The organism is Mucilaginibacter terrenus (genome assembly GCF_003432065.1).
In the GTDB taxonomy this organism is placed as follows: domain Bacteria; phylum Bacteroidota; class Bacteroidia; order Sphingobacteriales; family Sphingobacteriaceae; genus Mucilaginibacter; species Mucilaginibacter terrenus.
This window is the reverse complement of record NZ_QWDE01000004.1, coordinates 173,015-230,685: the sequence shown is the minus strand read 5'-3', so window position 1 is coordinate 230,685 and position 57,671 is coordinate 173,015. Positions and strand designations below refer to the sequence as shown.

Annotated in this window: 56 protein-coding genes (2 of these 56 running past the window's edge); 33 read left to right on the top strand and 23 right to left on the bottom strand. The window is 44.4% G+C overall.

Annotated features, from left to right (window positions below; genetic code table 11):
• The 12 genes from DYU05_RS18405 to DYU05_RS18350 form a co-directional block, all read left to right on the top strand.
• On the top strand, positions 1-486 hold the final stretch of the coding sequence (locus tag DYU05_RS18405; protein WP_117384615.1) for a DUF6427 family protein. The gene continues 501 nt to the left of window position 1, outside the view; only the last 486 of its 987 coding nucleotides appear in the window; its start codon lies beyond the left edge, outside the window; its stop codon occupies positions 484-486.
• 45 nt (positions 487-531) lie between these two features.
• Entirely contained in the window at positions 532-1,224 is a 693-nt protein-coding gene (gene purQ / locus DYU05_RS18400) for a phosphoribosylformylglycinamidine synthase subunit PurQ (protein ID WP_117384614.1), read from the top strand.
• Positions 1,224-1,958 carry a type III pantothenate kinase gene (locus DYU05_RS18395; protein WP_117384613.1) on the top strand — a complete coding sequence of 245 codons (735 nt, stop codon included), beginning with the start codon at positions 1,224-1,226 and terminating at the stop codon, positions 1,956-1,958. The genes purQ and DYU05_RS18395 overlap by 1 nt, the downstream gene beginning before the upstream one ends.
• A complete protein-coding gene (locus DYU05_RS18390; protein WP_117384612.1) occupies positions 1,958-3,274 on the top strand; it encodes a hypothetical protein in 1,317 nt (438 codons plus the stop codon). The genes DYU05_RS18395 and DYU05_RS18390 overlap by 1 nt, the downstream gene beginning before the upstream one ends.
• The gene (gene lptC / locus DYU05_RS18385) at positions 3,267-3,863 is read left to right on the top strand and encodes an LPS export ABC transporter periplasmic protein LptC (RefSeq protein WP_117384611.1); all 597 of its coding nucleotides are present in this window, start codon (positions 3,267-3,269) and stop codon (positions 3,861-3,863) included. Before DYU05_RS18390 ends, lptC begins: the two co-directional genes overlap by 8 nt.
• 105 nt (positions 3,864-3,968) lie before the next feature.
• A complete protein-coding gene (locus DYU05_RS18380; RefSeq protein ID WP_117384610.1) occupies positions 3,969-6,077 on the top strand; it encodes a peptidylprolyl isomerase in 2,109 nt (702 codons plus the stop codon).
• A 76-nt stretch (positions 6,078-6,153) separates the two neighbouring features.
• The gene (locus tag DYU05_RS18375; protein WP_117384609.1) at positions 6,154-6,672 is read left to right on the top strand and encodes a DUF2480 family protein; all 519 of its coding nucleotides are present in this window, start codon (positions 6,154-6,156) and stop codon (positions 6,670-6,672) included.
• Between the two features lie 48 nt (positions 6,673-6,720).
• Entirely contained in the window at positions 6,721-7,494 is a 774-nt protein-coding gene (locus tag DYU05_RS18370; RefSeq protein ID WP_117384608.1) for a DUF3108 domain-containing protein, read from the top strand.
• A gap of 5 nt (positions 7,495-7,499) precedes the next feature.
• A complete protein-coding gene (locus DYU05_RS18365; RefSeq protein ID WP_117384607.1) occupies positions 7,500-8,063 on the top strand; it encodes a DUF3109 family protein in 564 nt (187 codons plus the stop codon).
• 82 nt (positions 8,064-8,145) lie between these two features.
• On the top strand, positions 8,146-9,282 hold the full coding sequence (gene gmd, locus DYU05_RS18360; RefSeq protein ID WP_117384606.1) for a GDP-mannose 4,6-dehydratase: 1,137 nt from the start codon (positions 8,146-8,148) through the stop codon (positions 9,280-9,282).
• A gap of 28 nt (positions 9,283-9,310) precedes the next feature.
• Positions 9,311-10,924, top strand: coding sequence for a gliding motility protein RemB (locus DYU05_RS18355; RefSeq protein ID WP_117384605.1), 1,614 nt, complete (start codon positions 9,311-9,313; stop codon positions 10,922-10,924).
• 121 nt (positions 10,925-11,045) lie between these two features.
• On the top strand, positions 11,046-11,687 hold the full coding sequence (locus DYU05_RS18350) for a hypothetical protein (RefSeq protein WP_117384604.1): 642 nt from the start codon (positions 11,046-11,048) through the stop codon (positions 11,685-11,687).
• 31 nt (positions 11,688-11,718) lie between these two features.
• Here the strand turns inward: DYU05_RS18350 and DYU05_RS18345 are convergent, their stop codons facing one another.
• Positions 11,719-12,201, bottom strand: coding sequence for a hypothetical protein (locus DYU05_RS18345; RefSeq protein WP_117384603.1), 483 nt, complete (start codon positions 12,199-12,201; stop codon positions 11,719-11,721).
• Entirely contained in the window at positions 12,198-13,532 is a 1,335-nt protein-coding gene (tilS, locus tag DYU05_RS18340) for a tRNA lysidine(34) synthetase TilS (protein WP_117384602.1), read from the bottom strand. Before tilS ends, DYU05_RS18345 begins: the two co-directional genes overlap by 4 nt.
• A gap of 51 nt (positions 13,533-13,583) precedes the next feature.
• Between tilS and DYU05_RS18335 the strand changes: the two genes are divergently transcribed.
• Entirely contained in the window at positions 13,584-16,001 is a 2,418-nt protein-coding gene (locus tag DYU05_RS18335) for an OstA-like protein (RefSeq protein ID WP_165852105.1), read from the top strand.
• Here the strand turns inward: DYU05_RS18335 and rdgB are convergent, their stop codons facing one another.
• Both rdgB and DYU05_RS18325 read right to left on the bottom strand, forming a co-directional pair.
• A complete protein-coding gene (gene rdgB, locus DYU05_RS18330) occupies positions 16,002-16,586 on the bottom strand; it encodes an RdgB/HAM1 family non-canonical purine NTP pyrophosphatase (protein WP_117384600.1) in 585 nt (194 codons plus the stop codon).
• A 1-nt stretch (position 16,587) separates the two neighbouring features.
• Positions 16,588-17,136 (bottom strand): hypothetical protein, encoded by a 549-nt coding sequence (locus tag DYU05_RS18325; RefSeq protein WP_133300261.1) that lies wholly within the window; start codon positions 17,134-17,136, stop codon positions 16,588-16,590.
• A gap of 152 nt (positions 17,137-17,288) precedes the next feature.
• On the opposite strand from DYU05_RS18325, the gene DYU05_RS18320 reads away from it, so the two are divergent.
• A complete protein-coding gene (locus tag DYU05_RS18320) occupies positions 17,289-18,719 on the top strand; it encodes a peptidylprolyl isomerase (RefSeq protein ID WP_117384598.1) in 1,431 nt (476 codons plus the stop codon).
• An 8-nt stretch (positions 18,720-18,727) separates the two neighbouring features.
• A complete protein-coding gene (locus DYU05_RS18315; protein ID WP_117384597.1) occupies positions 18,728-19,690 on the top strand; it encodes an AAA family ATPase in 963 nt (320 codons plus the stop codon).
• A gap of 329 nt (positions 19,691-20,019) precedes the next feature.
• On the opposite strand, the gene DYU05_RS18310 is transcribed toward DYU05_RS18315, so the two are convergent.
• The 6 genes from DYU05_RS18310 to mutL all read right to left on the bottom strand — a co-directional run bounded on the left by DYU05_RS18310 (position 20,020) and on the right by mutL (position 27,242).
• A complete protein-coding gene (locus tag DYU05_RS18310) occupies positions 20,020-20,886 on the bottom strand; it encodes a hypothetical protein (RefSeq protein ID WP_133300260.1) in 867 nt (288 codons plus the stop codon).
• Between the two features lie 88 nt (positions 20,887-20,974).
• Positions 20,975-22,465, bottom strand: coding sequence for a cysteine--tRNA ligase (gene cysS / locus DYU05_RS18305; protein WP_117384595.1), 1,491 nt, complete (start codon positions 22,463-22,465; stop codon positions 20,975-20,977).
• A 91-nt stretch (positions 22,466-22,556) separates the two neighbouring features.
• A complete protein-coding gene (locus DYU05_RS18300) occupies positions 22,557-23,666 on the bottom strand; it encodes an endonuclease/exonuclease/phosphatase family protein (protein WP_117384594.1) in 1,110 nt (369 codons plus the stop codon).
• Positions 23,656-24,540 carry a rhomboid family intramembrane serine protease gene (locus tag DYU05_RS18295; RefSeq protein WP_117384593.1) on the bottom strand — a complete coding sequence of 295 codons (885 nt, stop codon included), beginning with the start codon at positions 24,538-24,540 and terminating at the stop codon, positions 23,656-23,658. The genes DYU05_RS18300 and DYU05_RS18295 overlap by 11 nt, the downstream gene beginning before the upstream one ends.
• Positions 24,541-24,576: 36 nt before the next feature.
• On the bottom strand, positions 24,577-25,293 hold the full coding sequence (locus tag DYU05_RS18290; protein WP_117384592.1) for a rhomboid family intramembrane serine protease: 717 nt from the start codon (positions 25,291-25,293) through the stop codon (positions 24,577-24,579).
• Positions 25,294-25,382: 89 nt separating this feature from the next.
• Complete coding sequence (mutL, locus tag DYU05_RS18285) at positions 25,383-27,242, bottom strand: DNA mismatch repair endonuclease MutL (RefSeq protein ID WP_117384591.1); 1,860 nt, start codon at positions 27,240-27,242, stop codon at positions 25,383-25,385.
• Between the two features lie 135 nt (positions 27,243-27,377).
• Here mutL and DYU05_RS18280 point away from each other — a divergent pair, with 135 nt between their 5' ends.
• Entirely contained in the window at positions 27,378-29,009 is a 1,632-nt protein-coding gene (locus DYU05_RS18280; RefSeq protein ID WP_117384590.1) for an amidohydrolase, read from the top strand.
• Positions 28,996-30,813, top strand: coding sequence for a serine hydrolase domain-containing protein (locus DYU05_RS18275; protein ID WP_117384589.1), 1,818 nt, complete (start codon positions 28,996-28,998; stop codon positions 30,811-30,813). Before DYU05_RS18280 ends, DYU05_RS18275 begins: the two co-directional genes overlap by 14 nt.
• A 14-nt stretch (positions 30,814-30,827) precedes the next feature.
• Here the strand turns inward: DYU05_RS18275 and DYU05_RS18270 are convergent, their stop codons facing one another.
• Together DYU05_RS18270 and DYU05_RS18265 are read right to left on the bottom strand one after the other, a co-directional pair.
• Positions 30,828-31,577, bottom strand: coding sequence for a glycosyltransferase family 2 protein (locus DYU05_RS18270; protein WP_117384588.1), 750 nt, complete (start codon positions 31,575-31,577; stop codon positions 30,828-30,830).
• Positions 31,574-32,857: a glycosyltransferase family 4 protein gene (locus tag DYU05_RS18265; RefSeq protein ID WP_117384587.1), complete on the bottom strand. Its 1,284-nt coding sequence runs from the start codon at positions 32,855-32,857 to the stop codon at positions 31,574-31,576. The genes DYU05_RS18270 and DYU05_RS18265 overlap by 4 nt, the downstream gene beginning before the upstream one ends.
• A 102-nt stretch (positions 32,858-32,959) precedes the next feature.
• Here DYU05_RS18265 and DYU05_RS18260 point away from each other — a divergent pair, with 102 nt between their 5' ends.
• Both DYU05_RS18260 and DYU05_RS18255 read left to right on the top strand, forming a co-directional pair.
• On the top strand, positions 32,960-33,481 hold the full coding sequence (locus DYU05_RS18260) for a serine acetyltransferase (protein WP_117384586.1): 522 nt from the start codon (positions 32,960-32,962) through the stop codon (positions 33,479-33,481).
• 8 nt (positions 33,482-33,489) lie between these two features.
• The gene (locus DYU05_RS18255) at positions 33,490-34,236 is read left to right on the top strand and encodes a class I SAM-dependent methyltransferase (RefSeq protein ID WP_117384585.1); all 747 of its coding nucleotides are present in this window, start codon (positions 33,490-33,492) and stop codon (positions 34,234-34,236) included.
• A gap of 58 nt (positions 34,237-34,294) precedes the next feature.
• Here DYU05_RS18255 and DYU05_RS18250 read toward each other — a convergent pair whose 3' ends face one another.
• Together DYU05_RS18250 and DYU05_RS18245 are read right to left on the bottom strand one after the other, a co-directional pair.
• Positions 34,295-36,283 (bottom strand): M56 family metallopeptidase, encoded by a 1,989-nt coding sequence (locus tag DYU05_RS18250; RefSeq protein WP_117384584.1) that lies wholly within the window; start codon positions 36,281-36,283, stop codon positions 34,295-34,297.
• A gap of 2 nt (positions 36,284-36,285) precedes the next feature.
• Positions 36,286-36,657 (bottom strand): BlaI/MecI/CopY family transcriptional regulator, encoded by a 372-nt coding sequence (locus DYU05_RS18245; RefSeq protein WP_117384583.1) that lies wholly within the window; start codon positions 36,655-36,657, stop codon positions 36,286-36,288.
• A gap of 133 nt (positions 36,658-36,790) precedes the next feature.
• Here DYU05_RS18245 and DYU05_RS18240 point away from each other — a divergent pair, with 133 nt between their 5' ends.
• Positions 36,791-38,194 carry an MBL fold metallo-hydrolase RNA specificity domain-containing protein gene (locus tag DYU05_RS18240; protein ID WP_117384582.1) on the top strand — a complete coding sequence of 468 codons (1,404 nt, stop codon included), beginning with the start codon at positions 36,791-36,793 and terminating at the stop codon, positions 38,192-38,194.
• Between the two features lie 3 nt (positions 38,195-38,197).
• Here the strand turns inward: DYU05_RS18240 and recO are convergent, their stop codons facing one another.
• Genes recO through DYU05_RS18225 form a run of 3 tightly spaced genes read right to left on the bottom strand, consistent with a single transcriptional unit; the run spans position 38,198 to position 39,518 of the window.
• Entirely contained in the window at positions 38,198-38,923 is a 726-nt protein-coding gene (gene recO, locus DYU05_RS18235) for a DNA repair protein RecO (protein WP_117384581.1), read from the bottom strand.
• Complete coding sequence (locus DYU05_RS18230; protein WP_117384580.1) at positions 38,913-39,281, bottom strand: diacylglycerol kinase family protein; 369 nt, start codon at positions 39,279-39,281, stop codon at positions 38,913-38,915. The genes recO and DYU05_RS18230 overlap by 11 nt, the downstream gene beginning before the upstream one ends.
• Positions 39,282-39,323: 42 nt before the next feature.
• A complete protein-coding gene (locus tag DYU05_RS18225; protein WP_117384579.1) occupies positions 39,324-39,518 on the bottom strand; it encodes a hypothetical protein in 195 nt (64 codons plus the stop codon).
• 76 nt (positions 39,519-39,594) lie between these two features.
• Here DYU05_RS18225 and DYU05_RS18220 point away from each other — a divergent pair, with 76 nt between their 5' ends.
• Positions 39,595-40,371: an SDR family NAD(P)-dependent oxidoreductase gene (locus DYU05_RS18220; protein WP_117384578.1), complete on the top strand. Its 777-nt coding sequence runs from the start codon at positions 39,595-39,597 to the stop codon at positions 40,369-40,371.
• Here DYU05_RS18220 and DYU05_RS18215 read toward each other — a convergent pair.
• Both DYU05_RS18215 and DYU05_RS18210 read right to left on the bottom strand, forming a co-directional pair.
• A complete protein-coding gene (locus tag DYU05_RS18215; protein WP_117384577.1) occupies positions 40,368-40,583 on the bottom strand; it encodes a hypothetical protein in 216 nt (71 codons plus the stop codon). The genes DYU05_RS18220 and DYU05_RS18215 overlap by 4 nt on opposite strands.
• A gap of 37 nt (positions 40,584-40,620) precedes the next feature.
• Positions 40,621-42,279 (bottom strand): M28 family metallopeptidase, encoded by a 1,659-nt coding sequence (locus DYU05_RS18210; protein WP_117384576.1) that lies wholly within the window; start codon positions 42,277-42,279, stop codon positions 40,621-40,623.
• Between the two features lie 423 nt (positions 42,280-42,702).
• Between DYU05_RS18210 and ileS the strand changes: the two genes are divergently transcribed.
• The 5 genes from ileS to DYU05_RS18185 all read left to right on the top strand — a co-directional run bounded on the left by ileS (position 42,703) and on the right by DYU05_RS18185 (position 48,150).
• Positions 42,703-46,116 (top strand): isoleucine--tRNA ligase, encoded by a 3,414-nt coding sequence (ileS, locus tag DYU05_RS18205; protein WP_117384575.1) that lies wholly within the window; start codon positions 42,703-42,705, stop codon positions 46,114-46,116.
• Positions 46,113-46,496 carry a TraR/DksA family transcriptional regulator gene (locus DYU05_RS18200; RefSeq protein WP_117384574.1) on the top strand — a complete coding sequence of 128 codons (384 nt, stop codon included), beginning with the start codon at positions 46,113-46,115 and terminating at the stop codon, positions 46,494-46,496. Before ileS ends, DYU05_RS18200 begins: the two co-directional genes overlap by 4 nt.
• Complete coding sequence (locus DYU05_RS18195; RefSeq protein ID WP_117384573.1) at positions 46,497-47,102, top strand: lipoprotein signal peptidase; 606 nt, start codon at positions 46,497-46,499, stop codon at positions 47,100-47,102.
• Positions 47,103-47,215: 113 nt separating this feature from the next.
• Positions 47,216-47,644, top strand: coding sequence for a hypothetical protein (locus DYU05_RS18190; protein WP_117384572.1), 429 nt, complete (start codon positions 47,216-47,218; stop codon positions 47,642-47,644).
• Between the two features lie 8 nt (positions 47,645-47,652).
• Positions 47,653-48,150 carry a thioredoxin family protein gene (locus tag DYU05_RS18185; RefSeq protein ID WP_117384571.1) on the top strand — a complete coding sequence of 166 codons (498 nt, stop codon included), beginning with the start codon at positions 47,653-47,655 and terminating at the stop codon, positions 48,148-48,150.
• Between the two features lie 149 nt (positions 48,151-48,299).
• Here the strand turns inward: DYU05_RS18185 and pyk are convergent, their stop codons facing one another.
• Positions 48,300-49,736, bottom strand: coding sequence for a pyruvate kinase (gene pyk / locus DYU05_RS18180; protein WP_117384570.1), 1,437 nt, complete (start codon positions 49,734-49,736; stop codon positions 48,300-48,302).
• Between the two features lie 60 nt (positions 49,737-49,796).
• Positions 49,797-50,222: an IPExxxVDY family protein gene (locus tag DYU05_RS18175; protein ID WP_235854057.1), complete on the bottom strand. Its 426-nt coding sequence runs from the start codon at positions 50,220-50,222 to the stop codon at positions 49,797-49,799.
• Positions 50,223-50,366: 144 nt separating this feature from the next.
• On the opposite strand from DYU05_RS18175, the gene DYU05_RS18170 reads away from it, so the two are divergent.
• Genes DYU05_RS18170 through rnc form a run of 3 tightly spaced genes read left to right on the top strand, consistent with a single transcriptional unit; the run spans position 50,367 to position 52,612 of the window.
• Positions 50,367-50,603: an acyl carrier protein gene (locus tag DYU05_RS18170; protein ID WP_031266521.1), complete on the top strand. Its 237-nt coding sequence runs from the start codon at positions 50,367-50,369 to the stop codon at positions 50,601-50,603.
• A gap of 20 nt (positions 50,604-50,623) precedes the next feature.
• Positions 50,624-51,877: a beta-ketoacyl-ACP synthase II gene (gene fabF / locus DYU05_RS18165; RefSeq protein ID WP_117384569.1), complete on the top strand. Its 1,254-nt coding sequence runs from the start codon at positions 50,624-50,626 to the stop codon at positions 51,875-51,877.
• Between the two features lie 9 nt (positions 51,878-51,886).
• Positions 51,887-52,612 carry a ribonuclease III gene (gene rnc / locus DYU05_RS18160; RefSeq protein ID WP_117384568.1) on the top strand — a complete coding sequence of 242 codons (726 nt, stop codon included), beginning with the start codon at positions 51,887-51,889 and terminating at the stop codon, positions 52,610-52,612.
• A gap of 36 nt (positions 52,613-52,648) precedes the next feature.
• Here rnc and DYU05_RS18155 read toward each other — a convergent pair whose 3' ends face one another.
• A complete protein-coding gene (locus DYU05_RS18155) occupies positions 52,649-53,416 on the bottom strand; it encodes a hypothetical protein (protein WP_117384567.1) in 768 nt (255 codons plus the stop codon).
• A gap of 165 nt (positions 53,417-53,581) precedes the next feature.
• On the opposite strand from DYU05_RS18155, the gene DYU05_RS18150 reads away from it, so the two are divergent.
• From DYU05_RS18150 to miaE, 4 genes are all read left to right on the top strand, one after another.
• Positions 53,582-54,457, top strand: coding sequence for a YicC/YloC family endoribonuclease (locus DYU05_RS18150; RefSeq protein WP_235854056.1), 876 nt, complete (start codon positions 53,582-53,584; stop codon positions 54,455-54,457).
• Between the two features lie 25 nt (positions 54,458-54,482).
• Positions 54,483-55,064: a guanylate kinase gene (gene gmk / locus DYU05_RS18145; protein ID WP_117384565.1), complete on the top strand. Its 582-nt coding sequence runs from the start codon at positions 54,483-54,485 to the stop codon at positions 55,062-55,064.
• Between the two features lie 66 nt (positions 55,065-55,130).
• A complete protein-coding gene (nadD, locus tag DYU05_RS18140; protein ID WP_117384564.1) occupies positions 55,131-55,709 on the top strand; it encodes a nicotinate (nicotinamide) nucleotide adenylyltransferase in 579 nt (192 codons plus the stop codon).
• A 191-nt stretch (positions 55,710-55,900) separates the two neighbouring features.
• Positions 55,901-56,500, top strand: coding sequence for a tRNA-(ms[2]io[6]A)-hydroxylase (gene miaE / locus DYU05_RS18135; protein WP_235854055.1), 600 nt, complete (start codon positions 55,901-55,903; stop codon positions 56,498-56,500).
• Positions 56,501-56,539: 39 nt separating this feature from the next.
• Here miaE and DYU05_RS18130 read toward each other — a convergent pair whose 3' ends face one another.
• On the bottom strand, positions 56,540-57,671 hold the 3' portion of the coding sequence (locus tag DYU05_RS18130) for an FAD-dependent monooxygenase (protein WP_117384563.1). It continues 479 nt past the right edge of the window; 1,132 of the gene's 1,611 nt are visible here — the last part of the coding sequence; its start codon lies beyond the right edge, outside the window — the gene reads right to left on this strand; the stop codon is at positions 56,540-56,542.

The window sequence follows — 57,671 nt, the reverse complement described above, 5'->3', positions numbered from 1 at the left end:
CTTATCATCTTTCGCCCGTTTAGCTGGCGCGAGTGGGTATCTGCCGTACTTGGCTACGTGACCGTGTTTTTTTTCCTGGCTGTTATTTATTATTTGAGCGGACGTTTTGGTAATTTCTTCAGGATATGGGCCCCCCTGGGTTCAAAGTTCCCTAATGCTGTCAGGATAAATTATCTTAATTACCTGGTGTTGGTGCCCGTGCTAGTTATTCTGGCCTTATACTTTATTAAGCTTCAGCAAAATTTTTACAAAAGTTACGTGCAGGTGCGTAAATGCTTGCAGTTGTTGTTTTTTGTGTTGCTTATTGCAGGGCTTTCTTTTTATATAAAAGCAGAATTTAACCTCGTGCATTTTATAATGTGCGTAGTGCCTTTGGCGGTATTCTTTTCTTATTATTTTCATAACGCAACCAAGCGCTGGTTCTACGAAGGATTGTATTTGCTGCTGCTTATCAGCATAGTATATTTCCAGTTTAACACTTTTTAACTTTTACATTCGTCCTTATTTGGGCTTATGTGTTAGTTTTGTAACATGAAATTTGGCGTAGTAATATTTCCGGGCTCCAATTGTGATGAAGACATCATCCACGTACTGCAAAATGTTATGGGACAGGATGTGGTTAGGTTGTGGCATAAAGATCATGATCTTCAGGGTGCCGACTTTATAGTTTTACCCGGTGGCTTTTCCTTTGGCGACTATTTGCGCTCAGGCGCTATCGCGCGTTTTTCACCCATTATGCAGGAAGTAATACAGTTTGCTGCAAAGGGCGGTAAAGTGCTTGGCATTTGCAACGGTTTCCAAATACTTGCCGAAGCCGGCCTGGTACCGGGAGCGCTGCTGCACAACAAAACCCGGAAGTTTATCTGCCGTAACATCTATCTTAAACCACAAACCACCAACTCGCTGGTTACCCGTGGTATCGAGCCGGAGCGTGCTTTAAAAATACCTATTGCACATGGTGAGGGCAACTATTTTGCAGATGCCGATGTGCTTAAAGAGATCAATGATAACGACCAGGTACTTTTCCGTTATTGCGACGAGGCTGGTAACATAACCGACGATGCTAACCCTAACGGTTCACTGGAGAACATTGCCGGTGTTTGTAACAAAGACCGCAATGTGTTTGGCTTTATGCCACACCCTGAGCGTGCCTCAGAAGCATTGGTAGGCAACCAGGATGGCTTGGCTATTTTCGAGTCGATCATAGCGTTGGCTAATGCCTAATGGCAAACCTGGTTGTTGATATTGGTAACACGCTGGTGAAAATAGCGCTGTTTGAAGGTGATGAACTGCAGCGTGTTGAGCAATACGCCGATCCTGCTGAAGAGGAGATAGACACTTTACTTGCGGGCTACAACATCGCTAAAGCAATAATATCGTCGGTAAGGAAAGAGAAAGCCACGTGGCTGCTGAAGTTGCAAGACCGATTTGATACAATAAATTTCAACAGCACAGTTGCTACAAGTATAAACAACCATTATAAAACACCAGCAACCCTAGGGCCCGACAGGCTGGCGGCGGTAATAGGCGCTAACCGGCTATACCCCGGTACAAACAACATGGTGATAAGCGGGGGCACAACCATTACGTATGATTATGTTGATGCAGAGGCAAATTATTTTGGAGGGAGCATATCACCCGGCCTAAATATGCGTTATAAAGCCTTAAATTACTATACCGGCGGGCTGCCATTGTTACAAGCCGACGCAGGCTTTGACAGGAGTAGCGGAGACGACACCGCATCTGCAATTACTTCGGGGGTGCAAAACGGGATAAAATACGAGCTTACAGGTTTTATAGAAAGCTATACAAATAAATACCGGGAGTGCAATATCATACTAAGCGGGGGCGATAGTATTTTCTTTGATACTCTTTTGAAAAATAGCATCTTTGCCCCCTATATAAAAATTGAGCCCTACCTGGTTCTTAAAGGATTAAACGCAGCGATACAAGCATAATGATTAAATACATACGGTTCATACTTATACTTTCTTTAACAGCAGCGGCGGCCGGTGCAAATGCACAATCTACCGCTACTACAAGTTCACCTTACTCCAGGTATGGTATCGGCGATCTTAGCCCGAGTGTATTGCCTCAAAGCCTTGGTATGGGCGGTATAGGCACTGCCATTAACAAAATAAGCGGGTATAACTATATTAATCCGCTAAATCCTGCGTCTTACGCGTCAATCAATTATACCATTATTGATGCCGGTGTAAGCAGTAACATCAACACTTTAACCAAAAGCGGTCAGAGCAATCAAACGAATGCCAGCTTTAGGTACAACCACCTGGCGTTCGCATTCCCAATATCTAAGAAGTCGGCATTCGCATTTGGCCTTATGCCGTATTCTGAGTTAGGTTACAACTATCGTCAAAAACAAAGCAACTTTGGTACAGGGCTGCCTGCAGATACAAATGAAGTTAATTACCTGTACTCAGGAGATGGCGGCTTATCTAAATTCTTTTTTGGTTACGGTCATCGTTTTGGTGGTTTATCGCTGGGTATTAACGGTTCTTACATTTTTGGTAACCTAAAGGAAACCCAATCAACAGAAGTGCCTAAATTGTTCGGTACATTAAACTCACGCGAAGAAGAAAGTAATGCCATAAACGGTTTAACTTACGATTACGGTGTACAGTACAGCATCGATTTTTCGCAACGTAAACACCTTACCTTCGGTTACTCTGCATCAGCAAGCTCTAAGTTAAATTCACGCAACAGCTACATTGTAAGCAGCTACTTTACCGATGCAAATGGTAACCAGGATATAGCAACTGACAGCCTGGTGAACCGCCAAAGCCCTAAAGCAAAGGTAGCGTTGCCACAGATAAACCACTTTGGTATTAGCTATCAGTACGATGGTAAATACCTGATAGGTGCCGACTACAGCATCGGTAACTGGAGTAACTTAACTGTTGCCGGTGTAAACAAAGGATTACAGAACAGCCGCACGTTTAACTTAGGTGGCCAGGTAACACCAAATGCAGCATCGCTATCAAGCTATCTTGCCCGTGTTGACTACCGCTTCGGGGTGATTTACGATCAAACTTACTTAAACATAAACAACACCAATATCAAGCGCTACGCTGCAACCTTTGGTTTAGGCCTGCCGTTGCCACGTAACAATAACGCTTTCTACAAAATAAATCTTTCGGCAGAATATGGCCAGCGCGGGACGCTAACCAACAATCTGGTAAAAGAAAAGTATGTAAACCTTCATCTATCGTTTACCCTGAACGATCAATGGTTTGTGAAGTACAGGTATGATTAAGCTTAATTTTGTTCATCGGGTTTCGTTAAAGCATTACACATTTGCCGCTCTTTTTGCGGCAATGTTTTTTAGTGCCTGCGAGAACGATATTAACAAAATTAAAGCAATAGCTGCAGCTGATGCTACCAAGCCCATCCAAACCACCAAGGGAGTAGATGTTATTTTCAGTGACTCGGCTATAGTGAAGTTTCGTGTTATCTCACCCTTGATGGTGCAATACCAGGGCAAGCAAAAGGATTCTATCAGCGTTATGCCTAAAGGTGTCAAGATCATCTTTCTCGACAAGGATCTAAAGGAAGCCGGTACCATCGTTTCCGACTCTGCTGTTACCCGCAACGAGAATAAATTTATGGAGTTCAGGAAGAACGTTGTTGCGCGCAACACAGAGGGCACGGTTTATAAGTCTGACCAGTTGATTTATGATACCGAAAAGAAGACTATTTATTCTACTAAAATGGTGGAGATGACCAAAGCTAACGGAGATATTATGCACGGTACCAGTTTTACAAGCGATGATAAGCTGCTGCACCCCATATTCCAGAATGCAACTGGTGTTATTCACGTAAATGGCGACAACCTGGCGCAGTAAATCGACTGTAATTTTACGCAATTTTTTGTGTCATAGAATTTTAGTAAAAATTGTATCTTGCGCCTCTTTTTTGAGAACTATTAAAATATATATTAGAAGAGTTATATGGGCATAATGAGTTATTTGCGGGAGCGGATGGGTAAGATTCTCGCAATTGTGATTGGTTTGGCACTGCTAGGTTTTGTAGCCGAGGAAGTGATCAAATCCGGAAGTTCTATTTTCAGGGATAACCAAACTGATATAGGCGAAGTGAACGGCAGCGCGATAAGCTATAACAAGTTTAACCAAAGGCTGGATATTGCTACTAACCAGTTTAAACAACAAGGGCAAAGCATTTCTCCGCAAATTACCAGCTATTTACAGGAAACCACCTGGAACCAGTTCTTAACAGAGAAGTTGCTGGGTAAAGAAATTGAAAAATTAGGTTTAGTTGTTGGCGATGCCGAAATACAATCAATGGTTAGCGGCAGCAACCCCGACCCACAAATAGCGCGTCAGTTCTCAGACCCGCAAACCGGTCAGTTTGATCGTGCCAGGTTAAACCAGTTCCTTACTTACATCCAGTCTAACAAGGCAGATACTGCTCAGCTGTCATCATGGGCTGCTTTTGTAAGCGAAGTTATTAAGAGCCGCACGCAGCAAAAATATGTATCGTTGGTAAGCAATGGCCTTTACATCAATTCGCTGGAAGCACAGGACGAGTATCAGGGCAAAAACAAGCTTGCTAACTTTAAGTACGCTGTTTTAGATTATGCATCTATTCCGGATAATAAGGTAACTCCTACAGACGACGACTTTAATGCTTACTACAACGAGCACAAAAACGAGTTTAAAAATAAAGAAGAGTTAAGGAACATTAACTACGTAAGCTTTAACGCTGCACCGTCTAAAGCGGATAGCGCTGCTATTAAAGTACAAGTAGATAAACTGGCTGCCGACTTTAAGGCATCTACCAACGACTCACTATTTGTTCAGGTAAATTCTGAAACAAAAACGCCAATTGCCTACGTGAAAAAAGGCAGGTTAGACCCGCAGCTGGATTCGGTAATGTTCAATGCAGAGAAAGGCTTTACTTACGGCCCATACCTTTCTAACGGCAGCTATAAAATTGCTAAGCTGATAGATACCAAAGTTGGTCCGGATTCAGTAAAAGCACGCCACATCCTGCTTGACCCGGCTGCCGAAGGTGGTTTGCCAAGGGCACAGGCAAAGGCCGATTCGTTAAAAGCGCTTATACAAAGCGGTAAAGCTACCTTTGCAGATTTGGCAAAGAAATTTTCTACCGACAAGCAGTCTGGTACAAACGGCGGCGATCTGCCTACATTTGGTCGCGGTGCTATGATCCCGGTTTTTGAGGACGCAGCATTTGATGGCAAACAAGGCGACATGAAGATCGTAACCTCTCAGTTTGGTGTTCACCTTATCGAGATCCAAAGCCAAAAAGGATCATCAAAAGTTGTTAAGGTTGCCCAGGTAGATAAGCCACTTGAAGCAAGCGAGCAAACACAAAATGCCGTTTACAATAAAGCGCAGGCGTTCCTGAGCTCTTTAAATAAAGACAACTTTGAAGCGGAAGCAAAGAAAGCCGGTCTTTCTGTTAAGAACGCTTTCGATATCACTGGTACGGCTGCTGTATTGCCGGGCCTTGAAAATGCACGTGCATTAGTAAAGTGGGCTTTTAAAGCAGATAAAGGAGATTTCTCGGAAGAAGTTTACCCTATAGGCGATCAGTATGTAGTAGCCCGCCTTGCCGAAATTAAGCCGGTAGGTTTTCTTAGCCTTGACGCTGTTAAAGCAGAAATCACCCCTGCTGTAAAGATCAGGGTTAAGGCAAAACAACTTACCGATAAATTCCAGTCGGCTTTAAGCGGTGCGTCTTCTATAGACCAGGTAGCGCAAAAAGCAGGCACCAAAGCGGTTTCTTTGCAAAATATAGTATTTGCTAACCCTGTTATACCAGGCGCAGCTGCCGAGTATAAAGTTATTGGTACTGTATTTGGATTGCAGCCTAACAAACTCTCTAAGCCTATTGATGGCGTACAAGGTGTTTACGTGGTAAGCTTGGACAGCTTTGTAAACCCTGCACCTGCAACTAACCTGGTAAGGGAGAAACAAACTCTGGCACAAACGCTTGAGCAGCGCGCAGGCAACCAGGTGTTAGAAGCATTGAAAGATAAGGCTATTGTAAAAGATAACAGGGCTAAGTTCTTATAAGCTAAATTTAAAGTAATTTTGTATCCGGCAATAGCGTACAGCTGTTGCCGGATTTTTTTTGATTAAGAACGGCAAAATGGATATTCAGGAAACCATCATTAATAAAGTGGCGCAAAGCGGGCTGGTAACGCTGGACCCCGCGCAGTTTTATCCGCAAGGTGAACGCGTGGTGTATGATATTAAGGAAAACCTTTTCCACGGGCTTATTCTGCGTGAGAAGGACTTTAGAGAATTTGTAAAAGGGCATGACTGGACACAGTACCAGGACAAGTATGTTGCAGTAACCTGTTCTGCCGACGCTATTGTACCTGCATGGGCATATATGCTGCTGGCTAACCGTATGGCACCTTACGCGAAAGACATTGTATTTGGAGACGCTGATGTATTGGAGACAGTTCTGTTTACAAAGCAGATAGAAGCTAACCTCGACGTTGAACAATATCGGGATCAGCGGCTCGTTATTAAGGGCTGCGGAGATACACCGGTGCCCGTGTCAGCTTATGTAGAACTTACTAACAGGCTTACGCTAGTAGCAAAGAGCCTCATGTTTGGCGAACCTTGCTCCACTGTACCTATTTACAAGCGTAAAGATTAAACCGCTGGCTGGGTTGCATCGTCTCACGTGGGAACGATAATAATTTGAATGAAAAACTACTTACCCTTTTTGCTGCTGCTTTTCTTTACCAGGAGTTATTGCCAGGAAGTTGCCAAAACGGATGAGGTTGCTTTTCAGCCCGGTGAGCAAATTACCTACAAGCTTAAGTATGGTTTTTTTACAGCTGCAGAAGCGGTAATAAAAGTAGCGAACAGCGCACAAAAATTTGAGGGCAAACCTGCTTTACACATTTTTGCTAACGCCAATACTGCAGGTACTTTTAACCTGCTTTTTAAGGTGCGGAATAAATATGAAACCTTTATAGATCCGCATACGCTGCTGCCTTATTATTATAGTGAAGAACGCAAGGAGGCTAGTTACAAGCACTCAGACAAGGTTACCTTTGATCATGAAAAGGACATTATTACTGCCAATCGTGGTAAATACCCGTTCAAAGGCAACGTGTTTGATTTCCTGTCGGCCTACTATTACGCTCGCAACATTGATGTATCTGGCTTGAAGATAGGGCAGAAGCTCGACCTGCGCTACTTTTTGGAAGATGGCATACACACCCTCACCATTACTTACCTGGGCAAAGAACAGGTAAAGTGCGGTTTGGGTACGTTTAATTGTTTAAAGTTTAACCCTACCATTATCCCCGGCCGCATATTTAGAAAAAACAGTATGCTATATTTGTGGATTACAGATGACAAGAACCGCATACCGGTAAAGGCACATGTGGAGTTGGTGGTTGGCAGCCTGGTGATGGATCTTACGCAGGCCAGCGGTTTAAAATATCCGCTTAACCCTGTTAAAAAATAGAACTGATGATTGAAGTAGGCAGCGTTTTACTGCACGAAGATGTTATAAGAGAAAACTTTGTTTGTAATTTAAACAAATGTAAAGGTGCGTGTTGCCTTGAGGGCGACTCTGGTGCGCCCTTAAACCATGATGAACTGGCGATATTAAAAGATATCTACCCTAAGGTAAAGCCTTATATGACCGCCAAAGGTATTGCCACTATAGAGCGGGAAGGCACACACGTAACAGACTTTGAAGGGGATTACACTACGCCATGTGTAGACAAGAACAAGGAGTGCGCCTACGTTACCTGGGAAAACGGCATCACAAAATGTGCTATCGAAAAAGCTTATGAGCACGGCGATATAGATTGGCAAAAGCCTATCTCCTGTCATTTATATCCTATCCGCATTACCGCTTACCCGGAGTTTGATGTGTTGAACTACGACCGGTGGAGCATTTGCAGCCCGGCATGCAGCTTTGGCAACGAGCTGCAGGTGAAAGTGCACGAGTTCCTGAAAGGGCCTCTTATTCGTAAATACGGCGAAGAGTGGTACCGGGATCTGGAGGACTTTGTCGCTGGTATATAGCACCAACCACTAGCCGACACCCGCTTTCTGAATTATTTTGGTAATATTTGCTGAACTATATTACTCAACCCAATAGCAGTTGATGAGGAAAGCGTTAATAACAGGTATTACAGGTCAGGACGGTGCGTATTTAGCAGAATTTTTACTTAAGAAGGGTTACGAAGTACATGGCGTTAAACGCAGGGCTTCATCTTTAAATACAGACCGCGTCGATCACCTGTATCAGGACCCTCATGAAACAGGCGTAAGGCTGCACCTCCACTACGGAGATCTTACCGATTCTACCAATCTTATACGTATCATACAGGAAGTTCAGCCCGATGAAATTTACAACTTGGGCGCTCAAAGCCATGTTAAGGTAAGTTTCGACACGCCGGAGTACACCGCTAACGCGGATGGGATAGGCGTGTTGCGGATTTTGGAAGCAATAAGGTTATTGGGTCTGACAAAAAAAACTCGTTTGTACCAAGCTTCTACCTCTGAGTTGTACGGACTGGTTCAGGTAGTGCCGCAAAGTGAAACAACGCCGTTTTACCCGCGGTCGCCGTATGCGGTAGCCAAGCTGTACGGTTACTGGATAATAGTAAATTATCGCGAAGCTTACGGGATGTATGCCTGTAACGGCATCTTGTTCAATCATGAGAGCCCTGTACGCGGGGAAACTTTTGTGACGCGAAAAATTACACGCGCGGTGTCTAAGATAGCTTTAGGGCTACAAAGCACGCTGTATGTGGGAAATCTTTCGGCACAGCGCGATTGGGGCCATGCAAAAGATTACGTAGAGGCTATGTGGCTAATGTTACAACAGGATAAACCAGAGGATTTTGTAATAGCTACCGGCGTAACCACTACCGTAAGAGAGTTTATTAAAATGGCTTTCGCAGAGTTGGGGGTTACTATTGAGTTTAGCGGGAGAGATCAGTTTGAAAAAGGTGTAATAATTGATGTTGATGAAAGCACGGTTGCGGTACTGGGCCTTAATACATCGGTACTGGCGCCCGGGCAAACAGTAGTAAAGGTAGATGCAAAATACTTTAGGCCTACGGAAGTAGAGTTGTTAATTGGTGACCCGTCCAAAGCACACCGGGAACTAGGCTGGCAACCCAAGTACGATTTGCAGGCGCTTGTGGAAGATATGGTAAAAGCAGATCTCCATCTTGCGAAAAAGGATGAATGCTTAAGAGCCGGAGGCTTTAAAACTTTAAACTATTTTGAATAAATCGGGTTAATCCCATGTCTTTATATCTATGAAGAAAACCATAATCAGCAGTATAATTTTACTGTTTACTGCGGGTGCGGTAAAGGCCCAGTCTGTGTATCAACCCTATTCTTACCAGTTTTACCAAAAGCTGAATGCAGACGTATATTCCACCAAAACCCGTGTTCACACTGCATTTAAACCATATTTCGCTGATGATTCTTTATTAAGTGCCCGTTACGATTCGCTGGTAAATTATGGGGTTGTGAAGCAGGGTGCTTATGCCAAGATATTTAATGAGCACCTTATTGATGTTAAGAAGCCAACGTCAACATTTTATGCTGACCTGCTGCCTGACTTCCAGATCGGTCGGGATTTTTCCGGGAAGAAGACTACTCATTACAGTTCGATAGGTTTACAGCTTGGTGGTACAGCTGCCGGTAGTAAATTATCTTACAACATAACCGGGTACCTCAGCAATGCAAAGTTCCCTGATTATATTTCTACTTACATCAATCAGGTGGGCATTATACCCGGTACTGCAGTTGCCCGCGTGCTGGCCAGCGATCCGGATGCTTACAACTGGCGGTACATCACAGCAAATGTATCTTACACCCCTAGCAAGTACTTCAACTTTTCCGCCGGGCGCGACAAATCTTTTGTGGGAGATGGTTACCGTTCTATGCTTTTGTCAGATTATGCGTCGCCTTATCCCTATTTCAGGGTTACCGCTAACGTGGGGAATGTTAAATACATTTCTATGTGGGGCTACTTTAATGATCCGGCTGCTACCAGCGATTTGTTCATTGATCGGCATAAATGGGGCGTATTCCACTACCTTGACTGGAATGTCAGCAACCGGGTGTCCATTGGTTTCTTCGATTCTGTTATTTGGGCTGACCAGGATGACTCAGGGCACAAGCACGGGTTCGACCTTAACTATATAAACCCTTTTATTTTCCTGCGCCCGGTGGAAGCCTCTAATGGTTCTCCGGATAACGCGCTTATTGGTCTTACCACCAAATACAAGATAAGCGATGGCCTTACAGCTTACGGCCAGTTCTCACTTGATGAGTTTGAGTCTAAGCAGTTCTTCTCTAACCCGGGTAGCTACCGTAATAAATTTGGCTACCAGCTTGGTGTAAGGGGAGCTAACCTTTTTGGAGTGAAGAACCTGAACTACCTTGCCGAAACCAACAGTGCAAGGCCTTATACCTATTCAGAACGTTCTTCTATCGTTAACTATTCGGCCAACAGCGAACCACTTGCACATCCATGGGGTGCTAACTTCCGCGAATACGTAGGCTTGCTTAACTACTCCTATCAGCGCTTTGACTTTTCCGGCGAAGTAGACCTTGGCCATTACGGCCTTGATGTAGGTACTGCGGAGAACAATGGTAAAAATATCTTCCTGTCGTACCGCAACCCGGTTAAGTTTGATGGGAATTACATTGGCCAGGGTTTAACAACCAATATGGTTTACCTTCAGGGGAAAGTGGCATTCGTTATCAATCCTAAAACCAATTTACGTGTGGAACTTGGTGGTATTTACCGCACCGAGAAGAACAGCGCTTTTAATGATAAAACTGCAATGATCACCTTTGGTATCCGCAGCTCGTTCAGGGATATGTATACTGATCTTACAAGTTTCCGGTCGCACTAAGAATCAGGATTTCGTATTTTAATATTTTCTTAACTTTACTGTTAGGATTTTTTCCTATAATAGCTGCAAATAAGGGCATCCCTATGCTCTTATCAGTTATTAACCTTATCAATTTAAACTAGTGAAAAAAATTCTACTTTTAGCAGTCATCTGCTTCACCACGCTGTGTTCCTACGCGCAATTTGAAAGTTCAAAACAAGTTTACGAAAGCCCTAAACTTAAGGAAGCAATTCGTACTCACAAACTTGTAGCTATTTTACCTTTCAACGTAAAAATCAGCTACAAGCGGCCTCCAAAAAACTTCGATGCTGCCGCAAACCGTCAGCAGGAGATTCAAATGGGCAAGAACATTCAAGGCAGCATGTACACCTACCTTTTAAGAAAAGCTGACAACTATACCGTGAGTTTTCAGGACGTAGAGAAAACCAACGTGCTGCTAAACAAAGCTAAATTTACCGATAGCTTGGAAATGCACACCAAGGACGAAATTGCAAAAGTGCTGGGTGTTGATGCTGTAATTTACGGCAACTACGACCAGGAAACCACCAAATCTGAAGCGGGTGCAATTGTGACTACCGCCCTGCTTGGCTTCGGAAGTAAAACTGGCGAGGGCGGCATCACTATGCAGATCTCGAATGGTGCGGACGGCGAGATGCTTTGGCGTTATACAAAGCGAATGAACGAAAACTTACTATCATCTACTGATGATGTGGTGGAGCGGCAAATGCGAAAGATATCGCGGAATTTTCCATATTCTAAATAAATAATAAAGGGGCTTTAATGCCCCTTTATTATTATCTGTTCATCTCTTCCTGTATGGCTCGCAGAAACTCATTGGCATGCTGTGACCCGATGATGTAGAGCAGTCCGTCCCTGTCTGTAAGGTGAATAGCGTCATTACCTGCTGTGTAAAATCTTATAGTGCCTTTAGAGTGAAGGTTATAAACCGGGTTATTGAACCAGTAGCGGCTATAGACACCCTTTTCTACCTTAACAATACTGTTCAGGTCTATTTTAACCAGGCGGGTTGTCCAAAGGCCGTCCACCAATATGCTTTTATTTATCACCCTGGTGCGGAAGTGCAGCAGGAAACCCATTATAATGGAGATGGTTATGATAGAAAAACCAACCACTGCCAGCAGGTCGCCGTTCAGTTCGCGCTCATCTGTAAAAAAGTAAGCCGCAAAACAAAACATTGCCAGTATCAGGCGAATAGTAATAGGGATCCACTCGCGGCCCAGGTACTGCTTTTCGGTAAAAACGGCTTTATCGCTCATATTTTGGTGAGTTCGAATATAGTAACTTTTTTAGTTGTATCATCTACCTTGTACCTGTTGTCGAGCCGGTAGCCGCCCAGCCAAATGATGTTGCCATTGGCATTCACTAACACGGGTACATCCTTCTTTTTATGGAGCGGCACCTTCTCACTAACGAAAAAATCACTTAGCTTCTTACGTGTCCGCATCCCTAAAGGGTAAAATTGATCGCCCTGCTTCCAGCTGCGTACGGTAAGCGGGTAGCTAAGCTTATCAGCATCAATTGATACAGCCAGCGGATTATCTTTCACAATCAACGGGCTATCATCATGTAAAATAGTAAGCTTATAGTTGCCGAAGTGAGCCGTATGCTGATGAGCCTCTATGGTGATCTCTTCAAAAGGCAGCTGCGATAATTCAGAAATAATGATCTCTTTACGATCGACCACCAACTGGTGAGTTCCGCTTTCGAACACCCTGCCGGGGTGTTTACCCAGAGCAGTCAGCAGGTCGTCTACCACCGGCTCTGTAAAGCCATAAGGCTGCAGCAGTTTAAACAGAAGCAGCCTCTTGGGCGACAGCTTATCTATCTGATCAATCTCAATGCGTATCTCATCGTCTGCAACCGTTACAAGCTGGTTGCGGTGCCTCTCCACGGTTTCATCAAGCAATTGCTCCAGTTCCCTAAAACCACGCAACGTATTCTCAAAGGTAGCCTCAAGGTTAGGGTTAAGTGCCTTCAGAGCCGGCACAACTTCATGCCTTATCTTGTTACGTGCATACTTGGTAGAGGCGTTGGAACTATCCTCCCTGTACTCAATTTGTTCAGCAGTTACTATCTGCTCTATCTCGTCTCTGGTAAAGCCTAGTAAGGGGCGTACCAGGCTGCCGTTTTTGGGTAAAATGCCATGAAGTCCGGCTATGCCTGTGCCACGTGTAAGGTTTAACAATATTGTTTCAATCGTATCGTTCTGATGGTGTGCAAGGGCAACTGTATCAAAGCCTTCGGTTTTAAGAAGCTGATCAAACCAATTATACCTAAGATCGCGGGCAGCCATCTGGATAGATATTTTGTGTTCTGATGCGTAAGCCGCGGTATCAAAGTTAATGGTATAGAAAGGTTTGTTCAGTCGCTGCGAAAGCTGTCGGGTAAATTCCTGGTCGGCATCTGCCTCACTGCCGCGAAGCATAAAGTTGCAATGAGCTATGCCAAAATTATAACCAGATAAGCTAAGTAAATGCGCCATCAGAACAGAATCCATACCGCCGCTTACTGCCGCCAGAATTTTTGTGTCCCTGCGGAATAGATTATGTTGGTTTATAAACCCGGTAAAGCGTTCTACAGGAAGCATTAGCCAAAATTATTAATTTAATAACCCCAGCAAAAAACTAATTTTGCCATTGTGATAAAATACGTCTTTAGTATCCTCTTTATACTCACTACTGTTACTGCATTCTCGCAGAAAAAATCTGTAGTGAACCTTATCCGTTCCACAAGTACTGAGAACGTAAGGATAAATGGGAAAGATGTGGTGAAGGTACACCAGGGCGTATTTCAGCAGGATTACTCGGTAATGCGGTCAGACAGTGCTTACTTCTACGTGCAGGACAATGCTTTTGATGCCTTTGGCCACGTGAACATTACCCAGGGCGACACGCTGAATATCTTTAGCGATAAACTTAACTATAACGGCAATACCAAAGTTGCCATCCTTACCGACAATGTAAAGATGGTTGACAAGGATGCCACGCTCACCACCAATTATCTTACCTACAACACGGCTACCCGCATTGGTACTTATACCGGAGGCGGTAAAATTGTAAATAAAGACAACACGCTTACCAGTAAGAACGGCTACTATTTTGCTTTTTCGAGAGATGCTTACTTCCGTTATGATGTAGTAGAGGTTACGCCCGACGCCTTGATAAAGACCGATACCATGCGGTATAATTCGGGTACGCGCATAGCCTACTTTTATGGCCCAACCAACATTTACGATACTAAGGACAAGAAGGACACGCTTTACACCGAAAATGGATTGTATAATACCATTACAGAACAAGCTTTTTTTGGTAAAAGGAACTTGTATAAATCGGGCACAAAAAGGTTAAAAGGGGACAGTCTGTTTTATGATAAAAAAGCAGGCCTTGGCCGTGCGGTAAAGCATGTGATATTTACAGATAGTGAGCAGAAAACCAATTTATATGGCGACCTGGCAAACTATTACAAAGATGAAGAGCGCACTGTAGTAACCCAGGACCCGTATGTTGTTATTGTTACTGAGGAACGTGATACTACCGCTAAGGATTCTGTTGCTCCTAACGCTGTTAAAGATGTTAAGGGAGGAAAGGGTAAAAAAGTATCTCCTATTAAAGCGCCGTCATTAGACGCTGCCAAAGCGCCTTTGGGCACTCCCGTAAAAACAACTCCACCAGTTAGCCCCATAAAAGCCCCGGCACTAGGTACGCCGGTAAAAGCCCTGAGTACAGATACGCTTGCCAAACGGGATACCTCAATAAAAGTCGATTCTCTTGCGAAGCTAAAACCTAAGGAGAAGACCAAGCACGATTCCGTGTACATATCTGCCGATGTACTGGTCACCCAAATGATGACCTACAAGGCGTATAAGGACATGATTGAGAAGGAGCGGCTCTCCCGCATACGCGATACCACCAAGATAAAAGCAGCAAACGCCAAAGCAGGCGCTAAATTCAGGCGCGAGGAGCTGCTTGTACTAAGGCCGCCGGGCAGCCGTCGGGATAGCATTATGTTGCCCCTGCTGTTTGGATTACCAAAAAAACAAGCCACACCGGTTTTAGCTGCAACTGGTAAAGCCGATAAGGGTGCCAAAGGCAGGCAGCAGCCAAAAGCTGCAAACGGACAGGAACAGCCCCCAAGGGAACTGGCCGACGAGGTTGATAACGACCCTGTTTTTAAGGTGAGGCCAATAACACTGAGTGATACAGCCCGCATCAGGATTGTTAAGGCTTACCATAACGCAAAGCTTTTTAAATCTGACCTGCAGGCAAAGTCAGACTCAATGTTCTACAGTTATGCCGATTCCACACTCCGCTGCTTTGTAAACCCACTCATCTGGACGCAGGGATCGCAACTCTCCGGTGATACCATTACGCTGCAAATGCGTAACAAAAAGATTGACAACCTGATGATGTTCCCGGCCGCGTTTATTGTAAATATTGAGAAAGACGACTCGGTGAACTTTAATCAGGTATCCGGCAAGCGGATGCGCGGCTTTTTTAAGGATGACAAGCTTGATCGCATGTATGTATCGGGCAATGCCGAAAGCATTTACTACTCTCGTGATAGCGGAAAAGTATCAGGCATGGAGCGTTCCCTTACCACCAGGATGCGGATATTGTTTAAGGATAACAGCGCTACCGACGTGTTTAACGTTACCAAGCCGGAGCATAGATATGGCCCGCTGGCCAAGTTTAAGGAGGATGAGCGGATACTGAAAGGCTTTATTTGGAAGCCAAAAGAAAGGCCGATTTCCAAGGAGTCCATCATTCCGTCATACAGCCGCAAACAAGCCGCTGCCGCCGCTAAGAATAACAAGGGCAAGCCCCCGTTAAAGCCGGGCACAAGCGATAAGATGCCTGCTGATACCGCGAAAAACAAACCGCCCGCATTGTTGCTGCCAAAGGGTAGCAAGGACAGTACCGGCGTAAAGCCTGCTCCTTTGTTAAAGCCTGCCGCCGACAAGACCATAGTAAAGCCGGCAGCGAAACCGGTTGGAGGCGTTAAAGCGGATACAACTAAGAAACAGGTTAAGGATACTACTGCTGTTAAAAAGCCATAGCTATTTAGTTGCCGAGTTAAGGAATGCTACGAGCTTTTCAACCGCGATGGCACGGTGGCTTATAGCGTTCTTCTCCTCCAAGGTCATCTCTGCAAACGTAACGTCATAACCGTCGGGCTGAAAAATGGGATCGTAACCAAAGCCCTTTGCGCCTGACATCTCCGTACGGATGGTCCCCTCAACAATACCTTCAAAAAAGTGCCCGGTACCTTCCCATATCAGCGATATAACCGTGCGGAAATGTGCCTTGCGATTGTCTGAACCGCTAAGATTTTTTAACACCTTATCAATATTTGCCTGGTGATCACCATGTGTGCCGGCATACCGTGCCGAGTAAATACCGGGTTCTCCGTTCAGGGTATCAATCTCCAGTCCGCTATCATCGCCAAAGCAATTTAGCTGGTAGCAGTCCCATATCAGTGTGCTTTTTATAGATGCATTCTCACGAAAAGTGGTGCCGGTCTCTTCTATATCATCGGTAAAGCCGATGTCATCCAGCGTGAGCAATTTAAAACGGCCGTTAAGTTTGGCCGATACTTCTTCCAGTTTATGGCGGTTGTTGGTAGCGAATACTAGTTCCTGCATATTAAAGCATTTTCATTTGATCCCAGAAAGCTTTCTTCATATCGTTGCTGTCCATCATCTCGTCAAAACTAAAGCTGTACAGCGTTTTAATGTTGTTGTGGGTGGCGGGCTTGTTTAATTGCAGCATGGCCAGTTCAACCGGCATGGCAGCCTTGCCAAGCACAAGCAGCTTTTTGGGTTCAAGGTTACTTACCAGGTTTTCCATGGTAACAGCCTGCTTGTGCGTGTTCAAAATAGCCACATCGTCAATCTCGTGTTCCAGCCTTTTTAAGATATTGGTAAGTGCGGTGAGGTGCTGTGCTGCTATGTGTTCTTCGTTATGGTAGTTTACCAGTATTACAAAGCGTTTATTGTTGCTACCCAGATAATTAAACTTAACCACGGGCGTTTGTAAAGGCAGAGGTGATTCTTCCGGCTCTTCAGACTTCTGTACATCAGGAACGGGTTGTTGTGCCACCGGAGCGGGTTTGGCTACCTTATCGGCCGGCAGCAGGTACAGGTCGTCCTGTAACAGGTAACGTAAAGCCAGTGGGTTATCAACCTTCATCATATTTTAACAAAATTTAACCAAAAGTAGGCAATCAGCACGAAGCATTATCAGCATATTCGCAACAGGGTTTAATTATACATTATTATTAATAATTTTTACCGAAATTCGCACGTTTAGCGGGCGAAGTACCCCAACATAGTTTTAAGCAATTCATGAGAAAATTAGGCGTATTCATTTTAAATATCTTTCTTATCCTGTCTGTGGCACAGGCGCAAACAGATTCTACAGCGAAAGCAAAAGCCGATACCGCTGCGCAGCCAACCGGGCCGGTACGGACACTCGATAAAATTGCCGGTATAGTTGGCGGGAGCGTTATTTTACAGTCGGACATTGAGCTGCAATATGCGCAGTACCTGGTAAGCGGCCAACAGCCCGATCCACGAGTAAAATGCCAGCTGCTGCAAATCCAGCTTACACAAAAATTGCTGGCACAGCAGGCGGTGATAGATAGCGTGCAGGTGAAAGACGACGAGGTAGATGCTGATGTAGAGCGCCGTATGCGCAGCTTTATACAGCGTGCCGGTGGCCAGGAAAAACTAGAATCGTTCCTGGGCAGGTCTATTATCCAATACAAAGACGAGATACGCCCGGACATTAAAGAATCCATGGTAGCACAACGTATGCGCCAGAAGATAACCGAAAAGGTAAACACTACACCGCAGGATGTTAGGCGTTATTTTGAAGCGATCCCTAAAGACAGCCTGCCCACCTTTAATAAAGAGGTAGAAGTTGGGGAGATTGTTTTTAACCCTAAACTTACCAAAGACGAAAAACAGCTATATAAAGAAAAAGCAGAGGAACTTCGCCAGCGCGCTAAAAAAGGAGAAGACTTTGGTGCTTTGGCCAGGTTATATTCACAGGATCCCGGTTCGGCACCTGAAGGTGGTGACCTGGGTTTTAACGACCGTAATGGTTATGTAAAAGAATTCTCGGCAGTTGCCTTTAAGATGAAGGCAGGTGATATATCACCCGTTTTTGAAAGTGATTTCGGGTTCCACTTTTTACAGGTGATAGAACGCCGTGGTGAACAGATACATGTACGCCATATATTAATTACGCCGAATGTTACAGCGGAAAGCCTGGTAAGGGCAAAAGCCAGCGCCGATAGCTTGTACAATGTAATGAAAAGCAACAAAGCAATAGATTTTTCTACCGCAGCTGCAATTTACTCCGACGATAAGGAAACCAAATACAACGGCGGGATGATGCTGAATGCAGAAAACGTACAAACCCGTTCTACCTACATCCCTACAGATAAGCTAGACCCGCAGGTCGCGCTTGTGGTAGATACGTTGAAAGTTGGTACTTTCTCGCAGCCGGTGTTATATTCTGATCCGCAAACGAACAAAAAAAGTTATAAGATCCTTTACCTTAAATCGGTTACCGATGCGCACAAAGCAAACTTTGATCAGGATTTTGCTAAGCTGAAAGAAATGGCAACTGAAGACAAGTTGAGCAAGACTGTTTCGGAATGGTTTGAAAAACGACGTAAGCAAACTTTCATTAAGATTGACCCGGAATACCAAACATGCGGCGTGCTTAAGAACTGGCTAACCCCAACCACAACAGCACAGGTAAAATAATATATTGTATGCAACACCGCTCTGAAGTTGAGGCTGCCGATGCTTTGAAAGTTGCTTATGAGCAGATCAGGGCAGAGATAGGCAAGGTAATAGTAGGGCAGGATGAGGTAATTAAATTTGTGCTCATCTCCATCTTCAGTAACGGGCATTGCCTGCTGGTAGGTGTGCCCGGGCTGGCCAAAACGTTACTGGTGCAAACTGTTGCAAGGGTGCTCGATCTGGACTTTAAACGTATACAGTTCACGCCCGACCTGATGCCGTCTGATATTATCGGTTCGGAGATTTTAGGCGAGGACCGCAACTTTAAGTTTATACCAGGGCCGGTGTTCTCTAACATTATCCTGGCTGACGAGATAAACCGTACCCCTCCAAAAACACAGGCAGCGTTATTGGAAGCCATGCAGGAGAAAGCGGTAACTGCTGCCGGGGTAACCCACAAATTGGCAAAGCCCTTTTTTGTACTGGCCACGCAGAACCCGATAGAGCAGGAGGGAACCTATCCGTTACCCGAAGCACAGCTGGACCGCTTTATGTTTAACGTCGCGCTTAGCTATCCTACCTTTAAAGAGGAGCTGCAAGTAGTAAAGAATACTACAGGCACAATTGACGTTGCCGTTAACAAGCAATTGAACGCCGAGCAGATCATTTATTTTCAGCAACTGGTACGCAACATACCCGTGGCAGACAATGTGCTGGAATATGCTGTAAAGCTGGTAGGCAAAACAAGGCCGGAGGGTGAGTTTGCTACTCCGCAGGTGAAACGCCTGCTTAACTGGGGTGCAGGGCCACGTGCATCACAATTCCTGATACTGGGCGCTAAATGCCACGCTGTATTGAATGGCAAATACTCACCAGATATAGAAGACGTAAGGGCGGTTGCCAAACCTATCCTCAGCCACCGTATAGTGCGCAGTTACCACGCCGAAGCGGATGGGCTCTCGGCAGCTGACATTATCGAGTCGCTATTTTAGTCAGGGTATTCTGACACTAAATCAGGGTAAACATCGAGTCTGCAAAAACCGTTTATTTTAACCTGTAGTTTACCCTATTACTCCAAATTTACTTTAAAATAGCCCGCCAATTTAGTGTGGTTTTTAAAGGTAGCTGCATGGTTTTTCTTGTAAAAACGGCCATATTGGTGCTTTTAACGCAGGTTTTTAGAAGTATTTAGGCAAGTGTTCAAAAGTGTTCAAAATGTCACCGGCACAAAAAAAAGTGAACACTTTTGTCAAAAACAAAACAGCCGCTGAGTGTAGTTGTGCTACAATCCAGCGGCTGTTTTGATATGTGTCTGGTTGTATTATTCTACAGTAGAGAATATCTCAAGAGCAAGGTTCCACTTGTGGGAAGGGTCAATTTCCCAGATGCGTACATAATTGTAGTTGTTCACAATGTTGCCTTTTTTAATACGTGCTGTACCATAGCTGTACGCCAGGTCGTTACTGCTGGAGCGGCCGCCGTTTATGGTTTGAGCGGATATGGTAACGCCTTCATTATCTAAAAACTTCATTACCTTATCAGTACCCATAATTGGCTCAAAGCCCGGGAAATAATAGCGGCCTTCAGGGCTCATAAACTCTTTATAAGCCGCCAGGGTAGATAAGTCAAGCGAGTGGTTAAGCAACTTATCGTTATTAATAATAATGTCTTTACCGTTGAAAGGATCCTTGCTTGGCGCCTTTTGTTTGGAGAGATCAGGCTCTTTAAAGTCTGTGCCCTGTTCTGCATCAGGCTCAGGGTGCTGTATACCTAAGTCTATCAGCAACTTAAATTTATTATCAGCGGCATCCAGCTTCCATACAGATACATACTGACCAAACACTTTGTCATCTTCACTACTGCCGTTCTGATAAACATACGGGCCGGCTGTAAAGCCAAGGTCTCCGTTAGCAGATATACGCGCCACTTTAGGCTGCCATGATAACTTTCCGGGCTGCTTGTCAATAGTGCTATAGAACTCAGATATTTTAACCACATTTGGTTTAAACACAATTCCTTCCGGGTCGGCAACAGCCAGGAAGCCTGCCTTTATACCTTTACGTTCTACTAATTTATTGAAGTCTGTTTCTGCGTTTACTACTTTGCTGACCTGTACAGGTTTTGTTTGAGCTAAAGATGCCTGGGTAAACCCGGCTAAAAAGATGGCAGCTAATATTGTTTTTTTCATAGTGTCTGTTAAGGGCATAACATTGCTTTGGCTCGTAAAAGTAAACATGCCCGGTTTACCTTTATATGGTTGAGGTAGTTAAAATAGGTTAAATTCTTACCCAATCTGTAGTACCTTGTTTATTATCATTCAGTTGAAAGCCTATTTGCTTTAGTCCTTCACGTATCTTGTCTGATGTAGCGTAGTCTTTATTAGCCTTAGCCTGGTTGCGCAGGTTTACTATAAGGCTCATCAGCTCATCGGTATCGGCATTATCGCTGTCCTCGTGCTTCAAACCCAAAACGTCAAAAAAGAAATCGTTATAAGTATTCTTCATCCTTTCAAACGTCTCAGCACTAATTTCTCCAGAATTACGCGTCTGGTTAGCAAACGAATTTATCCACTTGGACAAGTTATTCAGTGCTTCTAACGTTTTCGGCGAATTAAAATTATCATTCATTGCTGTATAGCAATCTTCGCAGGCTGCTATTATGGCGTTTTGAGCTTCGTCATCAACAACTACTAAGGTCTTTTGTTCAAGCGTAGTTAACTTTTTAGCAGACTCCGCAAGTTTTTTATAGAAGATCTCAGCTGCCTCAATAGCTTCGTTTGAAAAATCTACTGTACTGCGGTAACTGGCCTGCATAAAAAAGAAGCGCACTACCATCGGGCTGTATCCTTTTTTAAGCAGCGGATGGTCGCCTGTAAAAAGTTCATGCGGCAAAAAGCTGTTTCCAAGCGATTTGGACATTTTTTGGCCATTGGTAGTAAGCATATTGGTATGCAGCCAATAAGTAGCTGGTATATTGCCGCAGCTGGCTACGTTTTGAGCAATTTCGTTGGTGTGGTGTGTTGGCATCAGGTCCATACCGCCGCCGTGTATATCAAATTTATGTCCAAGGTACTTGTTGCTCATAGCCGAGCACTCCAGGTGCCAACCGGGAAATCCTACCCCCCATGGCGAGGGCCATTTCATCAGGTGTTCGGGTTTAGCTTTAATCCACAGCGCGAAATCCAACTTGCCTTTTTTGTCATCTTGACCGCCAAGGCTGCGGGTATTGTTCAGCATGTCTTCCAACTTACGTCCGTTCAAAATGCCGTAATCCTGAGTCTGGTTGTATTTCTCGACATCAAAGTATACCGATCCGTCAACTTCATAAGCGAAGCCTTTAGCCAGTATTTCTTTCACTAATTCTATTTGTTCAATAATGTGGCCGGTAGCAGTGGGCTCTATACTTGGCGGTAACGCATTAAAAATTTGCATTACGTTGTGGAAATCTACAGTGTATCTCTGTACGATCTCCATAGGCTCCAGTTGAGCCAGGCGAGCCTTTTTAGATACTTTGTCTTCGCCAACGTCTGAGTCACTCTCAAGGTGGCCGGCATCGGTTATATTACGCACATAACGCACCTTGTAACCCAGGTGTAGCAGGTAACGGAATATTAGATCAAATGATATGAAAGTACGGCAATTGCCTAAATGAACATCGCTATATACAGTAGGGCCGCATACGTACATGCCCACGTGGGGCGCGTCCAGCGGTATGAATTCTTCTTTTTTTCGTGTTAAAGTGTTGTAAACAAATAGTTTTTGTTCCATGTGCGCAAACTTACAATTTTTAGGACTGAAGTAGACTACCTACTCATTAATCTAACGTCATATTCAGCGTGTCAGGCAATTGAGAGGGAGGTCATTTTAGCAACAGATCTGCAGTTACAGGGTAATGATCAGACAGTTTTTTTTGAATGATCTGGTAACCTTTTACATCAAAATGCGGGCTTGCCATAATATAATCTATCTGGTAGTTTGGGAAATCGCCATTATAGGTGCGGCCAATGCCCGTGCCTTTTTCTCTAAAAGTATTTTTCATGCCTGTCGCCATAACATTCACCGCGTATGAAGCAGGTGTATCATTGAAATCGCCTGAGTATATGTATGGATAAGGGCATTGTTTTGCATGATCTTTAACGGTATAAACCTGTTCGGCCCTTTTTAGGAAAGCCGCTTTAAGCTTACTGCCAAGGCGCTTGGTTGCCGACATATTTGCCTTGCCTTTCTTGGATACATCGCCTAGGTATTTATAGTCTTCCGGTTCAAACCGTATCGATTGCAGATGCATACTGTAGATGCGAATCTTTTTATCACCCTTTTGGATATCTGCAAAAAGACATTGGTTACCTGTAGTTTTACCTGAAAGGGCGATAAGACCAAAGTTAAAAATTGGATACCTCGAAAAGATAGCCATCCCTTCAGCCTGATCGTAATTAACGGAAAATGGTTCAAAATAGTAAAATTCGCTTTTCATGATCTTCTTTATGGAATCGATCATGTCGTACTGCCCGCGTTTTCGGGTATAAAACTCTTGTATTCCTAATACATCCGGATCATTCTCTGCTATTAATTGCAGTATCTCGTGCTTGGTTGATATGTCATTGTCTGATCCATAACGCTTAAATTCGTGGGCATTATAGGTCATAATTCTAATGGCATTGCTGTTTGCCGTCCGTGGCTCGTTGCTGTTCCATCTGAAGCCGACATTGTTAAGTAGTATCTTGTAGCCGACAATAACTGTAATTAATGACAGCAGAAAATACAGCCTACCCCTAACCATCCAATAGACGATCATGATAAAGTTAAATAACAGTAGCGGGGGATACGCCAAGCCAAAAAAAGCAATTACCCAAACTTTTCTGGGATCGGTATATGGGGCAAGGTAGCTAATCAGTAAAGCAATGCACAAGGCGCAGTTGGCCCATAAAAAAACTTTACCGAAAAATCCTAGTCCTTTACTATCCTTCATTATTATTGCTGGCCCTAAACAATGTTTCTTTTTCCTGCTTGCTCAGCGCATCGTAGCCTGATGCAGAGATCTTGTCTAAGATACGGTCAATATCTTCCTGACGCGGTTTATTATTGGAAGATTTTTTTTGAGGAGCTTCGTTGTTTACTACACGAAGCTTAGGTTTAGGCGTAAACAGCTTGTTTATGCCACCTATCCAGTCGTTACCTTTTTGAAGTTGTTTAATATAAACAAAGCCAAACAGCGCGCCGCCGAGGTGGGCTATTTCACCACCGGCGTTACCCCCTGCTATGCCCAGGAAGTCGATAATGACATAGAACACAGCTACCCATTTAAGCTTAACAGGTCCAATAAAAATGAGCGATATGGTATAATCAGGAAGTAGTGTGGCGGTGGCTATGACAAGTGCCATTACACTTGCAGATGCACCTACTATAATGCCGCCCTGCGCCGCGTTTACAGCAGTAAAGGCTGGTAAAAGGTTGTAAGCTGCAATAAATAGTAATCCGCCGCTAAGTCCGCCTAGTATATACAGCCCAATGGTGCGTTTATTCCCTAAATACTCTTCAAATATTTGCCCCATCCAGTACAACCAAAGCATATTGAACAGGATATGTAACACACCCGCATGCATAAACATGTAGGTAAAGGGCGTCCAGAAACGATAAAGCAGTTTAGGAAGATAGGATGGTAATAAGAGGTACTCGTCAGTAAAGCTTTTAATTACACTGTTGCCAAAACCTGTAAATAGTTGCTCTATTACAGATGTAACATTTATAACTAGAAAAACAATAACATTAATACCGATGAGCAAGGTAAGCTTATTGCCCGACCGTAACATCTTGTATTGGATATCTTTCCAAAGAGCACTCATAAAACAGGGTTTATATACCTATTTAACTAATAATGATTAGTAAAAGTTGTTTGTCTTTCTTAGCCCCCAAATCTTTATCAGAATAAAGCCGATAAGCGCACCACCCAAGTGGGCAAAATGAGCCACATTGTCGCCAGATGCCTGCCTAACTCCTGAATAAAGCTCAAGCACAACGTAACCAAGTACATAGTATTTAGCTTTGATTGGAACGGGAATGAATATAATCATCATTTCCAATTCCGGGAACAAAAGGCCAAATCCGACAAGAATACCAAACACAGCACCCGATGCACCAAGCATTGGTCCGTTAAACGTGCTGTAAAGTTTTTGTGCCTGTTCCTGCCCGCCGCCGTATTGGAAATAAGAGCTATCCAGTTCGGAATGAGGTACGGTAAAGCCCCCAGTGATAGCATGTATTTGCAGAGCCTGTACCAGCATATACAAGGCAAAGGCGCCAATTCCTGTTATAAAGTAATAGTTGAAAAACTTTTTAGAGCCCATTACTTGCTCTAATAAAGGCCCGAACATAAATACAGCAAACATGTTAAAAAACAAGTGGGTAAAGCCCGCATGCATAAACATGTAGGTAATAGGTTGCCACGGTTTAAACGCCGGGTTTGTAGGGTAATAAGCTGCAAATAATGCTTCAAGGTCAACAAACTGGCGCAGCGCGTAAGTTGCTATAAAGAAAATTATATTTATAATAACCAGGTTTTTTACTACCGGCGTTAAATTGGCAAAAGGTGATTGCATGTTCTTTGTTGTATTTCCTTAGCAAGACGCTAGATGCGCTGCTTTGTTATCGAGTTTAAGTTTTTAATTGCGATTTATATGCCGAGGTGCTACTTTTCAAAGCGCTCCGCTAGTTCGTTCAATGTAAAGGTAGTGATTACTGGTTTGCCGTTCAGTGCTAAATTAGGCATCTGGCAGGCAAAAAGCTGATCGATCAACTGGTTCATTTCCTCCATTGACAATCGCGTACCACTTTTAATAGCGGCGTTGCGCGCAAGTGAACGGGCAAGATTATCCCGCTTATCAACTTTTAATATAGCCAGGTTGTTTTTAAAACCTTCCAGCAGCCTTTCTAATAGTTCGTGCTCGTTAGCGTTGCTGATGTCGGCTGGCACACCCTCTACTACTACGGTATTCCGGCCAAATTCGCGTACATCAAATCCCAGCGCACGTATATCCGGCAATAGTTCGCGCAATAACTCATAATCGGCGCTATTAAGCGTTACAGATTGTGGGAACAAACTTTGCTGGCTTACCCCGCTGTGGCTTTGCAGCTGTAGCAAAAAGCGTTCGTACAATATACGTTCATGCGCTGCCTGCTGATTGATAAGCATAAAGCCCGATTTAATTTGCGACAGAATAAAGCGGTTATGCACCTGAAAAAACTGCTTTTCGCCGCTTTTGGTTATCTCCTGTTCGTTTACCGGGATGGTTTTTTCCTGGTGCATTTCCTGTTGCACCATCTCTTCTTGCCTGGCTATCTCGTAGAGGGTGTCCCAATTTTTAGGGATTGCAGACCGGTGATCGTTCGGGCCATTGTCGCGGAGAAAAGGCAACTCCCTGCTGGGTTTCTTTTCCGCAGCGAAGGGGTTAAAGTTGGGATTGAACGCAATGGTTGGTTGTACAATTTCTTCAAACGGTTTCGGCGTAATCAGGTGACCAATACTGTTCTCCTGGTCAAAGTCCAGCGTTGGCGTGATGTTGTATTTACCCAATGATCGTTTTACTGCCGAGCGGATAATGGCATAAATAGCTTTTTCGTCCTGGTATTTTATTTCTGTTTTTGTAGGGTGTACGTTGATATCGATCTTACTTGGATCAATATCTATAAAAAGCACGTACAACGGGTACGAATCTTCCGGTAGCAGCTCCTCAAAAGCGGTAAGTACCGCGTGGTTCAGGTAAGCATCTTTTATAAAACGGTTATTCACAAAAAAGAACTGCTCGCCCCGCGTTTTACGGGCAAACTCAGGCTTGCCAACGTAGCCGTGCAATTTTATAATGGTGGTATCTTCTTCTACCGGTACCAGGCGCTGATTGTAATTATTCCCTAACAGGTGAATGATACGTTGCTTTAGCGATGCCGCTGGTAAGTGATAAACTTCTTGCCCGTCGTGGTGCAGTGTTAAAAACACCTGCGGATTGGCCAACGCTACGCGCTGAAATTCGTCAATTATGTGACGCATTTCCACAGGGTTGCTCTTTAAAAAGTTACGCCGCGCCGGCGTGTTGTAAAACAAGTTTTTTATGGATATAGATGTACCGGTATTGCTGCTGCAAGGTTCCTGTTTTATTACTTCGCTGCCTTCAATGGTAATGCAGGTGCCCAGTTCGTCTTCGTGCCGGCGGCTTTTAAGTTCAACCTGTGCAATAGCTGCAATACTGGCCATTGCTTCGCCGCGGAACCCCATGGTACGAATAGCAAAAAGATCTTCTGCCTTGCGTATTTTTGATGTAGCGTGCCGCTCAAAGCACATACGGGCATCTGTAAGGCTCATGCCACAGCCGTTATCAATCACTTGTATCAGTGCTTTACCCGCGTCCTTTAAAATCAGTTGAATCTTGTCTGCACCCGCGTCTATACTGTTCTCTATCAATTCCTTTACAGCCGATGCCGGGCGTTGTACCACCTCGCCTGCGGCTATCTGGTTAGCTACCGAATCGGGTAAAAGCTGTATTATATCTGGCATCTAAAATGGTCCCTTCTTTGTGCCGGAGGTCAAATAATTCCGGATGCTAAATTAATTATTTGATTGCATAACTTTACCGCCCTTTACTTGTATTAGTATTTTAAGCTATCTATTTTACATCCACCTGTTTATCGTATGAAGAAATTGTGGCCTCTTCTTTTCATCTTGCTCGCAGCGTGCAAACAAAAAGAATATAATGCCGACACCCTGGTTAAAAATGCAATTGTTTATACCGTAGATAGCACGTTTTCTACAGCTAACGCATTCGTTATAAGTAGCGGTAAGATAATTGCAGTCGGCAACGCCGACACACTTGAGCAAAAGTATCTGGCTAAAGAGGTAATAGATGCCGGTGGCAAACCGGTTTACCCCGGTTTTATAGATGCGCACTCACACTTTTATGAATATGGACTAGGCTTGCAAGAGGTTAAATTGGTAGGCACAAAAAGCTGGGACGCAGTATTGGATAGTGTTAAAAATTACTCAGAGAAAAATGTAGAGGGTTGGATCATCGGCAATGGCTGGGACCAAAACCTTTGGACTGCCAAGCAGTTCCCGAACAAGGCTAAACTTGATTCGCTTTTTCCGGTGCGCCCGGTTATCTTAAGCAGGGTAGACGGACATGCTGCAATTGCCAACCAGGCAGCGCTCAATATCGCCGGCATCAAACCCGGTCAAACCATTATTGGCGGACAAATAGAGACTATAGACGGTAAACTTACGGGGATCCTGGTAGATAACGCAGTTGGTATTGTTACTCGTAAGATACCTGAGCCTACTGAGCAGATTACACAGGCGGCCCTGCTGGATGCGCAAAAGAATTGTTTTGCCGTAGGGCTTACCACCGTTGATGACTGTGGCCTTCCTTACACCATGGTAAGTACTATTGCTGCGCTGCAGCACAAAGGCGATCTAAAAATGCGCATGTACGTAATGCTGGCGGACAAGGAAGAAAATTATAATTACCTGTTTAAACGTGGAGCATATAAAACACCAGGCTTAAACGTACGGGCGTTTAAAGTTTATGCTGACGGCGCACTCGGCTCCAGAGGTGCTTGCTTACTTAAGCCCTATGCTGATAAGGCAAACTGGAATGGCTTTTTGCTGAGCAGTAAAGAACATTTTAAGCAAGTTGCCGAGAAGATAGCAGCAAAAGGATTTCAGATGTGTACGCATGCTATAGGAGATTCGGCCAACCGTGTTATCCTCAAAATATATGCGGATGTGTTAAAGGGTAAAAACGATAAGCGCTGGCGTATAGAGCATTCACAGATTGTAGCGCCGGAGGATGTACAGTATTTTGGTAATTACAGTATTATACCTTCTGTGCAACCTACTCATGCTACATCTGACATGAGCTGGGCCATAAACCGCCTTGGTGCAGAGAGGTTGAAATCAGCTTATGCTTATAAGTCTCTGATGAAACAAAATGGCTGGATACCCCTCGGTACTGATTTTCCCGTCGAAAATATTAACCCGATGTACACATTTTATGCGGCTGCAGAACGTAAAGACCTGAAAGGTTTGCCCACTGGTGGTTTTCAAATGGAGAACGCGTTAACCCGAATGCAAGCTTTAAAGGGTGTGACTATTTGGGCAGCAAAGGCAAACTTTGAAGAGAAGGAAAAAGGCAGTATAGAGGTTGGTAAATATGCCGATTTTGTAATACTTGATAAGGATATATTAAAAGTGAAAGGCAGTGAGTTGCCAGGTGTAAAGGTATTAAAGACGTTTGTTAATGGTGTTAAAGTATATGAAAAGAAGTAAGCGCAATGCCTGCCTTCTGTTGTTATCCGGGTTTATAATTTTCAGCTCTGCATGTGCGCAAAACCCGCCTTTTACGGGGAGAGCTTATGTGCAGGAGCAAAAAGCGGTAGAACAAAGTACAGTTCTGTTAAATAATGAAAAGCAGATTATACCACTTCAAAACCTGGAGGTGAATAAAATAGCCAGTGTCCATTTTTTCTCACGGGACTTTATGGCGTTTGACAGTTTGCTAAACAAGTATGCTAAAGTAACCAGCTTTAATGGCAACGAGTACTTAGGTGCAAAAACAACGGCAGCGCTATCTATGGATACCAAGTTCTTTACTACACTGATAGTACAACTTACCGACATTGACATAGCTAACCGGCAAGTAATAGACTTTATTACAACAAATCAGAAGATCAAGAATGTGGTAGTTTCTTACATTGGAGCGAGTCCTGGTCTTATAAAGTTAAACGATATCACTGCTCCTATACTATGGTCGGAACGGCAATCGGTTGTTTCGTCTTTTTTTAATGCACAGGCAATTTTTGGTGGGGTAGCTATCACGCAAAAATTAACAAAAACTTTTACTCCTAAATACGTTGCCGGGGGTGGTTTCCTCACATCAAAGACCCGTTTACAATATACAGTGCCCGAAGATGCAGGAGTAAGCACAAGTAATTTACAGGCGATAGACAAAATTGCTGCCGAAGCAATAAGTAACCGTGCTACACCGGGTTGTGTAGTAATGGTTATTAAAGATGGTAAGGTGATTTATAACAAGGCTTACGGATACCATGCTTACGATAATAAGATAGCCAACAGGATTGATGATATATATGATCTGGCATCCATGACAAAGATAACGGCCACCACAATGGAGGCTATGCAGCTTTATGATCAGGGCAAGCTTAATCTGGACTCTACAGCCGGTACTTACCTGCCTACTACCAGGCCAACAAATAAAAGAACCCTAACAGTTCGAGAGTTGCTTGAGCATCAGGCCGGTCTTATACCTGATATCCCTACCTTCGACAAGATCAAGGCCGGAGACTATAGGTCGGATTCTTCAGCAGCATACCCCACAAAAGTTAATGACGGCTACTACCTTCGTAAAAACTATTTCGAAGATGTAATGTGGCCTGCCATGTTAAACTCAGCCCTAAAAACACGTGGGCAGTATGTTTACAGTGATGTAGGGATGTGCTTTTTGCAACAGATATTTGAGACAATCACAGCTACGCCTGAAAACGTTTACGTTCAGAAGCAATTTTATGATCCGCTTGGTATGCAAACGGCCGGCTTTTTACCATTAAATCGTTTTCCTGCAAGCCGTATCCCTCCAACTGAGGATGATAAGCGTGATCGGCGCACGCTTATAGACGGCTACGTTCATGATCCTACTGCGGCGCTAATGGGCGGTGTAGCAGGCCACGCCGGATTATTTGCAAGTGCTAATGACGTAGGTATTATTTATCAGATGATGCTAAACCGTGGTACTTACGGCGGTGTTCAGTATGTTAAACCCGAGACAGTTGATCTGTTTACTGCTAAACAGACCGATGTAAGTCGTAGAGGTCTTGGATTTGACAGGTGGGATCCTATTGCCGAAAGGCACTATCCATCTAAGTTGGCTTCGCCGCAAACTTACGGCCATACCGGTTTTACTGGCACCTGCGTTTGGGTAGATCCTAAAGTAAACCTGGTTTACATATTTTTATCTAACCGGGTGCATCCAAATGTTGGCAACAAACTGTCGAGCCTTAACATACGCCCAAGAATACAGGATGCTATCTACGACGCAATAGCTGCCGGGTTGTAACAGAACTTAAAGAGCTAGTCGTTGGTGCGTTTATTCTTAAGCCGATACCAGGCAAGATTAAATGCAATAACCGCATGATTAAGTACCGTAGGTAGCAAACCATAGTGTTTGCGCATAATGTCAAAACGTTCTTGCAGGCTTTGCCTGTGGCGAGCTTTAGACATACCACCTACCAGGTACTTGGCTACGTAACCTTCTACCTTAACAATTTTACGAGCTTTCTTAGCCGCGCCAATGATCCAGTCTATGTCGGCGCTTAGCTGGTATTTGCTATCGTATGGCGCAACAAGCGATCGCCGGATGTAGATGGCCTGATGGCTTACGCTCATTCCATATTTAAAGCTCCGCCAGGTGAAGTTCTCTGGTGCCTTATGCCGGCGTTGGCCAAGGCTGTTTCGCTCAGCATCCACCATTTCTGTTTCACCATAGTAGAGGTCTGCATCTTCTGACGTTCCGAAAACCCTTGCAACGGTGTCGTTCGCATAAAACTCATCGCCGGAGTTCATGAAAATTACATACTCACCAGTAGCCAGGTTAAGGCCTTTGTTCATGGCATCATAAATACCTTTGTCGGGTTCGCTTACCAGCTTTTTGATGCGGCTACTGTAGCTTTTGATAATCTCGAGTGTGCCATCGGTAGATTGTCCGTCTATAACTATGTATTCAATATTGGTGTAAGTTTGATTTACTACAGAGCGAATAGTGCGCTCAATGTCCCTGACATTGTTGTAGACAACAGTGATGACCGACAAGGTTGGGTTCATGCCATCTGCCTTTCAAGTAAAGAGTTGTAAAGTCCTATATATTGGCCCGCAACTTTACTATTGTTGAATTCCTGAAGCACCTTGGTTCTTGCTGCCTGTGCCATCAAGTGATGATCGCCGGAAAACAGTACCTGATGCACGCCTGCAGCAAGATCAGCCGCAGATTTGAACTCTGCCAGATAGCCGTTTATTTGATGATCTATCATATCCGGAATGCCACCTGTGTTAAATGCGCAAGCCGGTGTGCCACAAGACATCGCTTCCATAATGGTATTCGGCAGATTATCTTCTATGGAGGGCAGCAAGAAAACGTCGGCGAGGCTATATATCTCCGCCAAATCATCCGCCGAAGTAATAATGCTGAGCTGATGTACCTTAAAGGCAAGGCTTGTTACATCAAAGCGCTTGTTCTTACCGAAGATCACAATTTCAACATCCTGAGTGCCGGTATAAATATTTTTTAATGTTTGAAGTGCTTCAACCAGGTAGATTAAGCCTTTGCGTCTGTCAGCAATGTTAGCAGCCCCAAACAAGATTATCTTCTTGCCTGCATCTATATTCCACTTTTTACGTGCAGCATTTTTTTCTCTTGGTGAGAATACATCCGTATCAATAGGGTTTGGGATAGCTTGTATGCTGGCATTTTGTAGTAACGAACTCTCTTTGGCAACCTCTCCAAGCCAATTACTGCAGGTAACTACGCTAATGTTTTCGGCATTTATGAGCATGCGGTTCTTGCGTTGCCAGCCGGTATAGGATAGATCGTTTGGTTGAGGGTTACGCAAGAAATAACAATTGCCGCACTCGCGCTTAAAGTGGTCGCATGTACCGGCGTAATGGCACCCCCCGGTAAAAAGCCACATGTCGTGAAGCGTCCATACAACAGGTTTGTTCAGCCGGATAAGTTTCTTCAGATCGTTTGTTGACAGGAAACCGGAGTTTGTCCAATGAATGTGGAGGATATCAGCATCCTGAATCACTTTTTCCCGGCTAATATCGGTACCGGTGTTAGCAGTGGAGAACGCAAATCTAACGGTTCGGTCCCGCTCGTACAAAGCAATAAAAGGCAGCCGCTCTGCTAAGAAGTTGATGTTTGACCGAGCCTTGTCCCAGGCTGACCGCTCTGTGCTGTAAACAGCCGGGTTGTCGCGCTTTTTATGCTGCACTATAAGGGTGGCATCAACCTGCTGCTCACGTAGCGCTTTTAACAAGCGCATGCAAGCCTCCGCTGCGCCGCCGCCGGAATCTGCTGTGTTTATTAATGCAACCTTTATAGCCATGGTCAATTATCGGGCAAGTATACTGATACTAAATTAAAAATTTTACTTTTGAACACTTCACCCTAACAGGTGCCAAAAATTTGATTTAATATACAACGGCGCATGAACCCTTTTGCATATCTCTTCCAGGATTGGCAGGCCAACCGGGGCAATGTAAAGGCGCGTTTGGTGCTGTTTATGTTCCGGCTGGTAAATGGTATTAACCACTACATGCTGCTTAAGATCATCTTTTTTCCATACCTGATGTTCTATCGCTTTTTTGTGGAATGGAGCTTAGGAATAGAGTTGCCACGTAAGCTTCGCGCAGGTAGAAATTTAATTTTCTATCATGGGCAAGGATTGGTGGTAAATTACAAAACTATAATCGGGGAGGGCTGCACATTGCGAAACGGCGTAACTATAGGGAATAAGAAACTTGCTGACGGCACTTTAAGCAACTGTCCAAAAATAGGCAACAACGTAGACATAGGTGCTAACGCCTGCATAATAGGAGACATTACCATAGGCGATAATTGCAGCATAGGTGCTGGTGCTGTGGTAGTAAAAAGTATACCGGCGAACAGTGTAGCAGTAGGTAACCCGGCAAGGGTATTAGAAGATAAAACTACGGCTGTTGCCGGGTGAGCAGATAAATGGAGAATAACTTAACAGACAGAGCGTTTTGGAAAGCTTTTTGGGAGTCACGGATTGGGCTTATATTCAAGCTTAGACCTGATTATGTTTTTGGCGATATACTCGGCAAAATCATTAAAGATACCAACGCCAAAACTGCTGTGGAATTGGGTGGATTCCCCGGGTATTACGCCATTTACTTAAAAAAGTATAAAGGCTTAAATACCACATTGCTGGATTACTTTATCCATCGCGAGCTCATCAATAAGCTGCTATCTGCTAACGACCTTAAAGAAAATGATATTAACATCATAGAAGCGGACCTTTTTGCTTACAAGCCTGAAGAATTGTATGATATGGTGCTATCCTTTGGTTTAATAGAGCACTTTAACGATACTAAGTTTATAATTGGTGAGCACCTCAAGTTTTTGAAACCCGGCGGTACGTTGTTTATCACGCTGCCTAACTTTAAAAGTGTTAACGGCTGGGTTCAGCGTAAGTTCGACAAAGAAAATTACGACAAACACAACATTAACAGCATGGACCTTGCCCTGCTAAAAACCAGCTGCGAAGCGCTTGGATTGAAAAACGTAGAAGCTTATTACCATGGTAAGTTCAGCGTATGGCTGGAGAATAAATCTGTACAAAACAGCTTTACAAAGACAATTGTAAAGACGATATGGTTGGCCGGTAAAGCAGTTACCAGGCTGGTACCGGTAGATAGCAAGGCACTCTCGCCTTACATCGTTGTAAAAGCTACTAAATAAAAAACGCCCCCAGTGTTAGCTGTTGGCGTCGGGTTTATAATTAACTAAACTGAAAGACTTACTTTTTAACCGGTTTCTTACTGGTAATTAAAACAACGCCATTTAAACCCTTTGCGCCATATTTTATGATGGCAGATTTATCTCTTATCACTGAGATGCTTTCAATTGTGTTTGGGTTTATGTTGCCCAGTCCGTATACTTCTTTGCCGTCAAGTATATAAACCGGGTCGTTTGCTCCTCTGAGGCCAAAGGTGATTTGCTGCTTTGCTGTGGTATCTTTGCTTTCAAGAGTATACTTGTTCGGCGTGGTATTACCCTGTAACTGCACCTGCGGTGATTCATTTTCGACGGTTAAACTAAAAAGGATAGGTATAGTGTATTGTACCTGTACGGTTCTTCCGTTTTGTATGCCCGGGCGCCATCTAGGCATAGCATTAATCAGACGTACAGCTTCTTCATCGGCACCGTAGCCAATGCCGCGCAATACCTTCGCATTAAATATCTTGCCATCTTTGCCTACTACGAAAGAAGTGATTACTCGCCCCTGAATGTTGTTTTTACGTGCTTCTGCCGGATAATGTATATTGCTGCGGATGTAGTTGAACAAGGCAGCCTGTCCGCCCGGGAAAGTAGGTTGCTCTTCAACAGCGGTAAATACCTCGTTATCCGGAGCAGGGTCTATCTTGATCTCGTCTACCGTTGCTGATGTTTTTACCGGTGTTTTTTCTTCCGCCAAGCTAAAGCTGATGGGTACTGCGTATTGTACACGTACTTTCTTTCCGTTTTGGGTTCCAGGTGTCCACTTCGGTGAGTTTTTTAGGGCTTTTACAGCCTCCTCGTCAGTGCCGTACCCAACGCCGCGTACCACTTTAACATCTGTAAGGCTACCATCTTTTTCAACTATAAAAGATAGAATAACACGGCCTTGTATGTTCAGCTCGCGTGCTTTTTTAGGATACTTTACAACCCGTGCCAGGTATGCACCAAAAGCTGCATCACCGCCGGGGAAACCTGGCTGCTGTTCTACCTGCAGATATATCTGTCCATTATTTAAAGTATCAGCAATTGCTGCCGCTTTGGTTTCTTGTATCAGCTGTGCCAGGTCGGCGTCCCTTAACTGTTTTTTAAACGCGTCCTCAGGCTGGCCTTCTGCAGGTATCAGCATATCTGCAGGGCGGTTAAATACCCATTCGGCTTTGTTATTTATGCTGCTTACAGCTCTGCTGTTGCTTATGGTTGCTGATGATAGTACCAGCATTAGTATAAACAACGGGGCAGACATGCCGTATTTTAGCAATTTAATACGTGCCGATCTGTCCTTTTGCAGCATTAAGATGCGCTCCCTTAATAAACTTTTACTAAAAAAAGGGTTTACCAGGCTGTGCGCCGGTGTACTAAATGTTTGGCTCAGCAGCAGCATGGCATAATCAGCTTTGTTTGTGCCGGCTATAATGGCCTGTCTGTCGGCAATGTATTCGTGTATATGCTTTATGGCGAAACGGTACAGATACACTACCGGATTAAACCAATTAATGATCATTACCGCCTCTATAATAAGTACATCTGCAGAGTGCCACTGTTTTGCATGTACTTCCTCATGTGCTAGTATAACGTCACTGCCTTCGGCATCTTCGTCTACATTAATTTTGTTAAAAAAGGAATAAGGTACAGTTGGGCTGGCCTGTTTTATAATGCGCCTTAGTAGTATAAACTGCCACATCAAGCGCAAGGCCAGCAGCACCACTCCGCCAACATACAACATTACAAAAAGCTGCCCCATCGTGTATGGGCTATCCTTAATGGGTGCAAGTGCAGTAATATTTATGTCGGCGGTACCGTAAACTGCATATTGCACTTTTTGAGTAATAAAGAGGTCTTTTATCCAGTCTGACTGTATCATCGGGATAAAAAATGATAACAACGCTGCGCCTACCAGGTAAATGCGGTTGAGTTGAAAGAAAGTTTCGCGCCGCAGCAGCAGCGCGTAAAAGCTATAGAACAGTACAAGGTAAATGTTTACCAATAACAGGTAATTCCACCAGCTCATAACTACTTGTCTTTAAGTTTCTCAATTAATTTCATTATTTCATCTGCTTCTTTCAGGTCTATCTTTTCTTTTTTCACGAAGAATGATAACATGCGATTGACCGAGTTGTCAAAGTAGCCTGTAAGCAGTTTATCAGCAGCAAAAGTTTTATATTGTTCTTTACTGATGATTGGGTGATATTCATGGCTTTTACCATAGGCCGTATGGCCTACAAAGCCCTTAGTTTCAAGTATCCTGATAATGGTAGATACGGTATTGTACGCTGGTTTCGGCTCGGGTAAAATGTCTAGCACATCTTTAACAAACCCTTTTTTTAACTGCCAAAGCACCTGCATTATCTGTTCTTCGGCACGGGTTAACTCTTTGATTTCCATAATTGATCTTGCAACTTACTTAAGTAATAAACGAATGTAAAACTTTAAACGGAAAAATTAAACTAAATGTTTAGTTTTTTATTAAGTAAACTTTTATTTGCATGTTTGGTTGTTACCGCACAACCTTTTATAAATGGAGATTACTTTTCACGGCGCTGCCAGGAACGTTACCGGCAGCAAACACCTGTTGCGACTTGAGGACGGCACTACAATTTTGTTGGATTGCGGAATGTTCCAGGGACTGGGCGAGCAAACGGAAGACATGAACGAGCATTTTGGATTTAACCCCACCAAAGTGGATTACCTGATACTGTCGCACGCCCATATAGACCATTGCGGATTGATCCCAAGGCTGGTCAAAGAAGGTTTTGAAGGCCAAATATTTTGCACAGCACCAACCATGGACCTTACGCGGATACTGCTTATGGATTCTGCCAAAATTCAAATGCAGGATGTGGAGTACAGCAACAAGCATCGCGAGCGTAAAGGCCAGCCGCCATTAGATCCACTTTATACCGAAGAAGATGCGATAGCCGCAATGCGCCTCTTTAAGATTGTTGATTATCATGAAGAATATGAAATTACTCCGCGTGTCCGCTTTAAGTTTACAGATGCGGGCCACGTTTTAGGCAGTGCGGCGGTACACATAACCGTACTGGAAAATGCTAAGGAAACACAGATTACCTTCAGCGGTGATGTTGGCCGCTATGGCGACTTGCTGCTGAAAAGTCCGCAAACCTTTGCACAGGCAGATTATATCTTGCTGGAGTCAACCTACGGGGACAGCCTGCATAAGGATATTGGGCCTATCGAGGACGCGTTGTTGGAAGTGATTAAGCAAACCTGTGAGATTAAAAAAGGCAAAGTAATTATCCCGGCCTTTAGTGTTGGCCGTACACAGGAATTGTTATACGCGTTGAATTCACTTGAACTTAGGGGCGTGCTGCCGGACGTAGCTTATTATGTAGATAGTCCATTGTCAGAAAAAGCTACCCAGGTGTTAAAAGATCATCCGGAAGTTTATAATGAAGAAGTTGAAGAAGTTTTGAAGGTTGACGATGATCCGTTTGGTTTTAAAGGATTGCGGTTTGTGCAGAGCACTCAGGAGTCAATCGCATTGAATGACGATGCACGACCTTGCGTGATCATCTCGTCATCAGGTATGGCCGAAGCAGGAAGAGTAAAGCATCACATCAAGAACAATATAGGTAACGTGAAGAATACTATATTGATGGTTGGTTATGCCGAGCCGAACTCCTTAGGCGGCAAGCTGGCCCGTGGCGAAAAAGAGGTCTATATTTTTGGCGACCAATACACAGTTAATGCGGATGTGCAGTCCATAAAAAGCATGAGTGCTCATGGCGATTATGAAGACTTGCTGCATTTTCTGTCTTGCCAGGACCCGGCACAGGTAAAGAAACTGTTTTTGGTACATGGTGAATACGATGTACAGCAGCATTTTGCCGAAAAACTAAAGGAAAAAGGTTTTAAGAACGTAGAGATACCCTATCAGCATGAGAAAGTAGTGCTTGAATAAGGTTTAGCCCAGGACTTCTTCCAACACTTCGTGTGAGCGGATGTTTCCAAAGCCTTCTATATGAATAGCGTAATATTCCAGTAGTTTATTAATCAGGTACCTGCGCTCATCATTACTGAGCTTTATATCTTTTATCCGGCTAAAGCCGCTTTGCAGCAGGTTTTGGAAGTTGCGCGTATGTGGAGGTGATAGATAAGATAAACTTTCGGGACGATAGTTGGTAAACACGCCATCCTTCATGTCAAAATACATTGCATCTGCTGATTGTGTACTACGCGGGTAAAAACCAAGGAAGCGCGTTAGCTGTACCAGAAATACAAGATGAAAGTTGGCGATTCCGGTTGCGGCGTGATCCAGCCATTCTATAGCGTTAAAAATGAAGTCGAAGATATTTTCGTCGGGTGTTTGCTGTTTAACGGCTTTGTATAACACCTCGTTCAGGAACATGGCCAGGCTGCTCTTTACAATATCATACGGGATACTAACCAATACCGGCAGGTTTTTCAACTCGGATATTCGCTGAATGCTTCCTGCTGCTTTGTGATAAACTACCATATCTACCAGGTGCAAAGGCTGCAGCATGTTGCGGCTTATTTTAGCTTTAGGTTTCCTGGCACCGTTGATGATGTATGATTGCAGGCCAAACTTCTCTGTAAATATCTGCACTACCACGCTGCTTTCGCTGTAGTCGGTGGTTTTAAAAACTATGCCGCGCGTTTTATGCAGCATAGCCAAAAAGCAATAATAATTTTGGCAGATAGATGATGAGGCCGGTTATGAGCGCAAAAAAAGCAACAATCAGTACCGCGGCGGCACTGATGTCTTTAACATGGCCGGCTAGTACGTTGTAGCCAGGAGAAACAAGGTCGGTAAGCGTTTCTATTCCGGTGTTAAGCAGTTCAGTAAGGAGCACCATAGCAATGCACAGCAGTATCCAGTTCCATTCAGCAGCGCTGATGTGCAGCCAGAAACCCATTGCAATTGCAATTATAGCAGCAAACACATGTACCCGGAAGTTTATCTGCGTAGCAAATGCATACCGCAACCCTTTAAAGGCGAAAGTAAAACCAAGCAGGAACTTTTTCATGGGCGAGCTGTCACACAAATTTGCATAAAATATCAGCTAAAATCACCTGCCCGCCCTAAGTTGAGCAATCAGCAGCATAACAAAGCTAACACACCCTGCCAAACCAAAGCCGCCTGAAGCCCCACGAATTATTTGGAATACAAGCGGATTTTTTGGAGCGGGTACCAGAAGTACAACAGCAAAAAGCCCAATGGATATGCCAAGCAGTAAAATGGTGCGCGTTACCTGATTTTTCATTGCCGTAAATATACGTATTAGCAATAGGCATCATTGCCTAAAATTCTTACGTTTGCTTGTATACTTACACCATAATATGGATCTTAAACTAACCGGTAAGGTAGCTCTTGTGCTGGCAGCCAGCAAAGGTCTTGGTAAAGCAATTGCACAAACGTTGGCGGCGGAAGGTGCAAAGGTGATCATCGGCTCACGGGACAAAACTGAGCTGGATAAGGTAGCCGCAGAGATTTCCGCATTAACCAGGAACAAGATTGTGGCTATTGCTGTGGATGTATCCAAATCGGACGAATTAAGCGCTTTTATTGCGAAAGCTGCCGAAACTTACGGGCACATAGACATACTGGTGAACAACGCCGGAGGACCTCCTTTTGACAAGTTTGAGAACTTTGACGATGGAGCATGGCAGAAAGCATTTGACCTGAACCTGTTGAGCGTAGCGCGCACCAGCAAGGCAGTTTTGCCGTACATGAAGCCTACTGGCGGCGGGCGCATTATCAATATCATCAGTGGATCGGTGAAGGCGGTGCTGGCCAACTCAGTGCTTTCTACTGCGATGCGGATGGGGGTTGTAGGTATGGCAAAAATGATGGCCGACGAATTTGGGCCTTATAACATCACGGTAAACAACGTAGCACCGGGACTCATACTAACTGACCGTATAAAGCACACCTTACCTAAAGATGTGGATACAGAAACTGCAATGAAGGAAAAAGCAAAGGCCATTCCGCTGGGCAGAATTGGTGATCCTACAGAGTTAGCTGCTCTGGTAACTTTCCTGGCATCTCAACAGGCAAGTTACATTAGCGGCCAAACGATACAGGTAGATGGTGGTGCAAGCCGCGCCATTTACTAGGCCGCGAGGCGTTCCTGTTTTTCTTTGCGCAATTTAATGCCATAAGTGATCACACCCAGGAACGATCCAAAACCAAGACCGCCTGAGAAGCCCTGCAGGAAATTTGCAGGCTCTCCATTTCCGAAGGATAGCGTGTACGTTGATAATATGAACACGATAACCGATGCTATAGCAGCTATTAATGCAATGTAAAACCGGGTTGTTGTTGTCATACATTAAAGCTAGGAACAATACATGTTAAAAGCAAGGCTATTTCACTATCGACTTATCTCTTATAGCCTTAAACTCAGATCCTTTTTTCCAGCCGGGGAAAGTGTTTTCGCCTGCAAGCTTTACGCCTATGGCGTACATAACATCGGCAGCCTGAGCCATGCCATCGGTGTTCATCTCTTCGGTATATTCATCTGATGGTTGATGATACCGGTTCTCATTATAGTCCTTCTCTTTATCCTTTCCGAAGTTCTCGCCCTTGTCAGCAGAGGCTACGCCTGTGTGCATATCCAATGCGGGTACGCCAACCTTTGCAAAGTTAAAATGGTCCGAGCGGTAGTAGCTGCCCGAGCCGGGTGTAGCATCGCCGGTAACTGTCCAGTCATTTTGTTTGGCTATGGCTTCTACATAGTCGTCAAGATCGTTCTGTCCCTTACCGGTGATGGAAAGGTCGGTGGTTTCGCCAAAGGCTGATAAAGCATCAATGTTCAGATTGGCAACTGTCTTGTTCAATGGGTAAACCGGGTGTGTGCCGTAGTATTCGGAGCCGAGTAAGCCCTGCTCTTCCGCCGTAACCGCCAGGAACACAATGGAGCGTTTTGGCTTTTCTTTAGCCTGCACAAACTTTTTAGCTACACCCAATATGGCTGCTACGCCGCTTGCGTTATCAATAGCTCCATTATAAATGCTGTCGCCTTTTGCATCGGGTTTGCCAACACCAAAGTGGTCCCAATGGGCACTGTAAAGTATGTATTCGTTTGGTGTGGTGCTGCCTTTAAGCGTAGCTATTACGTTGTGAGATAATGAATACTTTAGCTTGTTCTTAATAGAAACCGATATATTGCTGTTCAGCGGAACGGCTTTAAAGTCTTTTCTGCGTGCATAATCGCGCATATCTTCACTGATACCCGCTCCTGCGAGCAGCTTTTTGGCTACGTCCTCCGTTATCCAGCCTTCTACCTGGCAGCGGTTCATGTGCTTGTCGGCTTGCTGGAGGTACAATTTAGCTCCGGTATTACTATTCCCGATTACCGAGAACGGGTAGCTTGCCGGCTCGGTCTGGTGTACGATAATTACACCTGCTGCCCCTTGCCTGGCTGCTTCCTCATACTTGTAAGTCCAGCGGCCGTAGTAGGTCATGGTATCGCCTTTAAACAGGCGCTCTTTTGCTTTAAAGCCGGGATCATTTACCAGTACCACTACGGTTTTGCCTTTTACATCAAGGCCTTTGTAGTCATTCCAGTTGTACTCCGGTGCTACTACACCAAAGCCGGCAAATACAAGCGGCGAGTTCTTTAGGTCAACGGTCGCCATCTCCCGGCGGGTGGTTGCTACAAAGTCGATGCCCGATCTCAGTCCTGTAAGGTTTGCCTTGCCGCTCACCTGAAAGGTGGGGGCTGCCGCAGGCGTAACTTCTACCATAGGAACATCCTGGTAGTAGCTGCCGTTATTGCCGGGCTCTAAACCAAGCTTCTTAAACTCAGAAGATATGTAAGCTATTGTCTTGTCCTCACCTTTTGTAAATGGCTTGCGGCCCAGTAGCGAATCATTGGCCAATACGGCGATGTGGTGTTTTATATCGGCAGCAAGCGCCGTGTCTGCCACGTGTTTTGTCGCGGCTTGCTTTTTATCGTTACTGTTGCAACTAACTGATAAAGCAGCAAACAGGGCAATTACAGGTAAGGCGTTTAGTTTCATAGGACTGATGAAGGTTGTATAGTTCAAATATAGTCATGAGAATGCTTATATAAAGCACTCCGTAGTGTAACAACTGTAACACGATAGGGTGTTACAGTTGTTACACTTAAATTAGGTTGTAAATTGATAAGTAGTTATATTACAATTACTTATGAAATATAGATGTTGCAACATGTTACAGTTTTTGATACCATGTTACAGTTTTTGAGAGGTGATACAGTGTGATGATATACCGATCAGGCTTAATTGCCGGTCAAAAATTAGGCATTATGATCAAAGCAATTTCCGGTCTGACCCGCTCCGGCGTTTATTGCCAGTCTGCCACTTGCCATTTTCAAATCACCCAAATTCAGCGGCTTTTCTAACTTTTTCACATAAAAATCAGTATTTTTGCAACCTTTAAAAATCGAGGCGAACATATTGATGTACAAGGAATATAAGCAGTTAAACCTGTCGCAAACAGGCAAGGATATACTTGACTTCTGGCAGCAGAACAACATATTTGAAAAGAGCATAAACAGCAGGCCGGCAAGCAAGCCGTATACCTTTTACGAGGGCCCTCCAAGCGCCAATGGCATGCCGGGCATTCACCACGTAATGGCACGCTCTATTAAAGATATTTTTTGCCGTTACAAAACGCTAAAGGGCTACCAGGTAAAACGCAAAGGCGGCTGGGATACCCATGGCCTGCCTATTGAACTTGCTGTAGAAAAATCGCTCGGCATTACTAAAGACGATATTGGTAAAAAGATAAGCGTAAAGGATTATAACGATGCCTGCCGCAAAGAGGTAATGCGTTATACCGACGTATGGAACGACCTTACCGAAAAAATGGGTTATTGGGTAGACCTGCAAAACCCATACGTAACTTACGAGAACGAATATATTGAGACGCTGTGGTGGATATTGCAGCAACTGTATAAAAAAGGCTGGCTGTACAAAGGCTACACCGTGCAGCCTTATTCACCAAAATCCGGCACGGGCCTAAGCTCACACGAGCTTAACCAGCCGGGGACCTACAAAATGGTGAAAGATACAACCATTACTGCCCAGTTTAAGGTACGGGATGAAGAAAAACATTTACTCCCGTTTGATACAGATGATGTAAGGCAGATTATACAAAGCACTGACGTTTTTATTCTTGCTTGGACTACAACTCCTTGGACGCTTCCCTCCAATTGTGCATTAGCCGTAGGCGAAAATATTGGATATCGTTATGTTTTATCCAAAAATAAGTATACTGGTAAAAGGGGTTTATTTATTCTTGCAGATGACTTACTGCCAAAATACTTTCCTCTTAAAGATAGGATTTTGTTAAACGAATGGGGAACAGAAAAGGAAGTTAATACTCCAGGTGCTTTTACCCCTTTAGATGATTTAACAGGCAGCCAGTTATTAGGCATACACTACTACCAATTGATGCCGTATGTAACCAACGAGGACCTGGAGAAGAATGCTTTTCGTGTAATACCGGCAGATTTTGTTACCACGGATGACGGTACCGGCATTGTGCACACCGCATCTGTTTTTGGCGCGGATGACTTTAGGGCATGTAAGGAAAACAACGTGCCTTCGGTAATGGTGAAAGACGAGACCGGCAAGGATGTACCGCTTGTAGATAAGCAGGGCCGGTTTGTTACGGAAGTTACAGATTACGCCGGCCGATACGTTAAAGAAGAATATTATACCAGCGAAGAACGTGCTGCTGCCGACTTTAAGCCTACTGATGTACTCATCTCTATAAAGCTTAAGGAAGAGAACAAAGCGTTCAACGTGCAAAAATATGAACACAGCTACCCGCACTCGTGGCGCAGCGATGAGCCGATCTTATACTATCCGCTGGATAGCTGGTTTATCCGCACTACTGCTGTTAAGGACAAGATGGTGGAGCTGAACAAAACCATTAACTGGAAACCGGAGAGCACAGGCACAGGCCGTTTTGGCAACTGGCTAGAAAACCTGGTAGACTGGAACCTTTCCCGTTCACGCTATTGGGGTACCCCGCTGCCGATATGGCGCGAGGAGAATGGTGGCGAAGAAAAATGCATTGGCTCTATTGCGGAGCTTAACGCTGAAATTGAAAAATCGATAACCGCCGGCTTTATGCCCGCAGGCTTTAAGCTGGAAGATATGCACCGCCCTTATGTGGACGATGTTATCCTTACTTCATCAAACGGTAACAAGATGTTCCGCGAGCCGGACCTGATAGACGTTTGGTTTGATAGCGGCGCCATGCCGTACGCGCAGTGGCACTATCCGTTCGAGAACAAGGACGAATTTAAAAATGCTTACCCGGCAGACTTTATTGCCGAAGGTGTTGACCAAACCCGTGGCTGGTTCTTTACCCTGCATGCTATAGCTGTAATGCTGAGCGAAGCAAGCGAAGAGGTGAAAGAAGTAAATGCTGCTGTAGGTAATGGCGGCATAGCGTTTAAGAACGTGATAAGCAATGGCCTGGTGCTGGATAAGAACGGCAACAAGATGAGCAAACGCCTCGGTAACGGGGTAGATCCGTTTGCAACCATTGAGCAGTATGGGCCTGATGCCGCCCGCTGGTACATGATAAGCAATGCCGCACCATGGGACAACCTTAAATTTAATATAGAAGGACTGGACGAGGTACGCCGCAAGTTCTTCGGTACGCTTTATAATACTTATTCGTTCTTTACACTGTACGCCAATATTGATAAATTTAATTACAGCGAGGCGGAAATAGACTTTAACGACCGGCCGGAGATTGACCGCTGGATCATCTCTTTGCTAAACACATTAAGCAAGGAAGTGGATGCTTTCTGCGCGGATTTTGAGCCGACGAAAGCCGCACGTGCTGTACAGGAATTTGTAGACGCGCACCTGAGCAACTGGTATGTTCGCCTGAGCCGCCGCCGTTTCTGGAGGTCAGACAATTCCGAAGATAAGCTTTCTGCCTACCAAACCCTGTATACTTGCCTGATCACCATCAGCAAACTGATGGCTCCTATAGCCCCGTTCTTTGCTGATCGCTTATACCGTGACCTGAACGAGGTAACGCGCAAGGAAGAGTTTGAATCGGTACACCTGGCTTACTTCCCTGAATATAATGCCGCACAGGTTGATACCGCTTTAGAAGAGCGTATGCAGCTGGCACAGGATGTATCATCGCTGGTGCTTTCTCTACGTAAAAAGGTGAGCATACCGGTACGCCGGCCGCTAAGTAAAATATTGCTGCCGATACTGGATAAGACCTTTAAAGAGCAGGTAGAAAAGGTGAAGGACCTTATCCTGTCTGAAACCAACATTAAGGATATTGAATACATTACCGACACAGCCGGTTTTGTTAAAAAGAAGATAAAGCCAAACTTTAAGGCGCTGGGCGCTAAAGTGGGTAAGGACATGAAAGACGTTGCCGCTGCCATTAACGCGTTTGAACAGGCAGATATAAGTCAACTGGAAACAGATGGTACCATTGCCGTACTGGATAACAAGTACCAGATAGCACTTACAGATGTAGAAATCATAGCTGAGGATGTACCGGGTTGGCAAGTTGCTAACTTGGGAAAACTAACCGTGGCTTTAGATGTTACGATAACCGAAGAATTAGAGCAGGAGGGTATAGCACGCGAGTTGGTTAACAGGATACAGAACTTGCGCAAAGACAAAGGATTTGAAGTGACCGACAGGATAAATGTAAAGGTGAATTGCCCGGGCAATATCTGGAAAGCGCTGGAAAACAATTTATCTTATATTTGCGCCGAAATTTTAGCTGACAGCGTAGTGCTTGATACTGAGCTGCATGAAGGCGACAAAGCAGAGATAGACGGAATTGAACTAATAATATCTATAGAAAAAGTTAAATGAAAGAAGAATCAACAAAAACAAGATATTCTGACTCAGAGTTGAAGGAATTTAAAGACCTGCTGTTAGAAAAATTGCGCAGCTCTAAAGAAGAGCTGAACGCATTGGCTACATCGCTTAGCTCGCCTAACGCGAACGGTACTGATGACACTGCCGGTACTTACAAAACACTGGAAGACGGCTCCGCTACTTTAGAGAAAGAGCAAATAAACCAGTTAGCTGCCCGCCAGAAAAAGTTTATTGAACAGCTTGAAGCTGCTTTGGTACGTATAGAGAATAAAACGTACGGTATTTGCCGCGAAACAGGCAAGCTTATTCCTAAAGAGCGCTTGCGTGCGGTACCGCACACCACGCTTACTATGGAAGCAAAATTAAAGCAATAAATGAAGGCTGCTTATACGAAACCCTTCCTTACTGCCGCGTTGATTGTACTGCTCGACCAGATCATTAAGATCTGGGTGCGGAAGAACATGTTCCTTGGCGAGGAGATACACTTCCTTGGCAACCGTGGTATGCTGCGCTACATCGAAAACAATGGCATGGCATTTGGCATGGAACTGGGCGGTGAATTTGGAAAGCTTGCCCTTACTTTGTTTCGTATAGTAGCAGTTTGCGGGATAGGTTACGGCCTGGTATATTTGATTCAGCACAAGTACCACCGGGGGCTTATTATGATGGTGGCCCTTATTTTAGCCGGAGCGGTAGGTAACATTATCGACTCGACCTTGTACGGCGTAATTTATCACTACGCGCCGTTGTTTCATGGCCGTGTGGTAGATATGTTTTACTTCCCGCTGCTCACCGGCAATTTCCCGGCGTGGGTGCCTGTATGGGGTGGAGAAGATTTTATATTCTTCCGGCCGATATTTAACCTTGCCGATTCGGCAATATCGGTAGGGGTTGTCCTTATCTTATTTAATCAGAAACGGTATTTTAAGCAACCCGAACCGGAGGAAAGCCAACCCCACAGCGAAATGGTGGAAGACTAACACAACTATATAAAGGCCGCGTAAGCGGCCTTTCTTGTTTTAAGTGCCGCCTTGCAAAGCACGCTTAATGTGTTTTGCGTATATTAGTGCATCTACATTAAAAATGATCAACTATGAAAAAAGCTTTAATGGCCATAGTGCTGCTATCCGTCTTCTTCGGATGTAAGAAGAGCGATAATCCCGGAGGCGTTACGCTGGTTGGTAAATGGCACCTAATTGCCGACACGGTACAAACTTATACAGCCGGTGCTTTGGTAAAAACGGAAACAGGTAGCAACACCAAAGCAGGCTATAGCGATCTGCAGTTCTACCGTACCGGCGAGTTTGATATATACAATACTGAAACATATGCCAACAAGCCAACCTATACGTCGTCAGAAAGCTCGCTTACGCTCTCTTACCCGGCATCTGAAGCAGGCGCACCCGCCCGGACGCAGAACGTTACGATAAAGGCCCTTACCGAAACCCGGCTATTGCTTTATTACCCGCCCGTAAGTACCAATGGCCAGGCAATTACATTTGATTTTGTTAAATTAAACTAAGCACCAATATGAAAAAGTTTCTTTTGTTAGTAGCTGTAATAGGCTGTGTGAATATCGCCGCCGCACAGGACAAACCTCATTTATATAACCCCGCGGCAGATGCAAAGGCAGACATAGCCGCAGCAGTAAAACGCGCATCGGCAACGCACAAGAACGTGCTGCTGCAAATTGGTGGTAACTGGTGTGTGTGGTGCATACGCTTTAACGACTTGGTTACCAAGAACGACACGCTGAACAACTATCTTACAAAGAACTACGAAGTAGTACACGTGAACTATAGCCCGGAGAACAAGAACGAAAAGCTGCTTGCCGAACTGGGCTACCCGCAACGGTTTGGCTTTCCGGTGTTCATTGTATTGGATGGGAAGGGTAACCGCCTGCATACTCAAAACTCATCGTACCTGGAAGAAGGCAAAGGCCATAGCAAAGCTAAAGTATTGGAGTTCCTGGAAAGCTGGTCACCTTCGGCGCTAGATCCTAAGAATTACGTGGAGAAAGCGAAGTAGGGATAATACAAGGTCGGATATTCTTTAGCTACATGCTGCGTTTGCTGCTGTCGTATTTGAGGCGGCAATGCTGCAAAATAAAGAGGGTTACCGTTCATCACGGTACCCTCTTTTTATCTTACGGACTTTCCGATCTTGGACTTCCGAGCTTATTCTACCACGCTTACACGCAGCATATTTGTTTTACCTTGTTTAGAGATAGGCACAGCAGCGGTGTTAATTACCACATCGCCTGTACGGATAAGGTTCTCTGTTTTCAAAATCTGGTTTACATCATTTATGGTATCGTCGGTGCTCTCCAGTTTATCGTAGAAGAACGCACGTACACCCCATACCAGGCTTAGCGCGTTAAGCAACTGCCTGTTAGATGTAAAGATATAAGTACCGGCTTTAGGGCGGTAGCTAGATATTTCGAATGCGGTGTAACCAGATGTGGTCATAGACACAATGCCGCTGGCTTTTGTATGTTCGGCCAGGTATACGGCAGAACCACAAAGGTTATCGCTCAGGAAATTAGGTGAGGTAGGATCAAGGTTCTCTGCTTTAGAAGCGTTGAACGGATAACCCAGGTCTTCTACGTTGCGAACGATCTTGGCCATTGTCTCAATAACAATCACCGGGAACTCACCAACGGAGGTCTCACCGCTTAGCATTACCGCGTCAGCACCATCCAGTACCGAGTTGGCAACGTCGTTCACTTCCGCACGTGTAGGGCGCGGTGTAGTGATCATTGATTCCAGCATCTGTGTAGCTACAATTACGGGTTTGGCAGCATCGCGGCATTTACGGGCAATCATCTTTTGCAGCAATGGTACTTCTTCAAGCGGCATTTCCACACCAAGGTCGCCACGGGCAATCATTACACCGTCGGTAGCTTCTATAATAGCGTCTATATTATCTATCGCTTCAGGCTTTTCTACTTTGGCAATTACGCGGGCAGATTTACCGCTTTCGCGAATGATGCGTTTAAGATCTATAATGTCCTGGCCGGTACGTACAAAAGAAAGGCCTATCCAATCCAGGTCCCACTCTAAAGCATACTTAAGGTTATAAAGGTCTTCTTCGGTAAGGCTCGGGATAGATACTTTAGTGTTCGGCAGGTTAACACCTTTACGTGATGTTAATATACCACCGTGTACAACCTCGCAAATAACAGTATCCAGGCGATTGGTTTCAACCACTTTCAGCTGCAGCTTTCCATCATCTAAAAGGATGATCTCGTTTGCCTGTACGTCTTGAGGGAAGGTTTCGTAAGTAATGTATATCTGGCTGTCATCACCTATACACTCCTTAGTGGTAATGTTTATACGTGTGCCGTTTATTAAATGTATACCGCCATCTTTTACTAAACCTATGCGGATCTTAGGTCCCTGCAAATCGGCAAGGATACCCACATTGGTCTTGTATTCGCTGTTAATTTCGCGAATGATATCTACAACTTTCTTGTGGTCTTCTGGTTTGCCATGCGAAAAATTAAGGCGGCAAACGTTAAGGCCGGCCCTGATCATAGAAAGTAAAACGTCTTTCTTGGCTGATGCAGGCCCCATGGTAGCAACAATCTTGGTGCGGTTATAATAATAATTCATACTGTCGGGTTTAAACTGGGCTGTGTGCAGTAGTGTATTCTTGACACATCTAAATTTCCGCTAAAATAAAAGATTTTCGCGTGATTTTACTTTTTTCGGGTCAATCTTTACAGCTGCAACAACTTCGGGTATTTTATTTAGGGACGAAATTATGGTTTCGAGGTCACTTTCATCAATATAATTTTTAATAATCATAAAATAGTCTGCCTCGCGCATTTCGGGTACCAAATACCCTTCGTACCCTTTGTTGGCAATAAATATGAAATCTGTCTCGGTATTTTCCCAGCTGTACAGGTAATTGGAAAACAGCACGGGCGACTGATTAGCCCCTATTTCCAACTCAAGATCCTCTACCTTCACGAAGTTAAAGTTAAGGCTCTTATTAATAAGGTAGCAAATGCGGTAGTCTTTTAAGGACGTAGTTAACGCGATAAGCACAAAATCAAAATCGATCTCAAACTTTAAATTTTTCCTGCTCAAAATCATTACTTTTACGGCGTTAAATTACCAATTGAAACCTTTGCTGTAAAATATTGTTCACGTAATTATGCGAAGTTTTTTAGGTTTGATATTTAACATAATTTATTTTTCTTTGCACTGAAAATTTATTAATCATTAAAAATTAAGACTATGTCTGATATCGCTTCAAGAGTAAAAGCTATTATCGTGGAAAAACTGGGTGTTGACGAAAGTGAAGTTACCCCGGAAGCTTCATTCACCAACGATCTTGGTGCCGACTCTTTAGACACCGTGGAATTGATCATGGAGTTTGAAAAAGAATTTAACGTTGCAATTCCTGACGATCAGGCTGAAACTATCGGTACTGTAGGCCAGGCTGTTGCTTACCTTGAAAAAAACGTTAAATAAGCTCCTCTTAAAACTATTAAATGGAGTTTAAAAGAGTTGTTGTAACCGGGCTTGGAGCGCTTACTCCGATTGGTAATTCTGTAGCAGAATACTGGGACGGACTAATCAATGGGGTAAGCGGCGCTGCCTATATCAAGAGTTTTGACGTAGAAAAGTTCAAAACCAAATTCGCCTGCGAAGTAAAGAATTTTGACGCGGAAGGTTTTCTGGGCCGTAAAGAGGCCCGTAAGCTGGATCCGTTTGTTCAGTATGCTTTATTTTCGACAGAAGAAGCCGTTAAGGATGCCGGATTAGATTTTGAGAAACTGGATACCAGCCGTATAGGCGTTATCTGGGGATCGGGCATCGGCGGTTTAAAAACGTTTTTAGATGAGGTGGTAAACTTTGCCAAAGGTGATGGCACTCCTAAGTTTAACCCCTTCTTTATTCCTAAGATGATAGCTGATATTGCTCCAGGGCATATCTCTATTAAATACGGTTTACGCGGCCCCAACTTCACTACGGTTTCTGCTTGCGCATCATCAAATAACTCGCTTATTGATGCTTTTAATTATCTGCGTTTAGGCAAGGCGAACATGTTTATTACCGGTGGTTCTGAAGCGATAATCAACGAAGCCGGTATTGGCGGGTTTAATGCTATGCATGCCTTGTCTACCCGTAACGATGATCCGGCTACTGCGTCACGTCCGTTCGATCTTGATCGTGATGGGTTTGTTGCAGGTGAAGGCGCAGGAACCATAATACTGGAAGAACTGGAGCATGCTAAAGCGCGCGGTGCAAAGATTTATGCCGAAATGGTAGGTGGCGGTATGAGTGCCGATGCGTATCACATGACGGCTCCTCACCCGGAGGGTCTTGGTGCATCGCTGGTAATGAAAGCTGCTTTAGAAGACGCCGGTTTAACTCCTGCTGACATTGATTATGTGAATGTACACGGTACATCTACACCAATTGGCGACCCTCAGGAAGTAAAGGCAATAACTGATGCTTTTGGAGACGAGATCTACCGTATAAATATTAGCTCTACTAAATCAATGACCGGTCACCTGCTTGGTGCTGCCGGTGCTGTTGAGGCAATTGCATCTATATTAGCGTTAAAGCACGATATCATTCCGCCAACCATCAATCACTTTACTGATGATCCGGCGTTTGATCCAAAAATTAACTTCACGTTCAACAAAGCGCAAAAGCGTGTTGTAAACGTGGCGCAAAGCAATGGCTTTGGTTTTGGCGGACACAATGCTTCTGTTATATTTAAGAAATACCAGGAATAACCTTTTTGGATGCCACTTAGCCGCTTTTACAAGCTTTATTTTTCGCCCAACAGAAAATATGTTAAGGTTTTAAAGAATTTGCTCGGTTTCGTGCCGGGCAATTTGTCTTTATACCGGTTAGCATTCAGGCATAAATCTGTAGCGCAGAACATAAAAAAAGGGGTTAAGAATAGCAACGAACGGCTGGAATTCCTGGGCGATGCTGTGCTGGGCAGCGTTGTGGCTGAAGTGCTGTTTAAGCTTTACCCATACGAAGATGAGGGCTTTTTAACCGAACTGCGGTCTAAAATTGTAAGCCGTAACAACCTTAACGCACTTGGCAAAAAGCTTGGCTTTGATAAACTGATTGATTTCGACCCCAAAATATTAAACTCCGGCAGGCAGGGTTCACTGCTTGGCGACGCTTTCGAGGCGCTTATTGGCGCGGTATACCTCGATAAGGGGTACGACTTTACCAAGAATTTCCTCATCAACCACATCATCAAATCTCACATTGATATTCATAAGCTGGAGCAGACTGAAACCAACTTCAAAAGCAAGTTAATTGAGTGGTGCCAGCGTCATGGTAAAGACATCAGCTTTGATGTAATAACCAACCAGGAAGGCGAGAGTGCTAAGCTATTTACTATACAAGCTATTATAGATGGCGAGGTACTTGGTTCGGGTAAAGAGTTCAGCAAGAAGAACGCCGAAAAACTGGCTGCCGAAAAAGCTTGCGCCGCACTGGGTATATAGCGTTAAGCCCCCTAAAAACGAACCTCCGTTAATAATTTATGGTTTTTTGATCTTGATGGGTCCTGGTCCGCCAAGTGATGCCGGTGCATTTATCTTAGGTAATTCCGGCGCGCGATTGCCATTCTTTTTGAAGTAGGTGTAGTTACTTTGAATATGCTTCATCAGGTCATACTCGGCCCAAATTTTAAGGTCTTCATAGGAGGGTTTCCAGTACTCCATAAACCTTTGCACTTCTGTGCTGTCCGTCATGCCGGTAACGCGTTTCACAATTGTTCGGTTGTATCGCCTATCTACCTCACTTAGCTCCAATTCTTTCTTTGCAAACTGGGCGAAATGCTTGGCGCGGTTAGGCGTTTTGCCAAACAGCTCGTATACCCCCGTAATGGGATTTGTAAGGAAAGATAACGCAGGGGGCTTGCCATTGTAAAACGTGCCTTGTTTGCGGTAGCTGCCCATTACTTCGGCAAGTTCCTGCCGTTTGGTTTGTCCTACCACGCGCACTTCGCCAAGCTTTAATTCAGGCTGCATATATACCACCATGGCGTAGCCGTTATATGCCTGCCTTTGTGGTGTGTAATCTGTTTTGCTGAATTCGAGCGAATCACCTGCACTTGCTTTTATCATGAAGTTGCCGGCTTCATCGCTCATTCTAATCTCGTGATTGTTAAGATTAGTGACTAATACGTTTCCCATACGGGTATTAGATATTTTACGGTAGGTAACACCTGTTGCCTGTTGCGCGGCAACATTTGCAGTAAATAGGGTTAGCAGCAATAAAAGAGGCAAGAGGCACTTTACAGGCATAATGTTGAACTGCAAATTTACTGTATAATAACGAGTTGAAATGTGAAAATATGTTAAAGTAAATCTGTCACTTACATCTTATAGGTTAGCCGTTGGTTGGTTTAGGACTCATGTTTAGCCCTTATGATAGCTAACCTCTAATCAACTAAATTACTATCTTTGCACATGATAAAATCCATGACAGGGTACGGAATTGCCACCTCCGACTCGGGCCGTGCAAAATACACTGTAGAGATAAAATCTCTTAACAGCAAATTTCTTGAGCTGTCGTTACGGCTTCCCAAAATGTTTTCCGAAAAAGAGTTTCAGCTCCGTACTGATTGCAGCAAGCAAATAGAGCGCGGCAAGGTAAACCTTTCTATAAACGTAGAACAGGCGAATGAGACAGCCAAAGCAGCCGGCATAGATCGGGACCTGCTTAAAAATTACTATCAGCAATTAAAAGCGGTAAGCGAGGAGCTGAACGAGAACGGAGGAAACCTGCTGCAGTTGGCTTTAAGCCTGCCGGAAGTAGTGAGATACGAGGAAGATACCGTATCTGATGAGGAATGGAAACTGGTTGAAAAGACCTTTAAACAGGCCATGGATGCTTTTCAGCAGTTCAGAAGCGATGAAGGCAATGAACTGGAGCAAGATATAAAGTACCGCATAGGTGTTATTCTAAAGAACCTGGAGCTTGTGGAGGTTGAAGAGCCTAAACGGGTACCAGTGATACGTGAGCGGCTTAATCAGTTCCTGAGTGAAGCAGTAGGTGCAGAAAACATAGACAAGAACCGCTTTGAGCAGGAATTAATATACTACATAGATAAGCTGGATATAACTGAAGAAAAGATAAGGCTTAAAACCCATTGCGAGTATTTTTTAGAAACGCTGAAAAACGCCGATGCAAATGGTAAAAAGCTCGGCTTTATATCGCAGGAAATAGGGCGGGAGATAAACACCCTGGGCTCAAAAGCAAATGATGCCAATATGCAAAAGCTGGTGGTTGGCATGAAAGAGGAACTGGAAAAGATAAAAGAACAACTGCTTAACGTGCTGTAGCGCTTGTGGCTGATAACCATACATTATGAACCCCGAAGGTAAACTTGTTATATTCTCTGCCCCATCAGGCGCCGGCAAAACCACAATAGTTCATCACCTGCTTGGCAAAATGCCCGAGCTGGAGTTCTCCATATCGGCAACAACCCGCCCCGCGCGTGGCGATGAACAAACCGGTAAGGATTATTACTTCATCAGTAAAGAGGAATTCTTGCACCGCATTGCCAAAAAGCAGTTTGTTGAGTTTGAAGAGGTGTATAGCGGCACTTTTTATGGTACCCTGCGCACCGAGATAGAGCGTATTTGGGCAACAGGCAAAACTGTGATATTTGACATAGACGTAGAGGGCGGCATGCACTTAAAGCGTAAATACGGCGAGCAGGCGTTGGCTATATTTGTACAGCCGCCATCACTGGGAGTTTTAATAGAGCGCCTCACCGGCCGTGGTACAGACAGCGCTGAAAAACTACAGGAACGCTTTGCCAAAGCAGAAAAGGAGCTAAACTACGCGCCGCAATTTGATGTTATCCTGAAAAATTACGATCTTGACACGGCTTGTGCGGAAGCGGAGAAGCTGGTGAAAGATTTTATAAAATCCCCAACATTTTAAGGGGAGTTTTGCACTTAGAGTTAGGCTTACTAATAACATTATTCCCCCTTTAGGGGGCTAGGGGGCATGAAAATAGGCTTACTGTTCGGTTCGTTCAATCCAATACATGTAGGGCATTTAATTATTGCCAACTACATGGCCAATTATACCGCGCTTGATAAAGTGTGGCTGGTGGTGTCGCCTCAAAATCCGTTGAAGAAATATGGCGATCTGATTAACGCCTATGACAGGCTGGAGATGGCCAAGCTGGCAACGGAAAACGCTACTAACATTTCCGTAAGCGATGTGGAGATGAAGCTCCCGCAGCCATCTTATACAATTGATACGCTAGCGTTTCTGAAGGAAAAATACCCTGAGCACGAGTTTGCACTTATCATGGGATCAGACAACCTGGCAACCCTGCACAAGTGGAAGAACTACAAGCTCATCCTGCGCGATCACCAAATATTTGTTTATCCACGTCCCGGTTACGAAAATGCTGAATTTGCATCGCATCCATCTGTGACCATTACCATGACGCCGCAGATGGAGATATCTGCTACGTTCATTCGTAAATCCATTGCCGAAAAAAAGAACGTGCAATATTTTGTACCCGAATCTGTACTGCGGTTTATAGAGAGTAAAAGCTTGTACAAAATAGGCTAAAAGCAGAAAGTCTAAAGCAAAAAGCCTTTAAATACGCTGCTCTAGATTTCATCTTTAGTTTCGACGCTTACCTAGCCACTTTGCGAGTGCTTTTAGCTTTAGTCTTTTTGCTTTCAGCTAACAATCACTTTCAGCCTTAGTCTCTCTGCTTTCGGCTTTTACCTTTCCCCTTCATCTCCTATCTTTGCATTGTGAGCGAGAAAACCATTTTAAAACTACACCTGCCTACCGACCCGCTTTGGGTGAAGAACGTTGTAGAAAGCAATATTGAAGAACTGCTTACAGATCATGCCTTTTGCGAGCAGAAAGCAGCGAGTAATGCCATAACCCTCATTGTACAAAATCCTAATCTTGGCGAGCTGGTACAAGAAATGGCGATGCTGGTACAGGAAGAAATGGACCACTTTAAACGCGTGCACGACATTATACTGGAACGTGGCTTTACACTTGGCCGCGAGCGTAAGGACAACTATGTGAATGAACTGCGCAAGTTCATCATTATTGGCGGTGGCCGTGAGGCGCAGCTAATAGACCGTTTACTTTTCTCGGCAATGATAGAGGCCAGGAGCTGCGAACGCTTCAAAGTGCTTTCAGAAAACATAAATGACGAAGCGCTGGCCGAGTTTTATCATGAGCTGATGGTGAGCGAGGCCACACATTATTCTATGTTCATCAGGCTGGCTAAAAAGTATGCCGTAGAGATAGATGTAGATAAGCGCTGGAAGGAGTTCTTAGAGTACGAAGCAAGCGTGATACAAAACTACGGTAAGAGCGAAACCATCCACGGGTAAGTATCAATTGGTGCTTAGCGCTTGTGATCTGCAAGCAATTTAACCACCCGCTCCGTCTGGAATAAAGCCTACAACGTTTTTAAGATAGTTGTTCATCATTTCTATATCAACAACATCATTCATGTAGCTGATGTACATATCCGGCCTAACAATAATTGCCTTCCGCTGGCCGGGACCGATCTCAAAAGCATCCAGCACATGGCGGTTCTTGCCGGATGGCGGCAGGTGGAAAAAGTTTAATGTGCCCGCATACCGGAGAGTTATCCATTTAGCCAGCGTAAAAAGATAATCCTCTTTAATAGCGCCAACCGTGATGAGTGTAAAACCAGGTTTACTGCACCACGTGTGGATATCCGTCATGGCTTGTTTTTTCTCATCATATATCTCCAGGAATGGGAGGCGGTCACCTGCTTTAATTTTGGTAAGCTTACCCAGGTGAATGTTAAGTTTGCTGTCGCGATAGTTGATGCCCAATTGTGATACCTGATTGAAAAAGGTAGTTTTAAGCTTATCGTGGCTGCCAACAAACTTCAATATTCGTGGTGCTATATACTTCTTGAACAAGTTGTTTGCCCAACTTTGCGACGTTACTACGTTGAAAACACGATCTGTACTGTTAAGCAGATCCCGGGCCACAGGCATCCGCTCATCGGCATAGCTGTTTAAAATACTCACGTTCAGTTTTCCGTTTAATACCCCTGCCAGTTTCCATGCCAGGTTGTAAGCATCCTGCAGGCCGGTGTTCATGCCCTGTCCGCCAACAGGGGAGTGTATGTGCGCTGCGTCACCGATAAGAAAGGACCGACCGCTGCGGAATTTGTCGGCCATGCGGTGATGCAGTTTGTAGCTGGTGAACCAGTTTACTTGCAAAATATTAACCGGAGATCCGGTTACCTGTTGTAAGTGGGGTAGAACGTCATCTATTTGGAGGCTTTCCCGCTCGCTAAGGTCTGCCGGTATATTGCCAACTACCCTGTACTCGCCTGCTTCCGGCATCAGGAAAAAGCCGGCAAACCCTTTAGATGACAAAAAAAGATGTACAAAGTCGTCCTGAAATCCTTCGGCCAGTTTAACATCTGCCAGGTAGAACTTATGCTGGTACGTATCGCCATTGAAGGTTATACCGGCAGACTTACGTACAATGCTGTGCGCGCCATCTGCACCAATCAGC

Excerpts from the sequence above, each read along its gene's own strand:
- purQ (WP_117384614.1), top strand. The coding sequence starts at position 532 with ATGAAATTTGGCGTAGTAATATTTCCGGGCTCCAATTGTGATGAAGAC.
- DYU05_RS18395 (WP_117384613.1), top strand. The coding sequence starts at position 1,224 with ATGGCAAACCTGGTTGTTGATATTGGTAACACGCTGGTGAAAATAGCG.
- DYU05_RS18390 (WP_117384612.1), top strand. The coding sequence starts at position 1,958 with ATGATTAAATACATACGGTTCATACTTATACTTTCTTTAACAGCAGCG.
- lptC (WP_117384611.1), top strand. The coding sequence starts at position 3,267 with ATGATTAAGCTTAATTTTGTTCATCGGGTTTCGTTAAAGCATTACACA.
- DYU05_RS18380 (WP_117384610.1), top strand. The coding sequence starts at position 3,969 with ATGGGCATAATGAGTTATTTGCGGGAGCGGATGGGTAAGATTCTCGCA.
- DYU05_RS18375 (WP_117384609.1), top strand. The coding sequence starts at position 6,154 with ATGGATATTCAGGAAACCATCATTAATAAAGTGGCGCAAAGCGGGCTG.
- DYU05_RS18370 (WP_117384608.1), top strand. The coding sequence starts at position 6,721 with ATGAAAAACTACTTACCCTTTTTGCTGCTGCTTTTCTTTACCAGGAGT.
- DYU05_RS18365 (WP_117384607.1), top strand. The coding sequence starts at position 7,500 with ATGATTGAAGTAGGCAGCGTTTTACTGCACGAAGATGTTATAAGAGAA.
- gmd (WP_117384606.1), top strand. The coding sequence starts at position 8,146 with ATGAGGAAAGCGTTAATAACAGGTATTACAGGTCAGGACGGTGCGTAT.
- DYU05_RS18355 (WP_117384605.1), top strand. The coding sequence starts at position 9,311 with ATGAAGAAAACCATAATCAGCAGTATAATTTTACTGTTTACTGCGGGT.
- DYU05_RS18345 (WP_117384603.1), bottom strand. The coding sequence starts at position 12,201 with ATGAGCGATAAAGCCGTTTTTACCGAAAAGCAGTACCTGGGCCGCGAG.
- tilS (WP_117384602.1), bottom strand. The coding sequence starts at position 13,532 with ATGCTTCCTGTAGAACGCTTTACCGGGTTTATAAACCAACATAATCTA.
- rdgB (WP_117384600.1), bottom strand. The coding sequence starts at position 16,586 with ATGCAGGAACTAGTATTCGCTACCAACAACCGCCATAAACTGGAAGAA.
- DYU05_RS18325 (WP_133300261.1), bottom strand. The coding sequence starts at position 17,136 with ATGATGAAGGTTGATAACCCACTGGCTTTACGTTACCTGTTACAGGAC.
- DYU05_RS18320 (WP_117384598.1), top strand. The coding sequence starts at position 17,289 with ATGAGAAAATTAGGCGTATTCATTTTAAATATCTTTCTTATCCTGTCT.
- DYU05_RS18315 (WP_117384597.1), top strand. The coding sequence starts at position 18,728 with ATGCAACACCGCTCTGAAGTTGAGGCTGCCGATGCTTTGAAAGTTGCT.
- DYU05_RS18310 (WP_133300260.1), bottom strand. The coding sequence starts at position 20,886 with ATGAAAAAAACAATATTAGCTGCCATCTTTTTAGCCGGGTTTACCCAG.
- cysS (WP_117384595.1), bottom strand. The coding sequence starts at position 22,465 with ATGGAACAAAAACTATTTGTTTACAACACTTTAACACGAAAAAAAGAA.
- DYU05_RS18300 (WP_117384594.1), bottom strand. The coding sequence starts at position 23,666 with ATGAAGGATAGTAAAGGACTAGGATTTTTCGGTAAAGTTTTTTTATGG.
- DYU05_RS18295 (WP_117384593.1), bottom strand. The coding sequence starts at position 24,540 with ATGAGTGCTCTTTGGAAAGATATCCAATACAAGATGTTACGGTCGGGC.
- DYU05_RS18290 (WP_117384592.1), bottom strand. The coding sequence starts at position 25,293 with ATGCAATCACCTTTTGCCAATTTAACGCCGGTAGTAAAAAACCTGGTT.
- mutL (WP_117384591.1), bottom strand. The coding sequence starts at position 27,242 with ATGCCAGATATAATACAGCTTTTACCCGATTCGGTAGCTAACCAGATA.
- DYU05_RS18280 (WP_117384590.1), top strand. The coding sequence starts at position 27,378 with ATGAAGAAATTGTGGCCTCTTCTTTTCATCTTGCTCGCAGCGTGCAAA.
- DYU05_RS18275 (WP_117384589.1), top strand. The coding sequence starts at position 28,996 with ATGAAAAGAAGTAAGCGCAATGCCTGCCTTCTGTTGTTATCCGGGTTT.
- DYU05_RS18270 (WP_117384588.1), bottom strand. The coding sequence starts at position 31,577 with ATGAACCCAACCTTGTCGGTCATCACTGTTGTCTACAACAATGTCAGG.
- DYU05_RS18265 (WP_117384587.1), bottom strand. The coding sequence starts at position 32,857 with ATGGCTATAAAGGTTGCATTAATAAACACAGCAGATTCCGGCGGCGGC.
- DYU05_RS18260 (WP_117384586.1), top strand. The coding sequence starts at position 32,960 with ATGAACCCTTTTGCATATCTCTTCCAGGATTGGCAGGCCAACCGGGGC.
- DYU05_RS18255 (WP_117384585.1), top strand. The coding sequence starts at position 33,490 with ATGGAGAATAACTTAACAGACAGAGCGTTTTGGAAAGCTTTTTGGGAG.
- DYU05_RS18250 (WP_117384584.1), bottom strand. The coding sequence starts at position 36,283 with ATGAGCTGGTGGAATTACCTGTTATTGGTAAACATTTACCTTGTACTG.
- DYU05_RS18245 (WP_117384583.1), bottom strand. The coding sequence starts at position 36,657 with ATGGAAATCAAAGAGTTAACCCGTGCCGAAGAACAGATAATGCAGGTG.
- DYU05_RS18240 (WP_117384582.1), top strand. The coding sequence starts at position 36,791 with ATGGAGATTACTTTTCACGGCGCTGCCAGGAACGTTACCGGCAGCAAA.
- recO (WP_117384581.1), bottom strand. The coding sequence starts at position 38,923 with ATGCTGCATAAAACGCGCGGCATAGTTTTTAAAACCACCGACTACAGC.
- DYU05_RS18230 (WP_117384580.1), bottom strand. The coding sequence starts at position 39,281 with ATGAAAAAGTTCCTGCTTGGTTTTACTTTCGCCTTTAAAGGGTTGCGG.
- DYU05_RS18225 (WP_117384579.1), bottom strand. The coding sequence starts at position 39,518 with ATGAAAAATCAGGTAACGCGCACCATTTTACTGCTTGGCATATCCATT.
- DYU05_RS18220 (WP_117384578.1), top strand. The coding sequence starts at position 39,595 with ATGGATCTTAAACTAACCGGTAAGGTAGCTCTTGTGCTGGCAGCCAGC.
- DYU05_RS18215 (WP_117384577.1), bottom strand. The coding sequence starts at position 40,583 with ATGACAACAACAACCCGGTTTTACATTGCATTAATAGCTGCTATAGCA.
- DYU05_RS18210 (WP_117384576.1), bottom strand. The coding sequence starts at position 42,279 with ATGAAACTAAACGCCTTACCTGTAATTGCCCTGTTTGCTGCTTTATCA.
- ileS (WP_117384575.1), top strand. The coding sequence starts at position 42,703 with ATGTACAAGGAATATAAGCAGTTAAACCTGTCGCAAACAGGCAAGGAT.
- DYU05_RS18200 (WP_117384574.1), top strand. The coding sequence starts at position 46,113 with ATGAAAGAAGAATCAACAAAAACAAGATATTCTGACTCAGAGTTGAAG.
- DYU05_RS18195 (WP_117384573.1), top strand. The coding sequence starts at position 46,497 with ATGAAGGCTGCTTATACGAAACCCTTCCTTACTGCCGCGTTGATTGTA.
- DYU05_RS18190 (WP_117384572.1), top strand. The coding sequence starts at position 47,216 with ATGAAAAAAGCTTTAATGGCCATAGTGCTGCTATCCGTCTTCTTCGGA.
- DYU05_RS18185 (WP_117384571.1), top strand. The coding sequence starts at position 47,653 with ATGAAAAAGTTTCTTTTGTTAGTAGCTGTAATAGGCTGTGTGAATATC.
- pyk (WP_117384570.1), bottom strand. The coding sequence starts at position 49,736 with ATGAATTATTATTATAACCGCACCAAGATTGTTGCTACCATGGGGCCT.
- DYU05_RS18175 (WP_235854057.1), bottom strand. The coding sequence starts at position 50,222 with ATGATTTTGAGCAGGAAAAATTTAAAGTTTGAGATCGATTTTGATTTT.
- DYU05_RS18170 (WP_031266521.1), top strand. The coding sequence starts at position 50,367 with ATGTCTGATATCGCTTCAAGAGTAAAAGCTATTATCGTGGAAAAACTG.
- fabF (WP_117384569.1), top strand. The coding sequence starts at position 50,624 with ATGGAGTTTAAAAGAGTTGTTGTAACCGGGCTTGGAGCGCTTACTCCG.
- rnc (WP_117384568.1), top strand. The coding sequence starts at position 51,887 with ATGCCACTTAGCCGCTTTTACAAGCTTTATTTTTCGCCCAACAGAAAA.
- DYU05_RS18155 (WP_117384567.1), bottom strand. The coding sequence starts at position 53,416 with ATGCCTGTAAAGTGCCTCTTGCCTCTTTTATTGCTGCTAACCCTATTT.
- DYU05_RS18150 (WP_235854056.1), top strand. The coding sequence starts at position 53,582 with ATGATAAAATCCATGACAGGGTACGGAATTGCCACCTCCGACTCGGGC.
- gmk (WP_117384565.1), top strand. The coding sequence starts at position 54,483 with ATGAACCCCGAAGGTAAACTTGTTATATTCTCTGCCCCATCAGGCGCC.
- nadD (WP_117384564.1), top strand. The coding sequence starts at position 55,131 with ATGAAAATAGGCTTACTGTTCGGTTCGTTCAATCCAATACATGTAGGG.